This is a genomic window from Amycolatopsis sp. NPDC051045 (genome assembly GCF_040682955.1).
Classification (GTDB): domain Bacteria; phylum Actinomycetota; class Actinomycetes; order Mycobacteriales; family Pseudonocardiaceae; genus Amycolatopsis.
Genome location: NZ_JBFBCC010000001.1, coordinates 734,105 through 790,388, shown reverse-complemented (window position 1 = coordinate 790,388; position 56,284 = coordinate 734,105). Strand labels below are relative to the sequence as shown.

Genomic DNA, 56,284 nt, shown 5'->3' with positions numbered 1-56,284 from the left:
GAACGGCTCAGCGCGCGCGAGCGTGAAGTGCTGGCGCTGATGGCCGAAGGCCTGGGCAACAGCGCCATCGCCGAACGGCTCGTCGTCACCGACGGCGCCGTGCACAAGCACATCCGCAGCATCTTCGCCAAGCTCGGCCTCGCCCCGGCCGACCGGGCCGACCGGCGGGTCACCGCGGTGCTGCACTACCTCAGGGACACCGCCCGGCGCGGTCGCTGAGCCGCGGGGTCAGACTGCGGGTTCCGCTGCCGGCCGCCGGTAGCCGAGGCGACCGCGGGTCGCGACGAGCAGCACGAGCGCCACCGCGGTGGAGGCGAGCAGGAACGCGTGCGTCGTGTCCCGGCCCGTCAGCCCCGGGAACATCTCGGACCAGGCGATCGAGAAGTAGTTGTTGACGCTCGTGTGCAGCAGCATGGCCAGCGGCAGGCTCTGGCCGGTGCGGTTGAACACCCAGGTCATGATGATGCTGAAGGTGACGCAGGTGGCGACGAACTCGATCGGCGTCAGCCAGGTGACGTCCGGCCAGCCGCCCCACTCGCTGAAGAACAGCGGCAGGTGCCAGAGACCCCACAGCGGGCCGAGGATCAGCGTGCCGCCGAGCGGTCCGTAGCGGTGCTGGAGCCGGGGCAGGGCGAAGTCCCGCCAGCCGGGCTCCTCCGCGAGGCCGGTGGTGACCATCTGCAGGACCAGGCCCGGCAGATAGGCCACCAGCGTCGCCACGGCCGGCACCACGGGGTTCCGCTCCGACAGCGCCATCGTGGTGATGGTGAGCAGGGCGGGCACGCTGAGCACGACCCCGACGTACCAGAGCCAGCTGACCCGCCACTTGACCAGCCGCGCGACCCAGCGGCGCAGCCCGGTCCGCCCGTCGGCGACCGCGGTGACGAAGAACGCGGCGCCGATCGGACCGAGGTAGGCGCCCGGCAGGACGCCGGCGAACTGCGCGGTGCCGAGCACCTCGGGGAAGCGGAAGTGCAGCACCCCGAGCCCGTTCTCCGACAGGATGTAGGGCGTCCACGCGAGCCAGCTCAGCAGGTTGGCCAGGACGAAGAACCAGATCAGCGGACGACGGCGGATGCCGTCCCGCCATCCGGTGCCGCCGGTCCGTTCTTCTCCGATGTCCACACGGGTTGCCACCACGCTGTCCCTTCGCCGACGCCGCTGTTTCCGGTGGACGAAGCACACCAGTCAACGGCGGGCGAGGTCACTCCCGCACACACCCGGAAGGCCGGTACAGCAGGCTGTACCGAAGGCCGCGTCAGCGGCGGCGGTAAGCCATCCCGGCCGCCACCGCGCCCGCCAAGGCGCCGGCGCCCAGCACCGACGGCACGCCGATCTTCGCCGCCTTGCGCCCGGTGCGGAAGTCGCGGATCTCCCAGCCGCGCGCCCGGGCCACGTCGCGCAGCCCGCCGTCGGGGTTGACCGCCACCGCCGTGCCCACCACCGACAGCATCGGGATGTCGTTCGCCGAATCCGAATACGCGGTGCAGCGCTTGAGGTTCAGCCCCTCGCGGGACGCCAGCGCGCGCACCGCGTGGGCCTTCGCGCGGCCGTGCAGGAGGTCGCCGACCAGGCGGCCGGTGTACACACCGTCACGCGTCTCCGCCACCGTGCCCAGCGCGCCGGTCAGCCCGAGCCGGCGGGAGATGATCGCCGCCAGCTCGATCGGGGTCGCCGTCACCAGCCAGACCCGCTGGCCGGCGTCCAGGTGCATCTGGGCCAGCGCGCGGGTGCCGGACCAGATCTTGTCCGCCATCAGCTCGTCGTAGATCTCTTCGCTGATCGACGTCAGCTCCGCCACCGTGCGGCCGGCCACAAAGGACAGTGCGCGCTCGCGGTGGGTCTTGATGTCCTCTTTGTTCTCGCGGCCGCCGAGCCGGAACTTGATCTGGCCCCAGACGAACCCGGCCAGGTCCGACGACGTGAAGAACTTCCGCGCCGCGAGCCCGCGGGCGAAGTAGAAGATCGACGCGCCCATCATCATCGTGTTGTCGACGTCGAAGAACGCGGCCGCGGTCAGGTCCGGCGGCGCGGGCGGGGCCGGGGGCTCAGCGGCTTCGGAGACCACACGGGCGTGGGCAGCCTCGGCCGACGCCTCGCCGGCGAGCGCGGCGAGCCGTTCGAGCTCCTGACTCTTGTCCCTGCCACGCCAAGCTGCCACGCACACCGCCTCCACGTCTGCCCACGTCTGGCCGCGTTCCTGCGAACGTCCGGGTCCTTCGCACAGCGTAGCGAGCCGCCCACCGCCCCGTCTCAGGTGTGGGCCGTACCTCAGCCGATCACGATCGGCGGCAGACCCGGCAGCAACGGCGGGATCGACACCAGCGGCGGCGCGGGTGTGGTGGTGCTCGGCACCGGTGGCCGGGACGTCGCCGGCGGCTGGCCGTACACCGGGGGTGGCGTCACCCCGCCGGTCGGCGCGGGGATGCCCGGGGTCGCCGCCGCGTCCGACGGGGGCAGCTGCGTGCCGGTCGCGACCGGGTCCGTGCTCCCGGCCGACGACGGCGCGACCGAGGCCGTCGTGGGCTCTCCGCCGGCGGACGGGACCGGCCGCTGGGTGCACTCGCCGGTGGCCGGGAGCGGACCCAGCTCGTCGGACGTGCCGGTGGTGATCCGGTAGCAGTTGATCCGCGCCGCCAGCCCGCTCGTGCGCTCCTGGACCTTGCCCAGCAGGTCCCGCACGTCGCCGAACACCGGCGCCGCGTCGGCCGGGAGCGGCTGCGCGGCCAGCCTCGCCGCCTGGTTGCGCGCCCACAGCCGGACGTCGGACAGCGCCTGCGCCCCGCCGCCGTCGCTGGTCGCCACGGCGGACATCTGGGCGACGCCGGCCCGCAGGTCGGTGGCGAAGTCGTCGTAAGCGGTCCGGTAGTCGGCTTGGCCCGCGCCCTCGGCGGCCAGTTCGCCGAGCTCGGTGATCCGGTTGGTGGCGAACTCGAGGTGCTTGCGGGCCTTTTCCTGGTCACCGAACGTCAGGCCCAGCGCCGTCGACTCGCCGGCACGCTTCACGTTGTACAGCGGGTCACCGGGCAACGCGGTGCGCGAGAGCACCAGCGTCAGCCCGGAGAGGACGAGGAACAGGAAAAGCGCGGCGGCCACCAGGTCGGCGGTCCGCGGCCGCCACCTCCGACGTGGGGTGGTGGCCGCCGCCGTCTCCAGGCGGCCCGCGATCTCCGCGCGGATCCGCTGCCGGGTCTCCAGGTCCGGGGACCCGGCCGCGCCGAGGTCGCGCAGCGCGCCGACGAGCGCGAGTTCGTCGGCGAACTCACCGTCCCGGCGTACCGGCGACGGTTCCAGGGCACGCGCGAACCGCTCGCTCTCGGCTCGCTCACGCGCAAACCTCACGGCGCTGCTCTCCATCCCGGGCTTCGGCCGGTCCTGACACCGGTCTGCGTGGGGTAACGATCCAGAAGCCGTGAGGGTTACCCGTTTCGGCCGGCGATCGGGAAAGTTCGCGGGTTCAGCGCAATCCGGTGGGCAGGAGCTGTGCCAAACGGCGTACCGCGCGGTGCTGCAGCGCCTTGATCGCCCCTTCGTTGCGGTTCATGATCTCGGCCGTCTCGGCGACGGACAGCCCCTGCAGGAACCGCAGGATGATGCATTCCCGCTGGTCGGCGCCCAGTTCCGCGACGCAGCGCAGCAGTTCGGCCCGGGTGGCGCGGCTGATCGCCTCCTGTTCGGGGCCGACCTGGGCGGTCGCGCCGACGCTGAACGGCGCCGAGCCGGGCTCGGTGACCTCGTCGGTGACCACCTCGAGCTTGAACCGGCTCGACTTCACGTGGTCGAGCACGAGGTTGCGGGCGATGGTGACGAACCAGGCGCCGACGTCACGGCCCTGGTAGCTCACCGACGTGATCCGGCGCAGCGCGCGCAGGAACGTCTCGCTGGTGACGTCCTCGGCGAGGTCGCGGTCGCCGAGCCGGAACAGCACGTAGCGGTAGACGACGTCGACGTAACGGTCGTAGAGCCGGCCGAAGGCGGAGGAGTCACCGTCCTGCGCGGCGCGCACCAGTTCCCAGGCCTCGGCCTTCGCGGCCTCGGCGCGCTCGTCGTCGGACGCCTGCCTGCTCAGCGGCACGGCCGGCGAACGCCCGAAGACGCGCTCGGCGAACATGAAGACGGGGCCGCGGCTCACGGCGGTCGGCAAGGTCATCGGGCGGCACCTCCGGCGGCGGCTTCGACCCAGTGGGCCACGGTACCCCCGGAACCCGGACGAGCAGGGGCCTGCCGTCTCGCGTGCCCCACGACCTCGTGGGCAGGCAAGTTCGTCACGGCGACTCCCTCTCTCCGGTCGCGGCGGTGATCAACACCACCGGCGCGACGCAGTGCAGCATACGTGTTGTTACCGCGAAGTAGGTAGTGGTTCCGGGGGTTGCGCAGACGCGACGCTCGTGGTCAGCACCCATGACGCCGCTTCAGATGACAGACTTGCAACGGTTCGCACGGACGAGGAGAGGTGGGCCGCGGGTGAGTGCTCAACAGGGGTCGCAGCCGGGGATCGGCGGGCTGCTCACGCGGGCCGCGGCGACGTGGCCGGAGCACCCGGCGGTGTGCGAGACCGGCACCGGGCGCAGTCTGACCTACCGCGAGGTCGACGCGGCCGCCCAGGCCCAGGCCCGCCGGCTGGCCGACGCCGGCGTCGAGCCGGGCGACCGGGTCGGGCTGCGGCTGCCGACGTCGGTGGACTTCGTGGTCGCCTTCTTCGGCGCGCTCCGGGCGGGGGCGGTCGTCGTGCCGCTGTCGCCGCAGGTGCCCGGGCCCGAACTCGGGCAGCTGCTCGAGCACAGCAGCGCGAAGGTCGTCGTCCAGCGCGACGCGGACGAGGACCTCCCGGACGGGGTGAGCGGTCTCACTCCGGCCGGTGACCCGGACGGAGGAGGCGAGTTCGCCGATGCCGGCGGGTCCGGGGAGGACATCGCGGTCATTTCGTACACGTCCGGCACCACCGGGCCGCCGCGTGGGGTGATGCTGTCGCACCGCGCGCTGCTGGCCAACCTCGAGCAGATCAGCGCGGTCGAAGGCGTCCTCGAACACGACGACCGGGTGCTGATCACCATCCCGCTCTTCCACGTCTACGGCCTCGGGCCCGGCCTCCTGCAGGCCACCGCCGTCGGCGCGACCGCGGTCCTCTCGGAGCGCTTCGAGGCCCAGCGCACGCTGGACGACTGCGCCGAACACCGCATCACCTCGATCACCGGTGTCCCGACGATGTACGGCGAGTTCGCCGCGCTGGGCGCCGACGAGCTGCGCCGCGGCCTGGCCACCGTGCGGCGGATGACGTCGGGCGCCGCGCCGCTGCACCCGAAGGTGCTGACCGCGATCCGCGAGGCCACCGGCCTCGACGTCTACGAGGGCTACGGCCTCACCGAGTGCGCGCCGGTGGTGACTTCCACGCTGGTCACCGGCTACCCGAAGCCGGGTTCGGTCGGGCGGCCGCTGCCCGGGATCGAGCTGCGGCTGGTCGACAGCGACGGCACCGACCAGGCCGTGCCGCTCGACCCCGACGACGTCGACGACGTCTTCGAGGCCGACGGCGAGACCGGGCTGGTGTCGATCCGCGGCGCCAACCTGTTCTCCGGCTACTGGCCCGACGGTGGCCACGGCCCGGACGCCGAGGGCTGGTTCCGCACCGGCGACGTCGGCTACCTCGACACCGACGGCGACCTGCACCTGGTCGACCGGGCCAACGACCTGATCATCGTCAACGGCTTCAACGTCTTCCCGCGCGAGGTCGAGGAGGTCATCGGGCAGCTGCCCGAGGTGGCCGAGGCCGCGGTCGTCGGCGTGGTCGACGAGCGCAGCGGCGAAGCGGTCAAGGCGTTCGTCGTGCCGTCGGCCGGGGCGGCGCTGTCCGAGCAGCAGGTCGTCGACCACTGCGCGGCCCGCCTGGCCGGGTACAAGGTGCCGCACGCGGTGGAGTTCGCCGAGTCGCTGCCGCATTCGGCCACCGGGAAGCTGCGCCGCATGCGGCTGCGGTAGGAAGGACGGCATGGCGCACGAAGTGACGGTGATGGGCCGGGACGGCTGCCACCTGTGCGAGGTCGCGGAGGCCGACGTCGCCCGGATCTGCGGCGAGCTCGGCGTCGCCTGGACGACCCGGGACGTCGACACGGACCCGGAGTGGCGCGCCGAGTACGGCGACCGCGTCCCGGTGATCCTGGTCGACGGCGCCGAGCACGGGTACTGGCGCGTCGAAGAGGACCGGCTCCGGCGCGCGCTCGCGTAAGACGTAACACGTCCGTAAGCCACGTGGGGCCGCCTCGGCGGGCTCGCGCTCCGAAGATGGAGGCGTGAGCACTCTGCAGGACGCACCGCCCGAAACGCGTCGCCTTTCGCTGCCGGTCGCGACGCTGATCGGCCTCCTGGCGCTGGCGGCCGCCCTCGGCGTGGGGCACCTGGTCGCGGGCTTCGTCGGGTACACCGCGTCGCCGTTCATCGCGGTGGCGAACTACGTCGTCGACCACAGCCCGACCGGCATCGTGAAGTGGGCCGAGCGGACGCTGGGCACCTGGGACAAGCCGGTGCTCAAGCTCGGCCTCGCCGTGGTGCTGGTCCTGTGCGCGCTGCTGGCCGGGCAGCTCTCGCGCCGGACGCCGCGGGCCGGGCAGGTGCTCGTCTTCGTGCTGGGTGCGGCCGGGGTGGCGGCGGTGTACGCGCGCAGCGACCTCGGGCAGGTCTCGCTGCTCGCGCCGGTCGCCGCCCTGGTCGCGGGGCTCGCGGTGTTCACCTTCCTGCACCGGATCGCGCAGCCCGTGGCGGCCGGGCCCGAGCGGGGCTTCGACCGCCGCAAGTTCCTGCGCGCCGGGGTCGGCGTCGCCGCCGGGTCGGGGATCGCGGCCGTCGTCGGCCAGGTGGCCGGGACCGGCTCGGACGCCGAGGGCTCGCGGGCCGCCGTCGGGCCGCTCGTCCCCGCGCGCACCGCGCCGCCGCTGCCCGCGGACGCCGACTTCGCGAAGCTCGGCTCACCGCCGTTCGTCACGCCGAACGCGGACTTCTACCGCATCGACACCGCGCTGGTCGTGCCGCAGATCCGCACCGAAGACTGGAGCCTGCGGATCCACGGGATGGTCGACCGCGAGGTGACGTTCTCGTACGCCGACATCCGCAACCGGCCGCTGGTCGAACGCCAGGTGACGCTGACGTGCGTGTCCAACGAGGTCGGCGGCCCGCTGATCTCGAACGCGACCTGGATCGGCGTCGACCTGACCGACCTGCTCGCCGAGGCCGGCGTGCGGGCGGGCGCCGAGCAGATGTTCGCCACCAGCGTCGACGGCTGGACGTGCGGCACCCCGGCGAACGTCGCCCTCGACCCGGCCCGCGGCGCGATGCTGGCGATCGGGATGAACGGCGAGCCGCTGCCGGTCGAGCACGGTTTCCCGGCGCGGATCGTCATCCCCGGCCTCTACGGCTACGTGTCGGCGACGAAGTGGGTCAAATCCCTCGAATTCACCCGATGGGATGGCCGGCAGGCGTACTGGCTCAGCCGTGGGTGGGCCGAGCAGGCGCCGATCAAGACCGCATCGCGGATCGATACGCCGAACGGGTTCGCCGGCGTCACCGCGGGCAAGGTCCGGCTGGCCGGCACGGCGTGGGCGCAGCACACCGGTGTCGCGAAGGTCGAGGTCCGGCTGGATCAGGGGGAGTGGCGGGCCGCCACGCTCTCGGCCGAGGTGAGCAAGGACACCTGGCGGATGTGGTGGATCGAACTCGACGTGCCGAAGGGCACGCACCAGGCGTTCGTCCGGGCCACCGATCAGGACGGCCACGCGCAGACGGAGAACCGCGCGGACCCGGTGCCCGACGGCGCCACCGGCTGGCACTCGATCACCCTCGACGCCCACTGAGGCCCGGAAGTGCCTGGCGGACAAGGATTCTGACGCGGTGTCGTGATCGCCGGGGCCTCGTGGCGGGTCCGGAACCGCCTCCGACCAGTGACTTTGTGCGTGCGTTCACAAGTGGTCTACCGTAGGGCCATCGCCCGGACGGCCGGTATCGAACCGGACTCCGGGTCCTGGGGTCAAGGCACAGTTCCGACAGTCGCGGCGATGGCCGCCAGACGCGCACAGCGAGCAGGAGACAACGGCGTGGTGACAGAGCGGGGGAGGCGCGACGCGGCGGACTCCCCGGGCCGGGCGCCACGACGGCCCCGCCGTCAGGTCCCGGACGCCGACAACGCGCCGACCGCCGAAATGCCCGCGGTACCCGCCGGGGAGCCGGTCCGCAACGGGGACGCCCCCGAGGCCGTCCGGGCGAAGTCGATTCCCGAGGCCGCGGTCGCCCGGCTCGCGGTCTACCTCCGCGTCCTGTCCGGAATGTCCGAACAGGGTGCGACGACCGTTTCGAGCGAAGAGCTGTCGCAGGCGGCGGGCGTCAATTCCGCGAAACTGCGCAAAGACCTCTCCTACCTGGGCTCCTACGGCACCCGCGGCGTCGGCTACGAGGTCGCCGTCCTGGTCAGCCAGATCGAGCGCATCCTCGGCTTGACCCGCCAGCACAAGGTCGCCGTGGTCGGGATCGGCAACCTGGGGCACGCGCTGGCCAACTACGGCGGCTTCCCGGGGCGCGGCTTCCCGGTCGAAGCGCTGTTCGACCTGGACCCCGACCTGATCGGCGTGCCGGTCGGCGGCCTCCCGGTGTCGCACATGGACGACATCCCCCGGATCTGCGCCGAACGCGGCATCTCCATCGGCGTGATCGCCACCCCGCCCACCGCGGCGCAATCGGTGTGTGACCGGCTGGTCGCGGGCGGTGTCCAGTGCATCCTCAACTTCGCTCCCGTCGTGCTGCAGGTTCCGCCTCACATTGAGGTCCGGAAAGTGGATTTGGCCGTGGAGCTGCAGATACTCTCGTTCCATGTGGCCCGCCGGGCGGACAGTGAAGCCACAGCCGCCGGTAATCAGGGCAATTCCGGATTACCCGGTGCGGTGCTCCCGTCCGGCAACGGGACCGGCAGGCGGAACGGCACGGGTCCGGACGGCGGACGGGAAATGGTGGTGCGCTCATGAGCGTTTTGGCGGTCGGCCTTTCGCACCGGAGTGCGGAGCTGAGCACGCTCGAGCGCGTCGCGGTTCCGGCGCCCGAGATCGGCAAGGTGCTGGACGAGCTGCAGCAGGCCGAGCACGTCAGTGAGGTCATGCTCGTCTCGACCTGCAACCGGATCGAGGTCTACGCAGTCGTCGAGACCTTCCACGGCGGCCTCAACGACGTCTCCGAGGTGCTGGCCCGCCAGGCCGGGATGGCTCCGGCCGAGCTCTACGACAGCCTGTACGTGCACTACGCCGGGGCCGCCGTCGAGCACCTGTTCTCGGTCACCTCGGGCCTCGACTCGATGGTCGTCGGCGAGACGCAGATCCTCGGCCAGATCCGGTCCGCCTACGCCACCGCGCGCGAAGCCGGCACGGTCGGCCGCACGCTGCACGAGCTGATCCAGACCACGCTGCGCGTCGGCAAGCGCGTGCACACCGAGACCGGCCTCGACGCCCTCGGCGCGTCGGTCGTCTCCGAAGCGCTCGCCGCGGCCGGGGACGTCACCGGCAAGCACGCCGTCATCGTCGGAGCCGGTTCGATGGGCGCGCTGAGCGCGTCGCAGCTGCGGAAGGCCGGGATCGGCGAGATCACCGTGGCCAACCGCACCGACGCCCGCGCCCGCCGCCTCGCCGCGAACGTCACCGAGCAGGGCGTACCGGCCCGCGCGATCCCGCTGTCCGCGGTCACCGACGCGGTCCGCGAAGCCGACATCGTGATCTGCTGCACCGGCGCGCAGGACGCCGTCTTCGGGCCGGAGCAGGTGCTGCCGCGCGGCGGCCGGAACCTCGTCGTCTGCGACCTCGGCCTGCCCCGCGACGTCGACCCGGCGGTCGGCGAGCTGGCGGACGTGCGGGTGGTCGACCTGGCCACCATCCAGCGGCGGATGCGCGAAGCGGGAACGCCGACCACCGAGCGCCAGACGGCCAAGGCGACCGGGATCGTCCTCGACGAGGTGCGCGACTACCTCGCCGGGCAGCGCAGCGCCGAGGTGACGCCGACCGTGACCGCGCTGCGCCGCCGCGCGGCCGAGGTCGTCGACGCCGAGCTGCTCCGGCTGGACAACCGCCTGCCCGAGCTCGACGCCGGGGTCCGCGAGGAGGTCGGCCGGACGGTCCGCCGGGTGGTCGACAAGCTGCTGCACGCGCCGACGGTGCGGGTCAAGCAGCTGGCCGCCGAGACGGCCGAGACCGATTACGCGAACGCGTTGCGCGAACTGTTCTGCCTCGACCCGCAGGCGCCCGCCGCGGTGACGAGCCCGAAGCCCCCCTCAGAGAAGAAGTAGTAGTGACCAGAGTCATTCGCATGGGCACGCGCGGTTCGAAGCTCGCGCTCGCCCAGACCGGGACCGTCGCCGACGCCCTGCGCGCCACCGGCGCCGAGGTCGAGATCGTCAAGGTGACCACGCCCGGTGACCAGTCCTCCGCCCCGATTCCCACGATCGGGGTCGGCGTCTTCACGTCGGCGCTGCGGGAAGCCTTGCTGCGCAACGAGGTCGACGTCATCGTCCACTCCTACAAGGACCTGCCGACCGCACCCGAACCGGGCATCACGCTGGCCGCCGTGCCGCCGCGCGAGGACCCGCGGGACGCGCTGGTCGCGCGTGACGGGCTGACGCTCGGCGAGCTGCCGCCCGGCTCGAGCGTCGGCACGGGCTCCCCGCGGCGCACCGCGCAGCTGCGCGCGCTGGGTCTCGGTTTGGAAATCGTGCCGATTCGCGGCAATATCGACACCCGCATGCGCAAGGTGACCGACGGCGAGCTCGATGCCGTGGTGCTCGCGCGTGCCGGACTGGCCAGGGTCGGACTGGCCGAGGCGATCACCGAGACCCTCGACCCGATCCAGATGCTGCCCGCGCCCGCACAAGGCGCGCTGGCGGTGGAGTGCCGGACCGCCGACGTGGATCTCGAGCGGCTGCTCGCTTCCACATTGGACGACAAGGGCACGCGGGCCGCGGTGACGGCCGAGCGTGCGCTGCTGGCCGCGCTCGAGGCGGGGTGCAGCGCGCCGGTGGGCGCGCTCGCCGAGATCGTCGAAGATCTCGACGCCGACGGCAAGGTCGTGGAACGGATCTCGCTGCGCGGCACCGCCGCGGCCGAGGGCGAGAACGGTGCGGTGGACATGGTCCGGGCCTCCGCACTGGCCGAAAAGGACCAGGCCGCCCAGCTGGGCAAGGACCTGGCCGCCGAGCTGCTGGACCTAGGGGCCGGAGCACTCGCCGATCCCGCCGAGTGACCTGGGCGTCACACATCCGAACGTAGGAGACCTGTGGCCGGGCGATCCCGCACGGCCGCCGCAAGAGGAGAAACGCACAGATGACCCCCGCGCGAAAGACCACCGGGCGCGTAGCCTTCGTGGGCTCCGGGCCCGGCGACGCCGGCCTGCTCACCGTCCGCGCCCAGGAACTGCTCGCCAAGGCCGAGGTCGTGGTGACCGACCCCGACGTGCCGCAGGCCGTGCTGGCCATGGCCGCCGAGGGCGCCGAGGTCCGGCCCGCCGTCGGCGAGGCCGCCGAGGTCGCCAAGGACCTGACCACCGAGGCCAAGGCCGGCCGGCTGGTGCTGCGCCTGGTCGCGGGCGACCCGCTGACCACCCCGGCCGTGGTGGCCGAGGTCCAGGCGGTCGCCCGCACGAGCGCCGTGTTCGACGTCATCCCGGGGGTTTCCCCGGCCGCGGCCGTCCCGGCGTACGCGGGCGTCGCGCTGGGCGGCACGCACACCGAGGTCGACGTCCGCGGCGACGTCGACTGGGCGGCCCTGGCCGCCGCGCCCGGCCCGCTGGTGCTGCACGCGTCGTCGGCGCACCTGGCCGAGGCCGCCTCGGCGCTCACCGGCAACGGCGTGCCGGCGGCCACCCCGGTCGCGGTCACCGCGAACGGCACCATCAACACCCAGCGCACCCTCGACACCACGCTCGAGAAGCTGGCCAACGACGCCGGCGAGCTCGTCGGGCCGCTGATCGTCACGATCGGCCAGGCCGCCGGGCACCGCTCGAAGCTGTCGTGGTGGGAGTCGCGGGCGCTGTACGGCTGGAAGGTCCTGGTGCCGCGCACCAAGGAGCAGGCCGGCGAGATGGCCGAGCGCCTGCGCGGCCACGGCGCGACGTCGCACGAGGTGCCGACCATCTCGGTCGAGCCGCCCCGCAGCCCGGCTCAGATGGAGCGCTCGGTCAAGGGCCTGGTCGACGGCCGCTACCAGTGGATCGTCTTCACCTCCACCAACGCGGTGCGCGCGGTGTGGGAGAAGTTCGAGGAGTTCGGCCTGGACGCCCGCGCGTTCTCCGGCGTGAAGATCGCCTGCGTCGGCGAATCGACCGCGGCGAAGGTGCGCTCGTTCGGCATCATCCCGGAGCTGATCCCGTCCGGCGAGCAGTCGTCCGAGGGTCTGCTGGCCGAATTCCCGCCGTACGACGACGTCCTCGACCCGGTCGACCGCGTGCTGCTGCCGCGGGCCGACATCGCGACCGAGACGCTGTCGGCCGGCCTGCGCGAGCGCGGCTGGGAGATCGACGACGTGACGGCCTACCGGACCGTCCGGGCCGCGCCGCCGCCCGCCGAGACCCGCGAGATGATCAAGACCGGCGGGTTCGACGCGGTCTGCTTCACCTCGTCCTCGACCGTGCGGAACCTGGTCGGCATCGCCGGCAAGCCGCACACCCGCACGCTGGTCGCGTGCATCGGCCCGAAGACCGCCGAGACCGCGGTGGAGTTCGGGCTCCGGGTCGACGTCCAGCCGGAAAAGGCGGACGTCCCGCACCTGGTGGACGCCCTCGCCGAGCACGCCGCCCGGCTGCGCGCCGAGGGTGCGCTGCCGCCGCCGCGGAAGGCGAAGCGGGCCCGCCGCTCCTGAGGTTCCCAAAGCCGTGAATGCCACCTTGAGTCCCTCAAGGTGGCATTCACGGCTTTTCAGCGGGGGTGCTCGGCGCGCCAGGCGACGTAGTCGGCCACGGAGGCGGCGACGTCGAACTGGGGCTTGAAGCCGGTGTCCTCGGTGAGGCGGGAGATGTCCAGGTACGGGTCCTCGCCCGGGCCGTTCGCGCGTCCCGGCGCAAGGTCCAGCTTCAGGACCTCCGCGAACTCGCCGTACGTGAAGCGGCGACCGCTCGACACGTTGTAGGTGTCGTGCCGCAGCGTCTCCGCCGTCGTCAGGAGGGCGATCGCGCGGCCCGCGTCGGGCGCGTAGCAGACGTCGCCGCCGTCTTCGGCGTGCAGTGTCGGGGGTTCCGAGCCGCGCAGGGCCGCGTTGACCAACGGCGGAATGGGGCAGAACGGGGACTCGGGGTCGACCAGTGGGCCCCAGATCGTTCCGATCCGCAGCACCACCGGCTGGACGCCGCTGCCCGCGAGGCTGTGTGTGGTGAGCGGCTCGACCGCCTTCTTGAACGCGATGATCAGGTGCGGCAGGGCGGCCGTCGGAAGCGAGAGGCCTTCGGTCCAGGGGATCTCGGGCCGGCCGAAGTAGACGCCGAGACTGCTCGCGACGGCGAACCGGCGGACACCCCAGGCCCGGGCCGCGTCGAGGGCGTTGAGCAGGCCGGCCGTGTCCGTGCGGAAGAAGTCCACCGGGTTCTCGCCGGGGATGCTGCCGGCCAGGTGGACGATGTCGGTGATGGCGTGGCGCTCGCCGAGCGCGAGGAACGCGGCCCGGTCGGTGACGTCCAGCGCCTCCACGGTGACCCGGCCGGCCAGGAACGCGGGGACTTCGCCGCGGCGGTGCGCTGTGACGACCACGTCGTGGCCGAGGTCGAGCAGGGCGCGGGCGGTGTGGGCGCCGATCATGCCGAGGCCGCCGGTGACGAGGATCATCGCGCCAGGCTAGGGGCGCCGGGCGGCCGGTTCTTGAACGAATCGCGCAGGAACGGCCGGTAGGACGCGGAGTGGTCGTGGCCGCACGCGCACTCCTCGACGCTGCCGCCGAGGAGCGCGCGCGGGGTGAGCCCGGTCAGGCGGAGGCACTCCCGGCTCAGGTGGGCCTGATCGGCGTACCCGGTGTCGGCGGCGAGGCCGGCCGGGCCCGCGGCGCCCGCCTGGGCCAGCGCGAGGAAGCCCTGGAACCGCAGCTTCCGCTGGAGGGCCTTCGTGCGACGCCGACCGCTTGCAGGCAGCGGCGGCGCAGCTGCCTCGGGGACAGCGCGAGGTGCGCGGCGAGGTAGTCGATGTCGACCGGGCGCCACGGCATGAGCAGCCGCACGGCCGCCCTCACCAGCGGGTCCACCGCACTCCGCGGCAGCTGGGCCTGCAGGACGGCGAGCGCCCGCTCCGGCGATCCGGCCCGCGCCACGGCGTCGGCGAGCCCGGTGGCCCGGCCGCCCCACAGGTCCGCCAGGTCCAGGTGCTGGTCGACCAGGGCGTCGAGGGCCACCGGCAGCGGCGGTGCAGCGCCCGGCCGGAAGCGCAGCCCGACGAGGGTGGTGTGCGCCGGGACGACTTCGAGCCGGGCCGTGGTCAGCGGGCCGAGCAGCCGGGGACGGCCGCCGACCGGGAAGTGGAGCTCGACCCCGCCCGTGGGCAGGTGCCGCTGCCCGTGGGCACGTCACCGGTGCGCTGGACCCAGACCGTCCGCACGACCTCGGCCAGCGCGGGCACGGGAAGGCGTTCGACGTACTCGGTCACCCTCGTACCGAAGCGCTCGCGCGAGAGCGCCGTCAAGGCCCTGAGCACCCTTGCGGAACTCCGGCAAAAGCGGCGGGAGTAGCTTGGAGGGGTGTTCCCCGAGCATCGTCCCCGCAGGCTTCGCACCACCCCGGCCATGCGCAGGCTGGTGGGCGAAACGACGCTGCGGCCACGCCAGCTGATCCTCCCGATGTTCGTCGGCGAAGGGCTCGACCAGCCCCGGCCGATTTCGAGCATGCCGGGCGTCGTCCAGCACACCCGGGACACCCTGCGGAAGGCCGCCGTCGACGCGGTCAACGCCGGGGTCGGCGGGCTGATGCTGTTCGGCATCCCCACCACGCGCGACGCCGAGGGCTCCGGAGCCGTCGACGAAAACGGCATCCTCAACGTCGCCCTGCGTGATCTGCGGCAGGAGCTGGGGGACGCCACCGTGCTGATGGCCGACACCTGCCTCGACGAGTTCACCGACCACGGCCACTGCGGCGTCCTGGACGCCGACGGCGCGGTCGACAACGACGCCACCCTGCGGGTCTACGCCCAGATGGCCATCGCGCAGGTCGAAGCCGGGGCGCACGTGCTCGGGCCGTCCGGGATGATGGACGGCCAGATCGGCGTCATCCGCCGGGCGCTCGACGAGGTCGGGCACAAGGACGCGGCGATCCTCGCGTACGCCGCGAAGTACGCCAGCGCGTTCTACGGCCCCTTCCGCGAGGCCGTCGATTCGCAGCTCAAGGGCGACCGCAAGACCTACCAGCAGGACCCGGGCAACGCCCGCGAGGCGCTGCGCGAGATCGAGCTGGACCTCGCCGAGGGCGCGGACATGATCATGGTCAAGCCCGCGCTGTCGTACCTGGACGTCGTCAAGGCGGCCGCGGACATCTCCCCGGTCCCGGTGGCGGCGTACAACATCTCGGGCGAGTACGCGATGGTCGAGGCCGCCGCCGCGAACGGCTGGCTCGACCGCGAGCGGACGGTCCTCGAGGTGCTCACGTCGATCCGCCGCGCGGGTGCCGACCTGATCCTCACCTACTGGGCCACCGAAGCCGCTACCTGGCTGGACTGACCGGCTAGAGTCCACGCGTGGCCGACAAAGACACCGAGGACCTGAGCGGTCTCACCGACGACGAACGGCGCAAACGCGGCCTCTCGCCCGACCCGCTGCTGCCGGGCGAGAGCGCGCCGAAGGTCGCGCCGCCGAGGTTGGTGCAGGTGTCCTTCTGGCTGTGGCTCGTGGGCGGGGTGGTGCTGATCGGCGGCCAGGTGCTCGCCCTCGACCTCAAGCAGCAGCTGATCGACCAGCTGATCACGCAGAACCGGGAGGCCGGCCGCCAGGTCGACCCGGCCGCGGTGGCCGGCGGTACGACCACCCTCCTCTGGCTGCTCCTCGTCGGCGCGGTGGTGTTCGCCCTGCTGATCGCGCTCTTCGCCTACAAGGCCCGCGAAGGCACCCGCTCGGCCCGCACCGTGCTCACCGGGCTCGCCATCGCGTGTGTGCTGTTCCAGTTCGCTCTCTTCAGCAGCCTGCCGTCGCTGATCGCGGTGCTGCTGTTCGTCGTCGCGCTGGTGCCGATGTACCTGCCGTCGGTGAGCGGCTACTTCCCCAAGGCCGGCCCGAAGCCGTGAGCGAACGGCTCTACGCCGAATCCGGCGTGAGCTGGGCCGCCATCGGGTGGGGGCCGGTGTTCGCGCTGGTGGGCGCGCTCGCCGAGCTCGTCACCGGCGGCCCGGTGCACGTCGTGGGCTGGCTGATGGTCGGGTTCGGGTTGTGCGTCCTCACCGTGCCGTGGGTGTACGCGCGCCGGCGGTTCCTCTCGCTGGAAGTCACCACCGAGCAGCTGCGGCAGGGCCGGGAGAAGGTGCCGGCCGGGCAGATCGCCGAGGTCGCCGACGTCGGCACGCCGGTCGGCACGCGGGTGCTCGGCGGTGGCTGGTCGGTGCCGCGCAAGTACGACTCGCTGCCGGTGAAGCTCGCCGACGGCACGGTCGTGCTCGCCTGGGCGAAGGACGTCGAGGCGCTCCAGGAGGCGTTGGACCGGCTCGTCCGGGCGACGCCGCGTGAAGCATGAGAAAATCGCCGCTGTGATCGACCTTCCGCAGCCCACCGGGGCCGAGCTCTGGCCGCCGGAAGAACCCGGCCCGCGCGCGCGGCTGCACAAACCGTGGCGGACGCTGGTCGCCGTCGTGGAGGTCGTGCTCGCGGTCCTCGCCGGCTGGGCGGCCTACGCGTGCTGGCACAGCAGCGTCGCCACCGTCGTCACGCGGACCGAAGACGGTGCGGTGCTCGAGTCGCACCGCTCCTTCGGCGGGTTGATCGCGGCCGCCATCGGGCTCGGCACGGTGGCCGCGCTCCTCCTGGTCGACGCGGTCCGTCAGCTGTCGCTCGCGATCCGGGCGCGGAGGCCTCGAGCCAAGGGCTGATACACAGCTCACGCACAGGCAACCAACAGTCAATTGCTAAGCACCGGCACCAGGGTTGCCGGCATGACGCGCGTGCGTGCCTCGAAGGCATGGGTGATCAACGGAGCTCTGGTCGTACTGCTGGCCGGGGCGGGATTCGGGATATACCAGGCGTTCAGCCCCGAACCGAGCTCGGCGCAGGCGCAGACGCGCAGTACCCCGGTCCGCTTGGCGACAGTCACCGAGACCGTTTCCGCCGCCGGGACCCTCGCCAGCAGCTACACCGGCGCGGCGAACTTCGCGACGGCCGGCAAGGTCACCTCGATCGACGTGAAGGTCGGTGACGTCGTCAGCGCGGGACAGAAGCTCGCCACCATCGACAGCACCCAGGCGGCGAAGCAGCTTCAAGTCGCAAAGGCGAATCTCGCGGTCGCGCAGGACAGCCTCGACACCGCCGAGACGGCCGAGGACACCCCCGCCACCGGACAGAACGGCCAGAGCGGCCAGAGCGGCGCGGCCACCAGCGTCACCTCGGCGCAGGCGAAGCTCGACCAAGCCCAGCTCGATGTCCAGACCGCCCAGCAGGCGCTCGACAACACGACGCTGTACGCCCCCGGCGCCGGCACGGTCACCGCGATCAGCGGCGCGGTCGGGCAGCAGTCCTCCAGCGGCTCGTCGGCCGCCTCCTCGTCTTCGACGGGCAGCGGCCAAGGCGGCCAGGGTTCGTCGTCGAACTCCGCCGCCGCGTCGAGCAGCACCAGCAGCTCCGGGTTCATCACCATCACGAACATGACCGGCCTGGTCGTGAACACGTCGGTCGCGGAGATCGACGTCAGCAAGGTCAAAGCGGGCCAGAAGGCCACGGTGACGCTCAACGCGCTGCCGGACAAGCCCGTCCAGGCGACCGTGTCGAGCGTCAACCTGACCCCGACCACGAGCGGCAGCGTCGTGTCCTACGGCGCGCAGCTGGCCCTGACCAGCCCGCCGGACGGGCTGCGGCCCGGCCAGTCGGCGAGCGTGGTGATCACCGTCGCCGAGGCGCAGAACGCGCTGAGCGTGCCGGCCGCGGCGGTGCAGACCGTCGGCAGCACCAACGTCGTCACCGTGCAGGAGAACGGCCGGAACGTCACCCGGCAGGTGCAGGTCGGCCTGCGCGGCGAATCGACGGTCCAGATCATCTCCGGGCTGGCCGAGGGCGAGAACGTCGTGCTCACCGGGACGACCGCGACCGGCGCCACCGGCGGGACCGGCCGCACGGGCGGCACCGGCGGGCTGGGCGGCACCGGCGGCTTCCCGGGCGGCGGCCAGCGCGGCACCGGCACCGGCACCGGTGCGGGTGGCGGCTTCGGCGGACGCGGATGAACCCGGTGATCGCGGTCTCCGGGCTGCGCAAGACCTACGGGGCCGGCGAGACGGCGGTGCACGCCCTGCGCGGCGTTGACCTCACTGTGTGGCCGGGCGAGTACGTCGCGATCATGGGCGCGTCCGGCTCGGGGAAGTCGACGCTGCTGAACATGCTGGGCTGCCTCGACGTGCCGACGTCCGGCCAGTACCTGCTGGACGGGTTCGGCGTCGGCAAGCTCAACGAACGCCAGCTGGCCCTGCTGCGCAACCGGAAGATCGGCTTCATCTTCCAGTCGTTCAACCTGGTGCCCCGGACGTCGGCCCTGTCCAATGTGGAGCTGCCCCTCGTCTACAGCGGACTGCGGCGGGCCGAGCGACGCAGCCGCGCGCTCGCGGCGCTGGAGATGGTGGGGCTGTCCGACCGGGCCAAGCACCTCCCGAGCGAGCTCTCCGGCGGCCAGGTCCAGCGCGTCGCGGTGGCGCGGGCCCTGGTCACCGGCCCGGCGATGCTGCTGGCCGACGAGCCGACCGGCAACCTCGACCGGCACAGCACCGAGGACGTCCTCGGCGTGTTCGACCGGCTCAACCGGCTCGGCCGCACCATCGTCGTCATCACGCACGAAGACGAGGTCGCGGCGCACGCGCACCGCGTGGTCCGGGTCGACGACGGGCTGATCGTGGCCGACGAAACGACGCGCGCGGTGGGAGCGGTCCGGTGAACGTCCTCGAAATCCTGCGCTTCGCCGTGCGCGGGCTCACGGCGAACAAGTTGCGCTCGGCGCTCACCACGCTCGGCATCACCATCGGGGTGGCGGCGGTGATCCTGCTGGTCGCGGTGGGCAACGGCGCGTCGGCGGCCATCGCGGCCAGCATCCAGGGCCTCGGCACCAACGTCGTCAACGTCTCCCCGGCGCGCGGCGGCGGACAGGGCGCGACAGCGCGGCCGCTGACCGTCCAGGACGCGCACGCGCTCGCCGACCCCGGCGGCGCGCCGGACGTCAAGGCCGCGTCGCCGGTGGTGAACACGACGGCGACCGCGACCTACGGGCAGACGTCGTACGACATCTCCAGCGTCGCCGGCACCGAACCGGCGTACTTCACGACGACCAACCGCGAACTCGCCCAAGGGCAGCTGTTCACCGGCGAGGACGTCACGGCCGCGCGGAAGGTCGTCGTGCTCGGCCCGACGACGGCGGAGTCGATCTTCGGCACCGCCACAGACCCGGTCGGCAAAAACGTCCTGCTGAACAGCATCCAGTTCACCGTGATCGGCGTGCTGCAGGCCAAGGGCAGCACCGGGCTGCAGAACGCCGACGACGTCGCCATCGCGCCGATTTCGGCGGTCCAGAACTCCCTCGCCGGCTACGGCAGCCTCAGCCAGATCGCCGTCCAGGCGACCAGCGCGGATTCCGTCTCGCTGGCCCAGTCGGAGATCACCGCCATCCTGAACGCCCGGCACGGCATCCGGCTCGGCGGCACCCCGGACTACCAGATCCAGAACTCCGAACAGCTGCTCGCGACCCGGACGTCGGCGACCGAGACGTTCACCGTGCTGCTGGCGGCGGTCGCGGCGATCTCCCTGCTGGTCGGCGGCATCGGCGTCACCAACATCATGCTCGTCACGGTGACCGAGCGGATCCGCGAGATCGGCATCCGCAAGGCCATCGGCGCCCCGCGCTCGGCCATCCTCGGCCAGTTCCTCGCCGAAGCGACCATGCTCAGCCTGTTCGGCGGGCTGCTCGGCGTCGCGATCGGGCTGATCGGCAGCCGGTTCACCATCTCCGGGATCGAACCCGTCGTGGTGCCGTCGTCGATCCTGCTCGCCTTCGCGGTGTCCGCCCTGATCGGGCTGTTCTTCGGCAGCTTCCCGGCGAACCGGGCCGCCAAGCTGCGGCCGATCGACGCCCTGCGTCACGAATAAGGAGTCCCGAATTGTCCTCCTCCACGACGACCCCGCCGGGCGACGAGCCGACAGCCGTCCTCCCGGCCGTCGAGCCGACCGCGGAGCAGATCGTCGCCAGCCCGGCGGTCGACGGTGACCTGAACGCCGAGATGCGCCAGGCCGCGAAGCCGTTCTCCCGCACCACGCTGGTGCTCGCCGGGCTCGTCGTCCTCGCGATCGCGTTCGGCGGCGGTGCCTGGACGCACGCGGCGTTCGGGTCCTCGTCCCCGTCGACGACCACCCGGCCGGCTGCGGGCGCCCAGGGCAGTACCCAAGGCGGTACCCAGGGCACGACCGGGCAGGGTGGGTTCCGCGGTGGCCGCGGCACCACGGGCACGGTCGACCGCGTCGACGGCACCACGGTGTACGTCAAGACCGCGCAGGGTGCCGACGTCAAGGTGTCCACATCGGATTCGACGACGGTCGGGGTGACCCAGCAGGGCAAGCTTTCCGACCTCAAGCCGGGCTCGACCGTCGTGGTCCAGGGCCAGGCGGGCGCGGACGGGACGGTGACCGCGCAGGCCATCACCCAGGAGGCGGCGCGCTAGTTGAGCGCGATGATCGCGGTGTTGAGCGCCGTCGCGTAGAGGATCCAGCCGAGGTAGGGCACCAGGAGCGCGGCGGCGAGCTTCGACCGGCGGGTGAACAGGACGATCGTCACGATCACGACGACGTCCAGCACGACGATGTCGACCAGCGCCGCCTTCGCCGCGCCGCCCTCGAAGAACAGCGGCGTCCAGAGCAGGTTGGCCAGCAGGCCGATGCCGTACGCGGCGAAGCCCCGGGTCTCACCGTCCGTGCGCCAGTAGCACCACCCGGCGAGCGCGATCATGACGTACAACACCGTCCACACCGGACCGAACAAGGACGAGGGCGGCGCCCACGGCGGCAGTTCGAGCCGCGCGTAGACGTCCTTCGCCGACGACGCGGCCAAGCCGCCGACCACGGCCACCACGGCGACGACGCCGAGGAAGCCGGCCAGCACCAGCCACGGGTTGCGGTGTGGGACGCGTTCGGTCACCGGCTGTTCCCCTCCCCGGGCGGCTGCCCGCCATCCTAGGCCGGTTTGGGAGACTGAACCTCATCCTGGTCAGGCCGGCGCTACGGATTGCGACCGGCCGCCTGCGGTGACCTCTCGCGCCGGCCGACGGCTGGATGAGGTTCACTGAAGAGGTGAGCACTGGAACCGAGCAGTCCAAGGCATGGTTCGAACGCGCGAAGGCGGCCATCCCGGGCGGGGTGAACTCGCCGGTCCGGGCGTTCAACTCGGTGGGCGGCACCCCGCGGTTCATGGTCCGCGGCGAGGGCCCGCACCTGTGGGACGCCGACGGCCACCGCTACGTCGACCTGGTGTCGTCCTGGGGCCCGATGATCCTGGGCCACGCGCACCCGGCGGTCGTCGAGGCGGCGCGCACGGCGGCGACGTCCGGGCTCTCGTTCGGCACGCCGACCATCGGCGAGGTCGAGCTGGCCGAGGAGATCATCGGCCGGGTCGAGCCGGTCGAGCGGGTCCGCCTGGTCAACTCCGGCACCGAAGCCACGATGAGCGCGATCCGGCTGGCCAGGGGGTTCACCGGCCGGTCGAAGATCGTGAAGTTCGCCGGGTGTTACCACGGTCACGTCGACGCGCTGCTCGCGCAGGCCGGCTCCGGTGTCGCGACGCTCGGGCTCCCGACGTCGCCGGGCGTCACCGGCGCCCAGGCGGCGGACACGCTGGTGCTGCCCTACAACGACCTCGACGCCGTCCGGCAGTCCTTTGCGGACAATCCGGGGCAGATCGCCGCGGTGATCACCGAGGCCGCGGCCGGCAACATGGGCGCGGTCGCGCCGGACGAGGGCTTCAACGCGGGCCTGCGGGACATCGCCCACGAGCACGGCGCGCTGCTGATCATGGACGAGGTGATGACCGGCTTCCGCGTCTCGCACGCGGGCTGGTTCGGCCTCGAAGGCGTGGCCGGCGACCTCTACACGTTCGGCAAGGTGATGTCCGGCGGGCTGCCGGCCGCGGCCTTCGGCGGCCGCGCCGACGTGATGGCCAAGCTCGCCCCGGGTGGGCCGGTCTACCAGGCCGGGACGTTGTCCGGGAACCCCGTCGCGGTGGCCGCGGGTCTGGCGACGCTGCGTGCGGCCGACCACGCCGTGTACGCGGCTCTCGACGCCAACGCGAAGCGCCTCGGCCACCTTTTCGACGCCGCTTTGAGTGAAGCGGGGGTCGCGCACAACGTCCAGTACGCGGGCAACCTCGTGAGCGTGTTCTTCGGGGAGACGCCAGTCCGGGACTACGCCGGCGCGCAGGCGTCCGAGATCTGGCGGTTCCCGCCGTTCTTCCACGCGTTGCTCGACGGAGGCGTGTACGCACCCCCGAGCGCGTACGAGGCCTGGTTCGTCAACGCGGCCATGGACGACGAAGCGTTCGCGGTGATCGAAGCGGCTCTGCCCGCGGCGGCGCGCGCGGCGGGTGGAGCCGTCCAGTGACCACCGTCGTCCACATGCTGCGTCACGGCGAAGTCCACAATCCCGAGAAGATCCTCTACGGCCGCCTCTCCGGTTACCGGCTCTCCGAGCGCGGGCAGCGCCAGGCGCTCACGGTCGCCGAAGCGGTGGCGGGGCACGACCTCGTGCACGTCGTCGCGTCGCCGCTGCAGCGGGCGCAGGAGACGGCGGCCCCCATCGCCGCCGCGCACCGGCTGGACATCGCGACCGACGAGGGCCTGATCGAGGCGGGCAACCAGTTCGAGGGCCTGCACGTCGCGGTCGGCGACGGCGCGCTGCGGGAGCCGAAGCACTGGCCGAAGCTGGTCAACCCGTTCAAGCCGTCGTGGGGCGAGCCGTACCTCGAGATCGCGCACCGGATGCTCGGCGCGGTCCACCGGGCGCGCGAGGCGGCCCACGGGCACGAAGCCCTGTGCGTGTCGCACCAGCTGCCGATCTGGACGCTCCGGCGGTTCCTCGAGGGCAAGCGCCTCTGGCACGACCCCCGGCGCCGCCAGTGCTCGCTGGCCTCGCTGACCAGCCTGGTCTTCGACGGCGACGAGCTGCGCGAGATCGTCTACAGCGAGCCCGCGGGCACCACCGACCCGAAGGTGACCGGGGCATGAGGCTCTTCTGGGCGGTGGCCGCGGTGCTGGCCCTCGCGGGGTGCAGCGCGGGCAAGGACGCGGTGGTGCAGGGGAGCAGCTTCAGCTTCGTCTCGCCGGGCGGCAAGGTCGACATCACCTACGACGTCGCCCAGCGCCAGACGGCCCCGGTCCTGGCCGGCGACGACCTGATGAACGAGGGCAAGCAGCTCTCGCTGGCGGACTTCCCCGGCGAGGTCGTGGTCCTGAACCTGTGGGGCCAGTGGTGCGGCCCGTGCCGCACGGAGGCGCCGGAGATGGAGTCGCTGGCCAAGCAGGGCGTCCAGGTGGTGGGCATCGACGTCCGCGACCCGGCGCGGGAGGTGGCGCAGGACTTCGTGCGCGACCGGAAGCTGACGTACCCGTCGATCTACGACCCGGACGGCCGGGTGCTGCTCAAGCTGAGCGGCTACCCGCGCAACATCATCCCGTCGACGATCGTGCTGGACAAGCAGCACCGCGTGGCGGCGGTCTTCCTGCGGCCGGTGCTGGCCCAGGACCTGCTCCCGGTGGCCCAGCGGCTGACGGCGGAGACCTGATCGATGGCTTTTGCCAGCCTGCCGGCGTCGACCGGGGCCACGACGGCGTCCGCGCTGCTCAAGGAGCGCACCGTCCCGCTCGGGCCGGGCCTGGCCCGAGCGGGACCAAGGTCCTGAACTGCTGTGACCGAGGTCCTGTGAACCGGCCCCGGCGTTCTCACCGGGACCTCACTGCCTACCCTCAATCCCGTGAACTCCGTGACCGAGCTGGCGATCTCCGGACCGCTGCTGCTCGCCGCGGGTGTCGCGCTGCTGGCCGGAACGCTCTCCTTCGCCTCGCCGTGCGTGGTGCCGCTCGTGCCGGGGTACCTCGCGTACCTCGCCGCGCTGGTCGGGGCGGATGCTCCCGCCGTCAGCGCCGATGAGGAGCGCAAGCGGGGACGGTGGGCCGTCGTGGGCGCCGCGCTGCTGTTCGTGCTCGGGTTCACCGTCGTGTTCGTCGCGACCATGGGCACCCTCGTCTGGCTGGCCGCCACGCTCACGCTCAACCAGGACCTCCTGCAGCGCATCGGCGGCGTGCTCACCATCGCCATGGCGCTGGTGTTCCTCGGCTGGATCCCCGGCCTGCAGCGCGAGGTCCGCTCGCACCACGTCCCGCGCGGCGGCGTCTGGGGCGCCCCGCTGCTCGGTGCGATCTTCGGCCTCGGCTGGACGCCCTGCATCGGCCCGACGCTGTCGGCCGTCACCACCCTGGCCAGCGCGACCGGCGGCGCCGAGGTCCGCGGGTACGTGCTGATCGCCGTCTACTGCCTCGGCCTCGGGCTGCCGTTCCTGCTCATCGCGCTCGGCGCCCGCTGGGCCGTGCGCGCCACCGACTGGGTGCGCCGGCACGGCCGCCAGGTGCAGATCTTCGGCGGCGTGCTGCTGATGATCGTCGGCATCCTGCTGGCGACCGGCGTCTGGGGAGATCTGATGGGCTGGCTCCGCAACGAACTCGCCGTCGACCTGAGGCTGCCGCTGTGACGCTCGCCGACGTACTTCTTCCCGCGGAGGCGGCATGAGCACAGTCGAAGCGCCCCCGGTGGCTCCGCAGGGGCCCACGCCCGCCAGGCGCACGTTCGCTTTCCTGCGCAACACCTGGCGCGGCCTGACGTCGATGCGCACCGCGCTCGTCCTGCTGTTCCTGCTGGCACTGGCCGCCCTGCCCGGCGCGCTCCTGCCGCAGCGGAAGCTCAACGCGCCCAAGGTCGACGAGTACATCGCCGCCCACGGCTGGTGGGGGACCCTGCTCGACAAGCTCGAGTTCTACGACGTCTACTCCAGCATCTGGTTCTCGGCGATCTACCTGCTGCTGATGATCTCGCTCGTGGGCTGCCTGACCCCGCGCAGCTTCGAGTACGTCAAGGCCATGCGCGCCAAGCCGGTGCTGACGCCGCGCAACCTGGCCCGGATGCCGCACTACCGGCTCGGCCGCGGCCAGGCCGACGCCGCCGCCGAGATCGCGGCCGTCCACAAGCAGCTCTCCGGCTGGCGCCGCGTCGAGCGCGAGGAAGCGGGCGGCGTCCGCACGATCTCGGCCGAACGCGGGTTCCTCCGCGAGACCGGCAACCTGATCTTCCACTTCAGCATGCTCGGCCTGATCGTGTTCTTCGCCCTCGGCAAGCTCTACGGCTACGAAGGCCAGGTCATCGTCCAAGCCGACGGCGACAGCTTCTGCAACGCCGGCATCTACAACTACGACTCCTTCAACGCGGGCCTGCGCGTCGACGGCACCGAGCTCGAACCCTTCTGCGTGAAGGTGAACGACTTCACCGCGCGCTACACCGAGTCCGGCCAGCCCGACTACTACCACTCGAACATCGAGTACCAGTCCGGCCGGGACCTCGAGACGGGCACCTGGCGCCCGTACGGCCTCGAGGTCAACTCGCCGCTGCGCACCGCCGGCGACCGCGTCTACCTGCTGGGCCACGGCTACTCGCCGAAGTTCACGATCACCTTCCCGGACGGCTCGCAGCGCACCCAGAACACCCAGTGGCGCACGGTCGACCCCACCACGATGCTCGCCGAAGGCGCGACGAAGTTCGACCAGCCCGGCGTCACCGACGAGGTGCAGCGGCGGACCCGCCAGCTGGCCATCACCGGCTTGTTCGCACCGACGGCGTTCCTGCACGGCAACGTCCTGACCTCGTCGGCACCCGAGGCGAACGACCCCGCCGTCGCCGTCGACGTCCTGCGCGGCGACCTCGGCCTCGACGCCGGGCGCGGCCAGTCGGTGTTCGAGGTCGACCAGTCGCTCGTCGACGACGGCAGGCTGAAGAAGGTCGCCCGCGAGAACCTGAAGGCGGGCCAGGAGATCAAGCTCGACGACGGCACGAAGATCCGCTTCGACGGCGTCGGGCAGTGGGTCTCCCTCCAGGTTTCCCACGACCCGACGCAGGGCTTCGTGCTCGGCTTCGCCATCGCGATGTTCCTCGGCCTCGGCGCGTCCCTGCTGGTCAAGCGCCGCCGGCTGTGGGTGCGGGTGAAGCCGGGGACCGGGGACGACCCGGGTACCGTGATCGAGGTCGCCGGGCTGGCCCGCACGGACCAGGCCGGGTACGGCGAAGAGTTCCACCGGGTCAGCGAACGCCTGATCAGTGGGCAGAAGGGCTGAGGCATGCCGATCAACGAGACGCTGTCGACCTACAGCGACTGGCTGTACACCACCGCCGCCGCGATCTACGTCGTCGCGCTGATGTTCACCCTGATCGAGCAGGGCTTCGGCGCCAAGGGGCGGCTCGCCACCGAGCGCGCCAAGCTGCGGGCGCGCGAGCTCGTCGGCGCCGGCGGCCCGCCCGTCGAGGAGGTCCCGGCCGCGCAGCGCGAGGTCGGCCGCCCCGAGCGGATCGGCCGGATGGGCGCGGCGCTGCTCGTGCTCGGTGCGCTGCTGCAGCTGTCGGCGATCGTGCTGCGCGGGCTCGCCGTGCACCGCGCGCCGTGGGGCAACATGTACGAGTACGGCATGGCGGTCACCTTCATCACGGTGGTCACCTGGCTGGTCGTCATGTCGAAGTTCCCGGTCCGGCACCTCACCGGCTTCCTGCTGCTGCCCGTCGTGATCCTGATGTTCGTCAACGGCACGCTGCTGTACACGACCGCCGCGCCGGTGCAGCCCGCGCTGCAGTCGTACTGGCTGGTCATCCACGTCTCGGCGGCCATCATCGGCTCCGGCGTCTTCCTCGTGCCGGGCGTGGCGAGCGTGCTTTACCTGTTCCGCGCGGCGCACGACAAGGACAGCGCCAAGTTCGCCCGGTTCGCCCCGAAGCTGCCCGCGGCCGACGTCCTCGACCGGATCGCCTACCGGACCACCATCTTCGCCTTCCCGGTGTTCACCTTCGGCGTGCTCTGCGGCGCGGTCTGGGCCGAGTCGGCGTGGGGCCGGTTCTGGGGCTGGGACCCCAAGGAGACCGTCGCGTTCATCGCCTGGGTCGTCTACGCGGCCTACCTGCACTCGCGGGCGACCGCGGGCTGGCGCGGGGCCCGGGCCGCGGCCATCAACATCGTCGGGTTCGCCGCGATCGTGTTCAACCTGTTCTTCGTGAACCTCGTCACCGCGGGCTTGCACTCCTACGCCGGGGTGGGCTGAGCATCCCGCGCGTCCGCCGACTACCTTCGACACCGGGGGACTGATGTGTCAGGCGGAGCGCGCGGAGGTTTTCACCGGTGACCGGACCCAGCGAAGAATCGGCTCCTGGCCACCCCGAACAGGCTGAGCCGGCCGCTGCCCAGCAGCAGCCGGGGCTGTTCGCCGACGATCGGACGGACTCGCACCCGCACCCCGAGGCGTCGGGGGCGTACGACGTGCAGCCCACGCAGGCGGTGGCCCCGCCGCCCAACCCGGCGGTGTCGGGTCCGCACCAGGTGCCCAATCCCGCCGGGTCGGGCCCGCACCAGGTGCCGCCGCAGTACGGGTACGACCAGAACCTCCCGCCGCTGCAGCCGCAGTACGGCGACCCGCTGCAGCAGTACCAGCAGGCCCACGCCCAGTACCCGCAGCAGCAGCAGCCGTCCGGCCTGCCGCAGCCCCAGGGCGGCCGGCACGCGGCGCCGCCGCAGCCGGGCCACGGCCACGACCTGGCGACCGCGCACCTGGTCAAGCAGGTCAAGCGACCGCCGCAGTCCGGCTGGCGCAAGGCGCTCTACGTCGGCACCGGGAAGCTGGTCAACCCGGGGGAGAGCCCGGCGGACACCCGCCGCCGCGAGCTCATCGCCCGCGTCAACCAGCCGCTGCGGGGCTGCTACAAGATCGCGATGCTGTCGCTCAAGGGCGGCGTCGGCAAGACCACGGTGACGACGACGCTGGGCTCGACGTTCGCGTCCCTGCGCGGTGACCGCGTCGTCGCCGTCGACGCCAACCCGGACCGCGGCACGCTGTCGCAGAAGATCCCGCTGGAAACCACCGCAACGGTCCGCCACCTGCTGCGCGACGCGGCCCGCATCACGCGCTACAGCGACGTCCGGTCCTACACGTCCCAGGGCTCGAGCCGGCTGGAAATCCTCGCCAGCGAGCAGGACCCGGCCGTGTCCGAGGCCTTCTCCGAGGACGACTACCGGCGCACGGTCAACCTGCTGGAGCACTTCTACAACATCGTGCTCACCGACTGCGGGACCGGCCTGATGCACTCGGCGATGAAGGGCGTCCTGGACGTCGCGGACGCGCTGGTCGTGGTGTCGTCCGGCTCGGTCGACGGTGCCCGCAGCGCCTCGGCGACGCTGGACTGGCTCGAAGCGCACGGCTACGGCGAGCTGGTCAAGCGCTCGGTCGCGGTGATCAACTCGGTCCGGCCCAAGGGCGGCTCGGTCGACCTCGACAAGCTGTCGGCCCACTTCGGCGCGAAGGTCCGGGCGGTCTGCAAGGTGCCGTTCGACCCGCACCTGGAGGAAGGCGCGGAGATCGAGCTGGACCGCCTGTCCGGCGACACCCGCCTGGCCCTGCTGGAGCTGGCGGCCACCGTCGCCGACGGCTTCGCCACCCCGCTCTCGCAGGGCTACCGCTAAGCCGAACTCGCGTGATCAGAGCCGGAACTCGCGTGATCAGAGCCGGAACTCGCGTGATCAGAGCCGGAACTCGCGTGATCAGAGCCGGAACTCGCGTGATTGCAGCCGGAACTCGCGAGTTCCGGCTCCCATCACGTGGATGACGGCCCGGATCACGCGAGTTCCGGGTTCGGTGAAGGTAAAGGCGGGCCTAAAGGTCTTCGTCCCGGCGTTTGCGCTGCTGTTCGGCCAGCTGGCGCAGGAAATCGGGGTCGTCGTCCGGGGCGAGCGGGGCGCGGCGTGGAGCCGATGGCACCCCGATCCGCTGACCGGCGAACGACCGCCACAAGAGCAGGGCGACGACCAGCGCGCCGACCGCTGCGAGCAGAGCGAGCATGCCGGATCCTTCCGTATGGCTGCCTGTCCCCCGAGGTTAACCGCTCCGGCCGTGTGGTGGGCCTGAAGCCGCGCCACGAATACACCGGTGCACCAAAACACGAGGGCCGTGCGGGACGGGATGGTTCCCGTACCCGACACGGCCCCGGTGTCCGGATGGTTCAGGCGTTGCGCGCCGGTTCGCTGGCGTCGGTGGTGAGCTCGGCGAGGAGCTCGTTCACCTCGGACTCCCGGAACCGCCGGTGCCCGCCCGGGGTCCGGATCGAACCGATCCGGCCCGCGGTCGCCCATCGTGTCACCGTCTTCGGGTCCACCCGGAACAGCGCTGCCACCTCGCCTGGGGTGAGCAGGCGTCCGCCCATCGTCGCGGTCATTTTCCGCCTCCTTAACGAACTCACTGCTATACCGGAGGCGTCCGGGCCCTTCTGCCCGTCGCGCCGGGGTAGCCAACGAGGCAATCGTTGCACTTCACCCGTCGGGTACTCGAACGGTTGTCCGCGAGTAAAGAGCCCTTAAAGGTCAAAACGGACAGTTTGTTTACAGTCCGCAACTACCCTCGGTGACCTGACGTGCGGCGACGGCGCTGCGGTCGGTCACCGGCGGCGAGACGTGGTGCCAATGGGGGATTGTCCAACCGCATAGAGTGATCCCCGTGGATCAGTTGGACCGGAAGATCATCGCAGCGTTGCGCATCAACGGACGGGCCACCTACGCCGACCTCGGACGGGCCGTCGGGCTCTCCGCGTCATCGGTGCACGAGCGCGTGGGCAAGCTGGAAGCGGCCGGCGTCATCACCGGCTACCACGCGGTCGTCGATCCGAGCTCGGTCGGGCTCGGGGTCACCGCCCTCGTCAGCATCCACCCGACCGACACCGCCACGGAGGACGACGTCGCCGACGCGCTCGCCGAACTCGACGAGGTCGAGAGCTGCTACGCGGTGGCCGGCGACGAGGCGTTCGTCGTCAAGGTGCGCGTGCCGACCGTCGACGAGCTGGAGCGCACGCTCGGCCGGCTGCGCCGCATCCCCGGCGTCGGGCGGACGAACACCACGGTGGTGCTCTCGACGCGCTTCGAGGGCCGCCCGAACAACGCGGGCCTGCAGAAGGACCGGTCGGGCGGGGCGTAGCCTGCGTTGATGTGAGCGACGTGAAGGCCGACCACCTGCCCCGTGACCTGACGCTGTACCTGCTGGCGCGGTTCGTGCTGGTCGGGGTGATCGCGTGGGTGCTGTCCCTGACGGGGGTGCCGCTGCTGGTCGCACTGGTGATCGGCCTGGTCGTCGGGCTGCCGCTCGGCCTGCTGCTGTTCCGCCCGCTCAACGCCCGCGTGACGGCCGGGCTGGCCAAGCGCAACGAGAAGCGGGCCCGCGCCCGTGCCGAGCTGCGCGCGCAGCTGCGCGGCGACACTGCCGGGCAACCCGAGTGAGCCGCCCGCACAGCCGCAGCTGGGTCCGCGAGGCCGTCCGGATCATCGAGGCCGACGCCAACCGCAGCGCCGACACGCACCTGCACGTCTTCCCACTGCCCCCGGAGTGGGGCATCGACCTGTACCTCAAGGACGAGTCGGTCCACCCGACCGGCTCGCTCAAGCACCGGCTGGCCCGGTCGCTGTTCCTCTACGGGCTCGTCAACGGCCAGATCGGGCCGGACACCGTGCTCGTCGAGGCCTCCAGCGGGTCGACGGCGGTCTCCGAGGCCTACTTCGCCCGGATGCTCGGGCTGCGCTTCATCACCGTCGTGCCGCGGCGCACGTCGAAGGAGAAGATCGCGCTCATCGAGTTCTACGGCGGCGAGTGCCACTACGTCGACGAGGCGCCGGCGATGTACCCCGAGGCCGAGCGGCTCGCGGCCGAGTGCGGCGGGCACTACCTCGACCAGTTCACCTACGCCGAGCGCGCGACGGACTGGCGCGGCAACAACAACATCGCCGAGTCGGTGTTCGCGCAGATGCGCTCGGAGCGGCACCCGGTGCCGGCGTGGATCGTCGTCGGCGCGGGCACGGGCGGCACGAGCGCGACCTTCGGCCGGTACGTGCGTTACAAGCGGCACACGACGAAGGTCTGCGTCGTCGACCCGGAGAACTCGTCGTTCTACGGCGCTTGGGAGACCGGCGCCCTGGACTACGCCACCGGCATGCCGTCGCGGATCGAGGGCATCGGACGACCGCGCTGCGAGCCGTCGTTCGTCCCCGGCGTCATCGACGAGATGTTCCAGGTCCCCGACGCCGGCTCCCTGGCGGCGATCCGGCTGCTGCGCACGCGGACCGGGCACTGGGCGGGCGGCTCGACGGGCACGAACCTCTACGGCGCGTTCCGGCTCATCTCCCGGATGGTCGAGGACGGCCAGGCGGGCAGCGTCGTGACCCTGCTCTGCGACGGCGGCGAGCGGTACGCGCACACCTACTACAACGACGAGTGGGTCGCCAAGCAAGGCCTGGACCTGGCGCCGCACACGGCGTTGTTCGAGGAGTTCCTGACGACCGGGAAGTTCGTCCCGCAGAGTTAGACGTTCAGGCAGATCGCGGTGGCCAGTGCCCACACCAGCATGGCCAGGCCGGTGTCGCGCAGAGCGGGAATCAGCTCGCGTCCGGTCTTCCCGCCGTGGACGGCGCGGACCGCCGGGAGCAGCAGGCCGATGGTCAACACGGCCAGCGCGGTCAGCCCGTACCCGGTGACCGCCAGGACCACGCTGAGCACATACGGCACCGCCACCAGCACCAGGTACAACCGCCGGGTGCCCTGGTCGCCCAGCCGCGTCGCCAGGGTGCGCTTGCCGGCCTCGACGTCCGTGGGGATGTCACGCAGGTTGTTGGCCGTCAGGACCGCCGTCGAGAAGCAGCCGACCGCCACCGCGCAGGCCAGCGCCGCCCAGCTCACGCGGCCCGCCTGGACGTACACCGTGCCGAGCACGCCGGCCAGGCCGAAGAACACGAACACGGCGATCTCGCCGAAGCCGTAGTAGCCGTAGGGCTTCTTGCCGCCGGTGTAGAACCACGCGCCGAGGATGCACAGCGCACCCATCGCCAGCAGCCACCAGTGCCCGCTGACCGCCACCAGGACCAGGCCCAGCACCCCGGCCAGACCCAGCGCGACCAGCGCCGCGGTCAGCACGGCCTTCGGCTTGGCGACGCCGGAGCCGACCAGGCGGAGCGGGCCGACGCGGTTTTCGTCCGTGCCGCGGATGCCGTCGGAGTAGTCGTTGGCGTAGTTGACGCCGACGATCAGCGAGAGGGAAACGAGCAGCGCCAGCGCCGAACGCCACCACGAGAACGCGTCCAGCGCGATCGCCGCGCCGGCGCCCGCCACCACCGGCGCCACCGCGTTGGGCAGCGTCCGCGGCCGGGCTCCTTCGATCCACTCGCTCAAGCTCGCCATGGCGCCATTCAACGCCATGGTGATCACGGGCGAGCGCCGAACCCGGGAAGTCAGTCGCCGGTCGGCAACTGCCAGACGAGCGACCCGCTGTTCGGGTCCGTGCCGTCGGCCAGGGCCGTGGCCGACGGCACGAGAAGGCCCAGCGTGACGGCGGTGCCGATGAGAGCGGTTCTGATCCAGCGCGTCATGGTGAGTAGCCAAGCGGGCGCACCCCGTGCATGTCAACGAAGTGCGACCATTCAGCCGCTCAAACCCGACTCGAGCCGGGTCTTCACCGCCGCCCGGTCGATCTTGCCCGGCCCGCGAAGAGGCAGCTCGGTGCCGTATTCGATGCGCTTCGGGGTCGCCGCGGCACCCAGCTCCGCGCGGACCGCCGCGCGCAGGTCACCGTGCTCACCGGCTGGGACGACGAGCGCCACCACGGCCTCGCCCCACTCCGGGTCCGGCACGCCGACGACGCACGCGTCACGCACCCCCGGCTGCGCGCAGAGGCACCGCTCGATCGCGTTCGCGGACACCTTCACCCCGCCGGTGTTGATCATGTCGTCGGCCCGGCCGAGCACCTCGACGCGGCCGTCGTCGTGCCGGACCCCCCGGTCCGACGTCGTGAACCAGCCCTCGCGGAACGCCTCCGCGGTCAGGTCCGGCCGGCGCCGGTAGCCGTGGGCGAGGACGGGACCGGCGATGCGGATCCGGTCGCCGGAAACGTCGACGCGGACGCCGTCGAGTGGGTGGCCGTCGTAGACGCAGCCGCTCGCCGTCTCGCTCATCCCGTACGCGGGCACGATCCGGACCCCGGCGTCGGCGGCGCGCTCCCGCAGGGCCGTCGACGTCGCCGCCGCGCCGACCACGATCGCGTCGAACGTCTTCGCCGCGGCCAGTCCCGCGCCGCCGTCGTCGAGCAGCCGGACCAGCTGGGTCGGCACCAGCGCCGTGTACCGCGGGCCGCCCTTCAGCGTCGCCGCCGCGGCGGCGAAGTCGTCCGGCCGGAAGCCGGTGCCGGTCAACAGCGCCGGCGTCGTCCCGGCCAGCAGCGACCGGACCAGCACCTGCAGTCCGCCGATGTAGTGCGCCGGGGTGGCCAGCAGCCAGTGCCCCGGCCCGCCGAGCCGGGCGTGCGTCGCCTCGGCGGACGCGGTCAGCGCCCGCGCCGACAGCAGGACGCCCTTGGGTGCGCCGGTCGAGCCCGACGTGGCGATGACCACGGCGGTGCCCGGCTCGGCGGGCTCGTCCGGCGCCATGGCGTCCCGCAACGCGGGGTCGGTGAACGGCAGCACCGCCGGGCCGCCGCCCAGCGCGTCCGCGACGGCCCCCTTCAGCGTGTCGAGGGCCGCGGGGGAGCCGTCGAGGTGGACCGGGAGCAGCTCAGTAGTAATAGGGGACGTCCTTGAAGTCGGGGTCGCGCTTCTGGAGGAACGCGTCGCGGCCTTCGACGGCTTCGTCCTGCATGTACGCCAACCGGGTGGTCTCGCCGGCGAACAGCTGCTGGCCGACGAGGCCGTCGTCGGCGAGGTTGAACGCGTACTTGAGCATCCGCTGCGCCGTCGGCGACTTGCGGGTGATCTCCCACGCCCAGGTCAGCGCCTCTTTTTCCAGGTCGGCGTGCGGGACGACCGCGTTGACGGCACCCATCCGGTGCATCTGCTCGGCGGAGTACTCGCGGCCGAGGAAGAAGATCTCGCGGGCGAACTTCTGCCCGACCATCTTCGCCAGGTAGGCCGAGCCGTAGCCGCCGTCGAACGAGCCGACGTCGGCGTCGGTCTGCTTGAACTTGGCGTGCTCGGCCGAGGCGAGGGTGAGATCGCACACGACGTGCAGGGAGTGCCCGCCGCCCGCGGCCCACCCCGGCACGACCGCGATCACGGGTTTCGGCAGGAACCGGATCAGCCGCTGGACCTCGAGGATGTGCAGCCGGCCGGCCCGCGCCGGGTCCACCGTGTCGGAGGTCTCCCCGCTCGCGTACTGATACCCGGACCGTCCGCGAATACGCTGGTCACCACCGGAGCAGAACGCCCACCCGCCGTCCTTGGGCGAGGGGCCGTTCCCGGTGAGCAGGACACAACCGACGTCGGCGCTCATCCGGGCGTGGTCCAGCGCCCGGTAGAGCTCGTCGACGGTGTGCGGCCGGAAGGCGTTGCGAACCTCGGGACGGTCGAACGCGATGCGCACGACGCGTTTGCCGCCGCGGCTCTCAGCGGAGCGGTGGTAGGTGATGTCGGTGAAGGCGAAACCTTCGACCTCGGTCCACGCGGCCGGATCGAACAGCTCGGAAACTCGGGCGTCATCCACGTTTGGGAGAATAGGACCTGTGGACATTTCTGATCTCGACGGAGCCTGCCGGTGAACCCTTCCACCGCGCAGGCCAGGGTGATCGTCGACGAACTCGTCCGCAACACCGTTTCGCACGTCGTCCTCTGCCCCGGCTCCCGCAACGCGCCGCTGTCGATCGCGCTGTATGACGCGGCGGCCGCGGGCAAGCTGCAGCTGCACGTCCGCATCGACGAGCGCGGCGCCGCCTTCCTCGCCCTCGGCATCGCCGCACGCACCGGCCGCCCGGTGGCCGTGCTCTGCACGTCGGGCACCGCGGCCGCGAACTTCCACCCCGCCGTCCTGGAGGCCGACCGGGCCGGTGTTCCGCTGATCGTCATGACCGCCGACCGGCCGCCCGAGCTGCGGGCCGCAGGGGCGTCGCAGGTCATCAACCAGCACCAGCTCTACGGCGACGCCGCCCGCTACTTCGACGAGCTGGCCGTCGCCGAGCGGCGGGCCGGGCAGAACTCGTACTGGCGGAGCCAGATCTGCCGGGCCTGGAACGCCGCCTACGGCGAGTGGCGTTGCGGGCCGGTGCACCTGAACATCCCGTTCCGCGAGCCGCTCGTGCCGGACCTCGACGACGACGGCGAGTGGTACGAGTCCCTGGACGGCCGCGCGGACGGGTCCCGGTGGACCGAGCTGCCGGACTTCGGCGCGTTGCCGTCGTTCGTGGTGCCCTCGGCGCGGCACGGCCTGGTCATCGCGTGCGACACCGGCGTCCAGGCGGCCAGCGAGTGGGCCGAGCTGCACGGCTGGCCGGTGGTGTCGGAGACCGGCGGCCTCGGGCTGTCCGGCGGTACGGCGATCTCGTCCGGGGCGTGGCTGCTCGGCGTCGAGGAGTTCATCGGGCGGCACAAGCCGGAGCAGGTGCTCTGCCTGGGCCGGCCGACGGTGTTCCGGCAGATCCAGAACGTGCTCTCGGACGCCTCGGTCGAGGTGCTGCTGGTGCGCCCGGACTCGGACTGGCCGGCGCCCGCGCACAACGTCCGGCAGGTCGGGCAGTGGTTCGACGAGCCGACCAAGCCCGCCGATCCGGAGTGGCTGGCCAGCTGGCGCCGGGCCGACGAGGCGGCCGCCGCCGCGGTCGCCGCGACGCTGGCCGAGGAGCCGTGGCCCAGCGGGCTGCGGGTGGCGACCGAGCTGGTGGACGCGTTGCCGCCGGACTCGCTGCTGGTGGTCGGCTCGTCCAACCCGACCCGGGACGTCGCGCTGGCCGGCCGGCTGCGCCCGGACGTCCTGGTGCACCGCAACCGCGGCGTCGCGGGCATCGACGGCACGGTCTCGACGGCCATCGGCGCCGCGTACGTGCACCGCGGCCCGTCGTACGCGCTGCTGGGCGACCTGACGTTCCTACACGACGCGTCGGGGTTGCTGACCGGGCCCGCCGAGCAGCGTCCCGACCTGACGATCGTCGTGCTCAACGACGACGGCGGCGGCATCTTTTCGCTGCTGGAGCAGGGGGCACCGGAGCACGCGGCCAGCTTCGAGCGCGTCTTCGGTACCCCGCACGGCGCCGACCTGGGCGCGCTGTGCGCCGGCTACCGCGTCCCGCACGTCGTCGCGGAGACGCTGACGGAGTTCCGGGCGGCGCTCGCGCCCACACCGGGGCTGCGGGTGGTCGAGGTGCGGGTGGACCGGTCGCGGCACCGCGACCTGCACGCCCGCCTGCGGGCGGCGGTGTCCTCGGCCGTGTCCGCGGTCTGACGTCAACCGCTTTCCGGGTGCTATCCCAGCAGGCAAGAAACCTCCCTTCGGCTGTTCCTGGGTGGTCACCGGCTGGCTACGTTCGAGCGCGCTGCTTCTCACTCCTATGGAGGATTCGAATGCGTGCAAGAACGCACACCGGTCTCGGCGCGCTCGCGGCCGGCGTCGTCTCGGTGCTGCTCGCCGGCACCGCGAGCGCGGCGCCCGCGCCCGGCGCCCCCGGCGTCGGCGACCCGTACTACCCGAACGCCGGCAACGGCGGCACGGACGTGCTGCACTACGACATCCGGCTCACCTACCAGCCCGCGACCGACGTGCTCTCGGGCAGCACGACGCTGCTGCTCACCGCGACGCAGGACCTCTCGCGGTTCGACCTGGACTTCGCGCTGAAGGCGTCGAGCGTGCGGGTGAACAACCGGCCGGCGCAGTTCACGAACCAGACCGGCAACGGCGAGCTCGTCGTCACGCCGGCGCAGCCGCTGCTCAAGGGCCAGACCGCGACCGTCGTCGTCGCCTACTCGGACACGCCGTCGACCGAGACGGTGGACGGCATCAACGCGTGGAAGAAGGGCTCCTTCGGCGCGCTCGGCATCGACGAGCCGCAGAGCTCCGCGTGGTGGTTCCCGGCCAACGACCACCCGACGGACAAGGCGACCTACGACGTCTCGATCGAGGCGCCGGACGACAACGCCGCCATCTCCAACGGCACCCTCGTCCGCAAGACGAAGAGCCGCGCCGGGTGGACCCGCTGGAACTGGCGGAGCACCAAGCCGCAGGCGACCTACCTGACGTCGTTCATCGTCGGCAAGTACGAGGTCGTCGAATCGACCACGCCGGACGGCAAGCCGTTCATCACCGCCTACGGCGCCGACCTCGGCGACTCGCTGTACGCGGCGAAGGCCAGCGTCGAGCGGACGCCGGAGATCAACGAGTTCCTCGGCACGCAGTTCGGGCCGTACCCGTTCGAGGCCGAGGGCGGCGTCGTGACCACCGGCATCACGTTCTCCCTGGAGAACCAGACCCGGCCGACGTACGGCGCCCGCAACTTCCGCGCGGGTTCCAACACGACGCTGATCGCGCACGAGAACGCCCACCAGTGGTTCGGCGACAACGTCGCGCTCGGCCGCTGGAGCGACATCTGGCTGAACGAGGGCTTCGCGTCCTACGCGGAGTGGCTGTGGTCGGCGCACGAAGGCGAGGGCACGGTCGCCGAGCTGGCGCAGTACACGTACGACTCGAACGCGGCCGACGCCGACCTGTGGAAGCTGGTCCCGGCCGACCCGGGCGCGGACAACCAGTTCGACAACGCCGTCTACGACCGGGGCGCGCTGACGCTCCAGGCGCTCCGGACCGCCGTCGGCGATCAGGCGTTCTTCAAGATCCTGCAGACCTGGCAGGCCACGAAGGGCGGCTCGCACGGCCGGATCCTCGAGTTCATCGCGCTGGCGGAGAAGATCTCGGGCAAGCCGCTGCACGACCTGTTCCAGACCTGGCTGTACACGGCGGGCAAGCCTTCGGTCGGCCCGAACGGCGCTGCTGCCCCGGCTTTGCGCGCCGCGGTCGCTCCCGCGAAGCCGAAGTCGTACGACCAGATCCAGGCGAATCACCGGTTGCTCGCCGCGGAACACGCGGGGTAGGCAAGACCGCTACGCTCGCGGCGTGAGCACGAAAGGCGAGCGGGCGAGGCGCGTCGGGTGGTGGGCCACCCTCGGCGTCGCCTCGCTCCTCACCGTGATGTGCGGGTGCCTGCTGATCGCGGCGATCCGCAACGACGGCGCGATCTCGGCCCAGCTCGGCACGGCGACGGCCACGGTCGACTCGGTGGCGTTCGACCGCACGATCATCCACTTCGAGACCCCGGACGGCATCGTCCACAGCCCGGCGAACGGGGTGCTGTACCCGGACGGCCTGGCGGCGGGACAGCTGGTCCGCATCGAGTACGACGCGTCCGACCCGGAGCTGGCCCGGGTGGCGGGGCGCTCGGCGACGTTGACCCTGCTGCCGCTGGGGAGTTTCGTGTTCTTCACCTGGCTGGTGGCGGGCCCGGCGCTGTGGTGGATCCGGCGGCAGAACAAGCGCGCCAGGGCCGAGGCACCGGCGGCGGCCTGACCGGACAGATCCCCGCCACACCCTGGGGGCCGTGCCCTGCTCCAGTCTATCGGCGCCGGGCGCCCCGAAGAGGTGACGCGGCGAATCTGTGGACAGCCGGACCCGATGTGGACAACTCACCCGGCGTGGGCCGTCTCCTGCCACCAGCCCAGCACCTCGTCCGCCACGCCAGGTGCCGCCACCAGCAGCCCGTCGGTCGGCAGCGCCGTGTCCTCGCCGTGCTTGTCCAGCACCACCGCGCCCGCCTCGATGGCCATCGCCACCGAGCCCGCCACGTCCCACTCGTGGTAGCTGTGCAGCACCGCCGCCGCCGCGTGACCCAGGGCCACCTGGGCGATCGACAACGCCGCCGAGCCCAATACCCGGACTCCGGCGTGCGCCGCCGCCGCGCGTTCGATGAAACCGCCCATGCCCGGCCAGGGACCGCGGCGGGCGAATTCCGTGCACACCAGTGCGCCCGCCGTCACGCAGCGGTCGGTCAGCTTGACCGGTTTGCCGTTCGCGCGGGCGCCCCGGCCGCGGGCCGCGGCGTAGATCTGGGCGCGGTACGGGTCCGCCACCACGCCCACCACCGGTCCCGACGCGTCCACCAGCGCCAGGCTGTACGCGCACCACGGCACCCCGGCGACGTAGTTCGCGGTGCCGTCCACCGAGTCGACCACCCAGCGGTACTCGGCCACGTCCGCGCCGTGGTCGGCGCCGAACTCGTGCCCCACCACCGGGATGCCCGGGAATTCGGCGGTCAGCACGCGCCGCGTGTGCCGCTCGAGGATCCGGTCGGTGTCGGTGACCCAGTCGAACGGCGAGTCCAGTGTCGAAGGGTGGGCGCCCCGGCCGGCGGTCGCGGTGATCACGTCGGTGGCGTCGTTGGCCAGCCGTCCGGCCACTTCGAGCGCCCTCGACAGCAGGCCGGGCTCGACGGGCCGCGGCGGCCGTGAGGACAAGAGGGTCATGCCTGCTTAGCCTGGCTTACCCGGGTTTCCGGGACACGACCTTGAGATGACATGTCGTAGCCGATCTGTTCCGGCACCGTTGGCCGCAGTGTCACGCCACCGCCAGGATCGGCTGCGATGGTCGGACGGTGCGAGTCGCCATAGTCACCGAAAGTTTCCTGCCCCAGGTGAACGGCGTGACCAACTCCGTCCTGCGGGTCGTCGAGCACCTGCGTGAACGCGCGCACGACGTGCTGATCATCGCGCCCGGCCCCGGCCCGGACTCCTACCGCGGCGCCCCGGTGGTCCGGATCCCCGCGCTCGACGTCCCCGGGGTCAGCTCCCTGCCGATCGGCCTGCCGACGCGCACGGTGCTGAACGCGCTGGCCGCGTTCGGCCCCGACGTCGTCCACCTGGCGTCGCCGTTCGTCGTCGGCGCGCGCGGCCTCGCCGCGGCGCGCCGGCTGCGGGTGCCGTCGATCGCCGTCTACCAGACCGACATCGCCGGGTTCGCCGCCGCGTACGGCTTCGGCATCGCCGCCCGCGCCGCGTGGCGCTGGGTGCGGCGACTGCACTCGCGCGCCGATCGGACGCTGGCGCCGTCCAGCGACTCCGTCGAACAGCTGCGGCTCCACGGCGTCCCGCGGGTGCACCGGTGGGCCCGCGGGGTCGACATCGACCGGTTCTCCCCGGCGCACGCCGACCCGGCGCTGCGGGCCGAGCTGGCCCCGGACGGCGAGCTGCTCGTCGGGTTCGTCGGCCGGCTGGCCCCCGAAAAGGAGGTCGGCCGGCTGGCCGCGCTGGCCGGCGTGCCGGGGATCCGCGTGGTCGTCGTCGGCGACGGGCCGGAGCTGCCCGCGCTCCGGGAGCAGCTGCCGGACGCCGCCTTCCTCGGTGCGAAGTACGGCGAAGAGCTCTCCGCGGCGTACGCGAGCTTGGACGTCTTCGTCCACACAGGACCACACGAGACGTTCTGCCAGGCGGTGCAGGAGGCGATGGCTTCCGGGCTGCCGGTCCTCGCCCCGGACGCCGGCGGCCCGAAGGACCTCGTCCTGCCCGGCCGCACCGGCTACCTGCTGCCCGCGGACCGCGAGCAGTTCGGCCCGGCGCTGGTCGCGAAGGTCGGCGACCTGCGGGACGCGGCGCTGCGGGCCCGGCTCGGCGAGAAGGCGCGCAAGGTGGTGCTGGGCCGCACCTGGCCCGCCGTCTGCCACGAGCTGGTCGGGCACTACGAAGCCGTGCAGGGCCGCGCCGCCCGCGCGGCCTGAGGCGTGCACATCGTCCGGCTCGCGCCCTTCTACGGGCGGACGAGCCGACCTGACCGGGAGGCCTGGGGTACCCCGGCCGCCACCCTCGGCGGACGGGCCTTGCCCGACTGTCTAGATTCGAACCATGTCACGCGCAAGCCTGGACAAGGACCCGCACGAAGTCGCCGCGATGTTCGACGGCGTCGCGTCCGGGTACGACCGGGCGAACTCGTTCATGACCTTCGGCTTCGACCGGCGCTGGCGCACCACCACCGCCCGCGTGCTCGACGCCCGCCGCGGCGAGAAGGTCCTGGACCTCGCCGCCGGCACCGGGGTGTCCACCGTCGAGTACGCCCGCGGGGGCGCCTGGTGCCTGGCCGCCGACTTCTCCTTCGGCATGCTCCGCGCGGGCCTGCACCGCAAGGTCCCGATGGTCGCCGCGGACGCGCTGAACCTCCCGTTCGCCGACGAGAGCTTCGACGCCGTGACGATCTCGCTCGCGCTGCGCAACTTCGTCGACCCGAAGGCCGCGCTGACCGAGATCGCCCGCGTGGTCAAGCCGGGTGGCCGCCTGGTCATCTGCGAGGTCTCGACGCCGCCGTTCGCCCCGATCCGGTTCATCCACCGGCGGTTCATGCTGCGGCTGCTGACCTGGGTCGGCAAGCGGACGTCGTCGAACCCCGACGCCTACTCCTACCTGGCCGAATCCATGCTCACCTGGCCCGACCAGCGCACCCTCGGCGAGATCATCGCGGGCGCGGGCTGGACCGACGTCGAGTGGTTGAACCTCACATTCGGCGTCGTGGCGATCCACCGGGCGCGGAAGCCCGCCTAACTCCGCCTTCCTCCCCACCACCGCCCTCAACGGAGGAGCTTCGCTCCGCTGTTAGATTCGAAGCATGAGTCGACGCAGCCCTGACCAGGACGCCGAAGTCATCGTCGTCGGCGCCGGACCGGCCGGGTCCACCGTGGCCACCTACCTGGCCCGGGCGGGCGTCGACGTGCTGCTGCTGGAGAAGACCGAGTTTCCCCGGGAGAAGGTCTGCGGCGACGGCCTGACCCCGCGCGGCGTCAAGCAGCTCATCGACCTTGGAATAGATACCGCCACCGACGCCGGCTGGGTGCACAGCCGTGGCCTGCGGATCCTCACCGGCGACCTCACCCTCGAGCTCGACTGGCCGGACCTGACCAGCTACCCGCCGTACGGTGTTTCCCGGACCCGCCACGACTTCGACGACCTGCTGGCGAAGCTCGCCGTGAAGGCCGGCGCGCGGCTGTACGAGCGCACCACCGTCACCGGCGCGATCACCGGCCCGTCCGGGCGCGTGGTCGGTGTCGAGGCGAAGGTCGGCCCGGAGAAGACGCCGGTGCACTACCGCGCGCCGCTGGTCCTGGCCTGCGACGGCGTGTCCGCGCGGCTCGCGCTGAGCGTCGGCATCCAGAAGAACGAGAAGCGCCCGATGGGCGTCGCGGTGCGCCAGTACTACAAGAGCCCGCGCCACGACGACCCGTTCATCGAGGGCCACCTCGAGCTGTGGGACCGCTCGGACCCGCGGAACCCGAAGCTGCTGCCGGGCTACGGCTGGGCGTTCCCGCTCGGCGACGGCACGGTGAACGTCGGCCTCGGCATGCTCTCGACGTCGGCTTCGTTCCGCAGCACCGACTACCGCGCGCTGCTGCGCCAGTGGCTCGACGGGACGCCGGAGGAGTGGGGTTACCGCGAGGAGAACGCGATCGGCAAGGTCGGCGGCGCCGGTCTCCCGATGGGCTTCAACCGCACCCCGCACTACCGCGACGGCCTGCTGCTGCTCGGCGACGCGGGCGGCATGGTCAGCCCGTTCAACGGCGAAGGCATCTCGGCGGCGATGGAGTCGGCGCAGATCGCCGCGGAGGTCGTCGTGCAGGCGCTCGCCCGGCGCGAAGGGCCTTCGCGGGAGCGGGCCCTGGAGGCGTACCCGCGCGCGGTCGGCGAGCTGATGGGCGGCTACTACGCGCTGGGCAACGTCTTCGCGAAGATCATCGGCAAGCCGAAGATCATGCACGCCTGCACCAAGTACGGGCTGCGCATCAACAAGCTGTTGCCACTGGTCTACAAGGGCCTGTCGGGCTGCTACGACGCCAAGGGCGGCGACGGCGTCGACCGCCTGATCTCGGCCCTCGCCCGCGCCACCCCCACCCCTCGCTGAAGGTCGGGGCTCGCGCGCGGACACTCGGGTGGCGTAACAAGTTGGCCGTGCGGTCAGTGGGATAGATCACAGGTCAGCGCCCGTTTGTCCGCCCGGAACGCGATCTTGAAGCCTCTTCGCGCAGGTCCCGCGGGCGGTGTTGCCGACCTGTGACAACGATGGCGGCAGAACTTAGGGCACCCTCATAACACGGGGTACTAGGGACAAGAGTGTGAGTCGCGTCCTAGACTCCCCCCATGCTTTGTGAATCCCTTCACATCCACGACGGGTGGCTTGTGAACTATTTCACAAGCGCAGAGTGTTGTCCCTTCCGGTCCAGCCACGGGCCGTAAGGAGACCCTGACCCTCGGCGGTGTGACCCAGGTCCCTTAGGGTGCCGACGAGGCCCAGCGGTTCCCCACCACAAGCACAACCGCAGCGGCGCGGAAAGGATGGCGAAGACCCCGTGCTGATGTTGCTGACCCGAACCGACACGGTGCAGCTGGCGCAAGAGGCCCCGAGCCTGAAGCCCTACCTGCCCCTGGTCCTGTTGTTCGTGCTGGCGCTCGGTTTCGCCGTGCTGTCGGTCCTGCTGGGCCCGCTCGTCGGCCCCAGCCGGTACAACAAGGCCAAGCTCTCCGCCTACGAGTGCGGCATCGAGCCGTCCCCGCAGCCGCTCGTCGGCGGCGGCCGGATGCCGGTGGCCTACTACATCACCGCGATGCTGTTCATCCTGTTCGACATCGAGATGGTCTTCCTCTACCCGTTCGCCGTACAGGCGGACGCGCTGGGCACGTTCGGCCTGGTGGAGATCCTGCTGTTCATCGCGACGGTCGGCTTCGCGTACGCCTACGTGTGGCGGCGCGGCGGCCTGGATTGGAACTAGACCCATGGGCCTGGAAGAGAAACTCCCCAACGGCATCCTGCTGGCCAGCCTCGAAGGCCTCGTCAACTGGGCGCGCAAGAACTCGCTGTGGCCCGCCACCTTCGGCCTCGCGTGCTGCGCGATCGAGATGATGACGGTCGGCGGTTCCCGCTACGACATCGCCCGCTTCGGCATGGAGCGCTTCAGCGCGACGCCGCGGCAGGCCGACCTGATGATCGTCGCCGGCCGGGTCACGCAGAAGATGGCCCCGGTCCTGCGCCAGATCTACGACCAGATGGCCGAGCCGCGCTGGGTGCTCGCCATGGGCGTCTGCGCTTCCTCCGGCGGCATGTTCAACAACTACGCCGTGGTCCAGGGCGTCGACCACATCGTGCCGGTCGACATGTACCTGCCCGGCTGCCCGCCGCGGCCGGAGATGCTGCTGGACGCGATCCTCAAGCTGCACGCCAAGATCCAGGACGAGCCGATCAACGCCCGCCGCGCCGCCCTGCGCGCCGCGAGCGGGGCCCGCACCGAGCTCGTCGCGTCGTCGATCAAGTACGCGAAGAAGTAGAGCGATGACTGAAACTCCTGAGACCGGCGGCGAGCAGTCCAGCGCCGACCGCCCCGAAACGGGCCTCACGGCGAAGGGGCCGGGTTCGGCCGAGGCCAGTGGGGAAGCGATTGTCACCGGCTCCGCACGTCAAGGCATGTTCGGCGTGCACGGCAGCGGTGACACCTCCGGCTACGGCGGCGTCCGGCTCCCGGCGTACAGCCCGGCGCCGGCCGAGCGCCCGTACGGCGGCTGGTTCGACCAGTTCGCCGACGAGTTCTACGCCGCACTCGCCGACCGCAAGATCCCGGCCGAGGCGATCCTGCAGACGACGGTCGACCGCGGCGAGATCACCTTTTACGTCGCCCGCGAGCACCTGCCCGCCATCGCGAAGACGCTGCGCGACGACGGCGGCCTCCGGTTCGAGCTGCTCAGCTCGGTGTCCGGAGTGGACTACGGCGTCGACGTCCCGCAGCGGCTGCACGCGGTCTACCACTTCACGTCGCTGACCTACCGGCGCCGGATCCGGCTCGAGGTCACCCTCGACGTCGAGGACGCGCACGTGCCGTCGCTGGTGGAGACCTACCCGACCGCGGACTGGCAGGAGCGCGAGGCCTGGGACATGTTCGGGATCGTCTTCGACGGCCACCCGGCGCTGACCCGCATCCTCATGCCGGACGACTGGGACGGCCACCCCCAGCGCAAGGACTACCCGCTCGGCGGGATCCCGGTCGAATACAAGGGCGCGGAGATCCCGCCGCCGGACCAGCGGAGGTCGTACTCGTGAGCAGCAACGACCTGGTTAGTCGGGCGCGGAAATCCCGGCAGCGTCAGCACCAGCGGAGGACGCACTCATGAGCACCGAGAACCTGTCCGACGTCACCACGGGAACCTCGACCACCGAGACCGGCAGCGACAGCACGGACAACGCGAACTACGCCGACTCCCGCGACACCACCGAAGGCCGCGTCTACACGGTCTCCGGCGGCGACTGGGACGACGTCATCGCCGACGCGGCGCACGACGAGCGCATGGTCATCAACATGGGCCCGCAGCACCCGTCGACGCACGGCGTGCTCCGGCTCGTGCTGGAGATGGAGGGCGAGACCGTCACGCAGCTGCGGTCGGTCATCGGCTACCTGCACACCGGCATCGAGAAGAACTGCGAGTACCGGACCTGGACCCAGGGCGTCACCTTCGTGACGCGCATGGACTACCTGGCCCCGCTGTCGACGGAGATGGCGTACTGCCTCGGCGTCGAGAAGCTGCTGCAGATCGAAGCCCCGCGGCGCGCGCAGCTGTTGCGCGTGATGTTGCTCGAGATCAACCGCATCGGCTCGCACCTGGTCTACATCGCCACCGGCGGCATGGAGCTCGGCGCCACCACCGCGATGACGCTCGGCTTCCGCGAGCGCGAAGAGGTGCTGCACCTGCTGGAGCACCTGACCGGCCTGCGGATGAACCACGCGTTCATCCGTCCCGGCGGTCTCGCGCAGGACATGCCGGCCGACTACCGCGAGAAGGTCAGCGAATTCGTCAAGACGATGAAGCAGCGCCTTCCGTTGTACGACAAGCTGTTCACCGGGCAGCCGATCTGGCGGAACCGGCTCAAGGGCGTCGGGTACCTGCCGGTCGACGCGTGCCTCGCGCTCGGCGTCACGGGCCCGGTGCTGCGCAGCGCCGGCCTGCCGTGGGACCTGCGCAAGACCGAGCCGTACTCCTGCTACGACGAGTTCGACTTCGACGTGCCCGTCGACAACGGCGCCGACTGCTGGTCGCGGTACCTGATCCGCGTCCACGAGATGCACGAGAGCCTCAAGATCATCGAGCAGTGCCTGGAGAAGCTCGAGCCGGGCCCGGTCATGGTCGCGGACAAGAAGGTCGCCTGGCCCGCGCAGCTGTCCATCGGCAGCGACGGCATGGGCAACTCGCTCGAGCACGTCAAGAAGATCATGGGCCAGTCGATGGAGTCCCTGATCCACCACTTCAAGCTGGTCACCGAGGGCTTCAAGGTGCCGGCCGGGCAGGTGTACACCTCCGTCGAGTCGCCGCGCGGCGAGCTGGGCGTGCACCTGGTGTCCGACGGCGGCACCCGCCCGACGCGCGTCCACGTGCGGGACCCGAGCTTCGTGAACCTGCAGTCGATGCCCGCAATGGCCGAAGGTGGCCTGGTCGCCGACGTGATCGCCGCCATCGCTTCGATCGACCCCGTCATGGGGGGAGTGGACCGATGAGTTCAAGCACCGCACTGCCCGAACCCGGGCCGGACTACGCGGACACCACGCACGCGGCGGCCTCGCCGGACACCGACGTCGTCGCCATCGCGCCGGACCCCAATGTGGCCGCCGGGATCATCACCGAGACGCCGCTCGAGGACATCTTCGACGCGGACGTCCACGCGAAGGCGCAGGACCTGATCGCGCGCTACCCGATGTCCCGCTCGGCGCTGCTGCCGATGCTGCACCTCGTGCAGTCGGTGCAGGGCTACGTCAGCCAGGAGGGCATCGCGTTCTGCGCGAAGCAGCTCGACCTGTCCGACGCCGAGGTCAGCGCGGTCGCGACGTTCTACACGATGTACAAGCGGCGCCCGTGCGGCGAGCACCTCGTGAGCGTCTGCACCAACACGCTGTGCGCGGCCATGGGCGGCGACGCGATCTACAAGAAGCTCCAGACGCACCTCGGCTCCGAGGAGAACCCGCTGGGGCACAACGAGACCGCGGGCACGCCGAACGAGCCGGGCTCGATCACCCTCGAGCACGCCGAGTGCCTCGCGGCCTGCGACCTCGCGCCGGTCATCCAGGTCAACTACGAGTACTTCGACAACCAGACCGAGGAGAAGGCCGTCGCGCTGGTCGATGCGCTGCAGGCGGGCAAGAAGCCGGCCCCGACGCGCGGTGCCCCGCTGACGAACTTCAAGGGCGCCGAGCTGCAGCTCGCCGGGTTCTTCCCGGAGGACGAGGCGACCTACCGCGCGGACGTCGACGGCCCGTCCCAGGCCGTCGAGACCCTGCGGGGCGCGCAGCTCGCGCAGGAGCGCGGCTGGGTCGCCCCGGTCGCGCAGGACGTTCCGCTGCCGGAGGTGGAGAAGAAATGACCGCTGATCCCATCACTCCGGTCCTCACGAAGCGCTGGCTGTCGCCGAACTCCTGGCAGATCGGCCAGTACGAGGCGCTGGAGGGCTACACCGCCATCCGCAAGGCCCTCGCGGGGACGCCGGAGCAGCTCGTCCAGCTGATCAAGGACTCGGGCCTGCGCGGCCGCGGCGGTGCGGGCTTCCCGGCCGGTATCAAGTGGTCGTTCATGCCGCCGAACTTCGACAAGCCGCACTACCTGGTGATCAACGCCGACGAGGGCGAACCCGGGACGTGCAAGGACATCCCGCTGATGATGGCGGACCCGCACTCGCTCATCGAAGGCTGCATCATCGCCTCGTACGCGATGCGGTCGAACCACTGCTTCATCTACGTCCGCGGCGAGGCGCTGCACTGCATCCGCCGGCTCAACGCGGCCGTGCGCGAAGCCGAGGCGGCCGGTTACCTTGGCGAGAACATCCTCGGCTCCGGCTTCGACCTCAAGATCACCGTCCACGCGGGAGCGGGCGCGTACATCTGCGGCGAGGAGACGGCACTGCTCGACTCGCTCGAAGGCCGTCGCGGCCAGCCTCGGCTCAAGCCGCCGTTCCCCGCGGCCGCGGGTCTGTACGCCGCGCCGACCACGGTCAACAACGTCGAGACCATCGCGAGCGCGCCCTACATCGTCAACGCGGGTTCGAGCTGGTTCCGCGAGATGGGCCGCGAGAAGTCGCCCGGCCCGAAGATCTACTCGATCTCCGGCCACGTCGAAAAGCCCGGCCAGTACGAGTGCCCGCTCGGCACGACGCTGCGCGAGCTGCTCGACATGGCGGGTGGCATGAAGGACGGCATCCCGCTCAAGTTCTGGACCCCCGGCGGCTCCTCGACCCCGATGTTCACCGCCGAGCACCTCGACGTTCCGCTGGACTTCGAAGGCGCGGCGGAAGCGGGCTCCATGCTCGGCACCACCGCCGTCCAGGTCTTCAACGAGACGGTGTCGGTGCCCTGGGCCGTGATGAAGTGGACGCAGTTCTACGAGCACGAGTCCTGCGGCAAGTGCACGCCGTGCCGCGAAGGCACCTACTGGCTCGCGCAGATCCTCGAGCGGATGGTCGAGGGCCACGGGACCGAAGAGGACATCGACACCCTCCTCGACGTCTGCGACAACATCCTCGGCCGGTCGTTCTGCGCGCTCGGCGACGGTGCGGTGTCGCCGATCACCAGCGGCATCAAGTACTTCCGAGAAGAATTCCTGGCGCTGTGCGAGAAGAACCGGCACGAAGCGACCAAGCCCGAACTGGTGGGAGCGCAGGCATCATGACGATCGCCCCCGATAAGCCCGACACGGCTGTGACGCCGGTCCCCGAAGGCCACGTCAAGCTGGTCATCGACGGCGAAGAGGTCATCGCCCCCAAGGGCGAGCTGCTCATCCGCACCGCCGAGCGCCTCGGCACGGTCATCCCGCGGTTCTGCGACCACCCGCTCCTCTCCCCGGCCGGCGCCTGTCGCCAGTGCCTGGTGGAGGTCGAGATGGGCGGCCGGCCGATGCCGAAGCCGCAGGCGTCCTGCACGATGACCGTCGCCGACGGCATGGTCGTCAAGACGCAGCTGACGTCGCCGGTCGCGGACAAGGCGCAGCAGGGTGTGATGGAGCTGCTGCTCATCAACCACCCGCTGGACTGCCCGGTCTGCGACAAGGGCGGCGAGTGCCCGCTGCAGAACCAGGCGCTGGCCCACGGCCGCACGGAGTCCCGGTTCGTCGACACCAAGCGGACGTTCCCGAAGCCGCTGCCGATCTCCACGCAGGTGCTGCTCGACCGCGAACGCTGCGTGCTGTGCCAGCGCTGCACCCGGTTCTCCAGCGAGATCGCCGGCGACCCGTTCATCGAGCTCCTCGAACGCGGCGCCCACCAGCAGATCGGTACGGCGGAGACGGCGGACGTCCTCGACCTCGCGTCGCGGACGACGTCCGGCCAGCCGTTCCAGAGCTACTTCTCCGGCAACGTCATCCAGATCTGCCCGGTCGGTGCGTTGACGAGCGCCGCCTACCGGTTCCGCTCCCGCCCGTTCGACCTGGTGTCCGCGCCGAGCGTGTGCGAGCACTGCTCGTCCGGCTGCGCCGAGCGGACCGACTTCCGGCGCGGCAAGGTCCAGCGCAAGCTGGCCGGCGACGACCCCGAAGTCAACGAAGAGTGGATCTGCGACAAGGGCCGCTTCGCCTTCCGCTACACGGGTGCCGAGGACCGCATCCGCCGCCCGCTGGTCCGCAACCGCGAGACCGGTGAGCTGGCGGAAGCGTCGTGGACCGACGCGCTGCGCGCCGCGGCGGCGGGGCTCGTCGAAGCCCGGTCGAACGGCGGTGTCGGCGTCCTGACCGGCGGCCGGCTGACCGTCGAGGACGCCTACGCGTACGCGAAGTTCGCCCGCGTCGCCCTGCAGACCAACGACGTCGACTTCCGCGCCCGCCCGCACTCGGCCGAGGAACTCGCGTTCCTGACCTCGCACGTCGTGGGCGTGACGCCGGAGTCCGGGGTCACCTTCGGCGAGATCGAGCGCGCCCGCACGGTCCTGTGCGTGGCGTTCGAGCCCGAGGACGAGGCGCCGATCGTGTTCCTGCGGCTGCGCAAGGCGGCCCGCCGGAACCGCACCCGGGTCGTCCACTTGGGACAGTGGACGACGTCGTCGGTGCGCAAGACGTTCGGCGAGCTGCTCGCCTGCGTCCCCGGCCAGGAGGCCGCGGCCGTCGAGGGCATCGCCAAGCACGCGCCGGACCTCGACGAGGCCCTGCGCGGCGAAGGCGCCGTCGTCCTGGTCGGCGAGCGCGCCGCCGCGATCCCCGGCCTGTTCGCCGCCCTGCACGACCTGGTCGAGCGCACCGGCGTCCGGCTCGCGTGGATCCCGCGCCGCGCCGGCGACCGGGGTGCCCTGGAAGCCGGCTGCGTGCCGTCGCTGCTGCCCGGCGGCCGCCGGGTCGGCGACGACGCCGCCCGCGTCGCCGTCGAAAACGCCTGGGGCGTCCCGATCCCGGCCACCCCGGGCCGCGACACCACCGACATCCTCCTGGCCACTTCGGCCGGCGAGCTCGGCGGCCTGCTCGTCGGCGGTGTCGACCCGTTCGACCTGCCGGACCCGGCCCTCGCGCTGCGCGCGCTGGACAGCGCCGGGTTCGTGGTCAGCCTCGAACTGCGGCACAGCGCGGTGACCGAGCGCGCGGACGTCGTGCTCCCGGTGGCCGCGTCGGACGAGAAGGCGGGCAGCTACCTCAACTGGGAGGGCCGCACCCGCCCGTTCGACGTCACGCTCGAAGGCACCGGCGCCCTGCCGGACTGCCGGGTGCTCGACACCCTCGCCGTCGAGATGGACGCGGACCTGTTCACGCAGACGCCGGCCGCCGCACGCGGGGACTTCGAGAAGCTCGGCCAGGCCTCGGCGTTGCGCTGGGGCCACGTCGCCGCCGAGGTCGCGCCGCCCGCGACCCCGGGTGACGGCCAGGCGATCCTGTCGACCTGGCGCCAGCTGATCGACAACGGTTCGCTGCAGGACGACGAGCCGCACCTGAAGGGCACCCAGCGCACCCCGGTCGCGCGGCTGTCCGCGAAGACCGCCGAAGGACTGGGCACCACCGTGCGGGTGAGCACCGAACGCGGCGCGATCACGCTGCCGGTGGAGATCGCCGATCTGCCCGACGGCGTCGTGTGGCTGCCGGGCAACTCCGACGGCTCCGCCGTGGCCAAGACGCTCGGTGCCGGTCATGGCGCCGTGGTGAACCTCGCTGGAGGTGGGCAATGATCCCGCTGCTGACCGAAGCTGCTGTGGGAAGTGTGCCGGACGCGGCGACGCGCGCGGCGCTGCTGGCGGACGACCCGTTCTGGCTGATCCTGCTGAAGTCCGTGGTCATCCTGCTGATCGGGCCGATCATGACGATCTTCCTGATCGTCTGGGAGCGCAAGGCGGTCGGCCGGATGCAGAACCGGCCCGGCCCCAACCGGGTCGGCCCCGGCGGCTACCTGCAGTCCCTGGCGGACGCGATCAAGCTGCCGTTCAAGGAACAGATCATCCCGGACACCGCCGACCGCAAGGTGTACTTCCTCGCGCCGGTGCTGTCGGCGGTGCCCGCCCTGATCGCGCTGTCGGCCATCCCGTTCGGGCCGGTCGTGTCGATCTTCGGCGAGCGGACCATGCTGCAGCTGCTCGACCTGCCGGTCAGCGCGCTGGTGATCCTGGCCTGCTCCTCGATCGGCGTCTACGGCATCGTGCTCGCCGGCTGGTCGTCCGGGTCGCCGTACCCGCTGCTCGGCGGCCTCCGCAGCGCGGCGCAGGTGATCTCCTACGAGATCGCGATGGGCCTGTCGATCGTCGCGGTGATCCTGCAGGCCGGCTCGCTCGACCTGGCCGAGATCGTTGCCCGGCAGCAGCCCGTGTGGTTCCTCTACCTGGTCCCGAGCTTCGTGATCTACCTGATCTCGATGGTCGGCGAGACCAACCGCGCCCCGTTCGACCTCCCGGAGGCCGAATCGGAGCTGGTCGGCGGCTTCCACACCGAGTACAGCTCGATGAAGTTCGCGATGTTCTTCCTCGCCGAGTACGTCAACATGGTGATCGTCTCGGCGTTCGCGACCACGCTGTTCCTCGGCGGCTGGATGGCCCCGTGGCCGCTGTCGCTGATCGGGAACAACGTGCTCAACACCGGCTGGTGGCCGGTGCTGTGGTTCTTCGCGAAGATGTTCGTCCTGCTGTTCGGGTTCATCTGGCTGCGCGGCACGCTGCCCCGCCTGCGCTACGACCAGTTCATGCGCCTGGGCTGGAAGGTCCTGGTCCCGCTGAACCTGGTGTGGATCGTCATGGTGACCTTCGCGAAGGTCATCACCTGGAACACCGCTTCCATCATCATCGCCGCGGTCGCGATCTTCATCGTCGTCGCGCTGTTCTTCTACGTCCGCGCGTCGGGCCGCGAAGAGGAAAGCGAGTCCGTCCCGGTGACCGGCGGCGGCTTCCCGGTCCCGCCGCTGGACCTCAAGGTCCCGCAGACCACCCCGCGTCAGAAGGCTTTGGCCAAGGCCGAGGCGAAGGCGGCCCGCCGCAAGCCGGCGGCCGTCGGTACCGCAAAGGAAGGGGCACAAGATGGGGTTTCTTGATCCCGTCAAGGGCTTCGGCGTCACCTTCGGGATGATGTTCAAGAAGGTCGCCACCGAGGAGTACCCGGAGGCCGGCGCGCCGGCCGCGCCGCGGTACCACGGCCGGCACCAGCTGAACCGCCACCCGGACGGCCTCGAGAAGTGCGTCGGCTGCGAGCTGTGCGCGTGGGCGTGCCCGGCGGACGCGATCTTCGTCGAGGGCGGTGACAACACCGAGGAGGCCCGGTTCTCCCCGGGCGAGCGGTACGGCGCGGATTACCAGATCAACTACCTGCGCTGCATCGGCTGCGGCCTCTGCATCGAAGCGTGCCCCACCCGGTCGCTGACGATGATCAACTTCTATGAGCTGGCCGACGACGACCGCCAGCGGCTGATCTACACGAAGGAAGACCTGCTCGCCCCGCTGCTGCCCGGCATGGAGCAGCCGCCGCACCCGATGCGGCTCGGCGAAACCGAGCAGGACTACTACGTGAACGGGCCGCAGCTCGAAGCGGCACGCGAGGAGGGCGTCAAGTGATCGCCGCACTCCTGGCCCAGGCCCCCACCGGCGCCGCGGCGGGTGTCTCCACCGGCGAGGCCATCGCGTTCTGGGTCCTCGGCCCGCTCTCGCTGCTCGGCGCGCTCGGCATGATCTTCTCCCGCAACGCCGTGCACTCGGCGTTGTGGCTGGTGCTGACCATGCTCAGCCTGGGCGCGCTGTACATGATCCAGTCGGCGCCGTTCCTCGGCTTCACGCAGATCATCGTCTACACCGGCGCGATCATGATGCTGTTCCTGTTCGTGCTGATGCTGGTCGGCCGCGAAAGCTCCGACTCGGTCGTCGAAGTCCTCCGTGGACAGCGGCTGGCCGCGACCGTGCTCGGTATCGGCCTCGCCGCGCTGCTGGCCACGGGCATCTACCGCGCGCTGGAGAACGTCACCCCGGCCGTCCCGCTCGACTCCGCCACGTCGGCGGGCGGCGGGCCGAAGGGCCTGGGCCGGCTGATCTTCACCGACTACCTCTTCCCGTTCGAGCTGACGTCGGCGCTGCTCATCACCGCCGCGGTCGGCGCGATGGTGCTGGCCTTCACCGACCGGCACGGCAAGGGCGGCAAGCTCTCGCAGCGGGAACTGGTCCTGCTCCGCTTCCGCGGCGAGCACGACCGGCCGTCGCCGCTGCCCGGCCCGGGTGTCTTCGCCACCGCCAACTCGGTGGCCACCCCGGCGCTGCTGCCGGACGGCTCGATCGCCCCGGAGTCGCTGTCGGTGCTCATCGAGTCCACCTCGGCGATCGAGCTGGCGAAGGAACGCAAGCTCGTCGCGGACGAGGGCACGAAGCCCGACGCACACGCGCTGGTCGGCACCGACTCCACCGAATCCGAGGGGGAGAAGGCATGACCCCGACTTACTACCTGCTGCTGTCGGCGCTGCTGTTCTCGCTGGGCGCGGTCGGCGTCCTGGTGCGGCGCAACGCGATCGTCGTGTTCATGTGCATCGAGCTGATGCTGAACGCGGTGAACCTCACGCTCGTGACGTTCGCCCGGATCAACGGCAGCCTCGACGGCCAGATCATGGCCTTCTTCGTCATGGTCGTCGCGGCCGCCGAGGTCGTGGTCGGCCTGGCGATCATCATGGCCATCTTCCGCACCCGGCGCTCGGCCTCGGTCGACGACACCAACCTGCTGAAGTACTAGGAGACACCGAGTGACCGCATCATCGTGGCTGCTGGTGGCCCTTCCGGCTCTCGGCGCCCTGATCCTGCTCTTGGCAGGCAAGCGGGCCAAGGCCTGGGGGCATCTGCTCGGCTGTGCCACCGTCACGCTCGCCTTCGTGTACGGCCTGATCCTGTTCTTCACCGCCGACACGGGCACCACGACGGACACCAAGCTGTACTCGTGGATCCCGGCCGGCGCGCTGCAGATCGACTTCGGGCTGCGGATCGACGCGCTGTCCCTGACGTTCGTCCTGCTCATCACCGGCGTCGGCATGCTGATCCACTACTACTCGATCGGTTACATGGCCGACGACGAGGGCCGGTACCGCTTCTTCGCGTACCTGAACCTCTTCGTCGCGTCGATGCTGATCCTGGTGCTCGGCGACAGCTTCGTGACGCTGTACCTGGGCTGGGAAGGTGTGGGTCTCGCCTCCTACCTGCTGATCGGCTGGTACCAGGGCCGCCCGTCCGCCGCGACCGCGGCGAAGAAGGCGTTCCTGATGAACCGCGTCGGGGACGTCGGGCTCGCGCTGGCGATCTTCATCATGTTCAAGTACGCGGGCTCCACCGGCTACGCGCAGGTGTTCCAGGCGGTCGCCGACGGCAAGTTCTCCCCGGGCGCGATCACCGCGATGGCGATCCTGCTCCTGCTGGGTGCCTGCGGTAAGTCCGGCCAGTTCCCGCTGCAGGCGTGGCTCCCGGACGCGATGGAGGGCCCGACCCCGGTCTCGGCCCTGATCCACGCGGCGACGATGGTCACCGCCGGTGTCTACCTGGTGGCCCGCTCGCACGACATCTTCAACGCCACCGACGACGCCCGCTTGATCGTCACCCTGGTCGGCACGGTGACGCTGCTCCTCGGGTGCATCGTCGGCTGCGCCTACGACGACATCAAGAAGGTCCTGGCGTATTCGACGGTCAGCCAGATCGGCTACATGATGCTGGCCGTCGGCATCGGGCCCGCCGCGTACGCGCTCGGCATCATGCACCTGGTGGCGCACGGCTTCTTCAAGGCCGGCCTGTTCCTCGGGGCGGGGTCGGTCATGCACGCCATGAACGACGAGGTCGACATGCGGAAGTTCGGCGGCCTCGCCAAGCACATGAAGATCACCTACGCCACCTTCGGCCTCGGCTACCTCGCGCTGATCGGCTTCCCGCTGCTGTCCGGCTTCTGGACGAAGGACGCGATCATCGAAGCAGCCTTCGCGCAGGAAGGCTGGCGCGGCTGGGTCATGGGCGGCGCGGCACTGCTGGGTGCCGGGCTGACGGCGTTCTACATGACCCGCCTGATGGTCATGACCTTCCACGGCAAGGAACGGTGGAAGGAACTCAAGTCGGCCGACGGCCACGAGTTCCACCCGCACGAGTCCAAACCGATCATGTGGGTGCCGATGGTCATCCTGTCGCTCGGCTCGGTGTTCGCCGGTGGGCTCTTCGCGCTCAACAGCTCGTTCGTGCACTGGCTGGCCCCGGTGGTCGGCGAGGCGCCGGAGGAGCACTTCGCGATCAACAAGTGGCTCATGTCCGGGATCGTGGTCGCGGTTTCGCTGCTCGGCGTGCTGATCGCGATCCTGATCTTCCGCCGTGACGTCCCGGTCGAGCAGCCCCAGCGGGTCTCGTTCGTCACCCGGGCCGCACGCAAGGACCTGTACGGCAACGCCCTCAACGAGACGCTGGTCGCCCGCCCGGGCACCTGGCTTTCGCGGGCGCTGGTGTTCGTCGACAACCGCGGCGTCGACGGCGCGGTCAACGGCCTGGCCGCCGGGCTCGGCGGCGGCTCCGGCCGGCTGAGGCGGCTCCAG

General features: G+C 71.4%; 59 protein-coding genes (2 of these 59 cut by a window edge). 45 read left to right on the top strand and 14 right to left on the bottom strand.

Annotation, left to right across the window (positions count from 1 at the left end):
* Positions 1–219 carry the end of a response regulator transcription factor gene (locus AB0M80_RS03725; RefSeq protein ID WP_364558295.1) on the top strand. The gene continues 444 nt to the left of window position 1, outside the view, so 219 of the gene's 663 nt are visible here — the last part of the coding sequence; the start codon falls outside the window, past its left edge; it ends in the stop codon at positions 217–219.
* Positions 220–228: 9 nt separating this feature from the next.
* On the opposite strand, the gene AB0M80_RS03720 is transcribed toward AB0M80_RS03725, so the two are convergent.
* The 4 genes from AB0M80_RS03720 to AB0M80_RS03705 all read right to left on the bottom strand — a co-directional run bounded on the left by AB0M80_RS03720 (position 229) and on the right by AB0M80_RS03705 (position 4,150).
* Positions 229–1,137, bottom strand: a complete 909-nt coding sequence (locus AB0M80_RS03720; RefSeq protein ID WP_364558293.1) for a type II CAAX endopeptidase family protein — start codon at positions 1,135–1,137, stop codon at positions 229–231.
* A gap of 121 nt (positions 1,138–1,258) precedes the next feature.
* Complete coding sequence (locus tag AB0M80_RS03715; RefSeq protein ID WP_364558290.1) at positions 1,259–2,176, bottom strand: HAD-IB family hydrolase; 918 nt, start codon at positions 2,174–2,176, stop codon at positions 1,259–1,261.
* A 95-nt stretch (positions 2,177–2,271) separates the two neighbouring features.
* The gene (locus tag AB0M80_RS03710) at positions 2,272–3,342 is read right to left on the bottom strand and encodes a DUF5667 domain-containing protein (RefSeq protein WP_364558287.1); all 1,071 of its coding nucleotides are present in this window, start codon (positions 3,340–3,342) and stop codon (positions 2,272–2,274) included.
* Between the two features lie 115 nt (positions 3,343–3,457).
* Complete coding sequence (locus tag AB0M80_RS03705) at positions 3,458–4,150, bottom strand: sigma-70 family RNA polymerase sigma factor (RefSeq protein WP_364558284.1); 693 nt, start codon at positions 4,148–4,150, stop codon at positions 3,458–3,460.
* 314 nt (positions 4,151–4,464) lie between these two features.
* Between AB0M80_RS03705 and AB0M80_RS03700 the strand changes: the two genes are divergently transcribed.
* From AB0M80_RS03700 to AB0M80_RS03670, 7 genes are all read left to right on the top strand, one after another.
* Positions 4,465–5,976, top strand: a complete 1,512-nt coding sequence (locus AB0M80_RS03700) for an AMP-binding protein (protein ID WP_364558281.1) — start codon at positions 4,465–4,467, stop codon at positions 5,974–5,976.
* A 10-nt stretch (positions 5,977–5,986) separates the two neighbouring features.
* Positions 5,987–6,223 (top strand): glutaredoxin family protein, encoded by a 237-nt coding sequence (locus AB0M80_RS03695; protein ID WP_364558279.1) that lies wholly within the window; start codon positions 5,987–5,989, stop codon positions 6,221–6,223.
* Between the two features lie 64 nt (positions 6,224–6,287).
* Positions 6,288–7,841, top strand: a complete 1,554-nt coding sequence (locus tag AB0M80_RS03690) for a molybdopterin-dependent oxidoreductase (protein WP_364558276.1) — start codon at positions 6,288–6,290, stop codon at positions 7,839–7,841.
* Between the two features lie 240 nt (positions 7,842–8,081).
* A complete protein-coding gene (locus AB0M80_RS03685; protein WP_364558273.1) occupies positions 8,082–9,002 on the top strand; it encodes a redox-sensing transcriptional repressor Rex in 921 nt (306 codons plus the stop codon).
* Positions 8,999–10,306, top strand: coding sequence for a glutamyl-tRNA reductase (locus AB0M80_RS03680; RefSeq protein WP_364558271.1), 1,308 nt, complete (start codon positions 8,999–9,001; stop codon positions 10,304–10,306). Before AB0M80_RS03685 ends, AB0M80_RS03680 begins: the two co-directional genes overlap by 4 nt.
* A 2-nt stretch (positions 10,307–10,308) precedes the next feature.
* Positions 10,309–11,256 (top strand): hydroxymethylbilane synthase, encoded by a 948-nt coding sequence (hemC, locus tag AB0M80_RS03675; RefSeq protein ID WP_364558268.1) that lies wholly within the window; start codon positions 10,309–10,311, stop codon positions 11,254–11,256.
* 80 nt (positions 11,257–11,336) lie between these two features.
* Complete coding sequence (locus tag AB0M80_RS03670; protein ID WP_364558265.1) at positions 11,337–12,869, top strand: bifunctional uroporphyrinogen-III C-methyltransferase/uroporphyrinogen-III synthase; 1,533 nt, start codon at positions 11,337–11,339, stop codon at positions 12,867–12,869.
* 56 nt (positions 12,870–12,925) lie between these two features.
* Here AB0M80_RS03670 and AB0M80_RS03665 read toward each other — a convergent pair whose 3' ends face one another.
* Positions 12,926–13,825, bottom strand: coding sequence for an NAD(P)-dependent oxidoreductase (locus AB0M80_RS03665; protein WP_364558263.1), 900 nt, complete (start codon positions 13,823–13,825; stop codon positions 12,926–12,928).
* Between the two features lie 157 nt (positions 13,826–13,982).
* On the bottom strand, positions 13,983–14,381 hold the full coding sequence (locus tag AB0M80_RS03660) for a hypothetical protein (protein WP_364558260.1): 399 nt from the start codon (positions 14,379–14,381) through the stop codon (positions 13,983–13,985).
* 51 nt (positions 14,382–14,432) lie between these two features.
* Between AB0M80_RS03660 and AB0M80_RS03655 the strand changes: the two genes are divergently transcribed.
* From AB0M80_RS03655 to AB0M80_RS03615, 9 genes are all read left to right on the top strand, one after another.
* Positions 14,433–14,714: a hypothetical protein gene (locus tag AB0M80_RS03655; protein ID WP_364558259.1), complete on the top strand. Its 282-nt coding sequence runs from the start codon at positions 14,433–14,435 to the stop codon at positions 14,712–14,714.
* Between the two features lie 9 nt (positions 14,715–14,723).
* Positions 14,724–15,695: a porphobilinogen synthase gene (gene hemB, locus AB0M80_RS03650; protein WP_364558256.1), complete on the top strand. Its 972-nt coding sequence runs from the start codon at positions 14,724–14,726 to the stop codon at positions 15,693–15,695.
* Between the two features lie 17 nt (positions 15,696–15,712).
* Positions 15,713–16,255, top strand: coding sequence for a hypothetical protein (locus AB0M80_RS03645; RefSeq protein ID WP_364558254.1), 543 nt, complete (start codon positions 15,713–15,715; stop codon positions 16,253–16,255).
* Positions 16,252–16,698, top strand: coding sequence for a hypothetical protein (locus tag AB0M80_RS03640; protein WP_364558251.1), 447 nt, complete (start codon positions 16,252–16,254; stop codon positions 16,696–16,698). The genes AB0M80_RS03645 and AB0M80_RS03640 overlap by 4 nt, the downstream gene beginning before the upstream one ends.
* A gap of 13 nt (positions 16,699–16,711) precedes the next feature.
* Complete coding sequence (locus AB0M80_RS03635) at positions 16,712–17,050, top strand: hypothetical protein (protein WP_364558248.1); 339 nt, start codon at positions 16,712–16,714, stop codon at positions 17,048–17,050.
* A gap of 63 nt (positions 17,051–17,113) precedes the next feature.
* Positions 17,114–18,391, top strand: coding sequence for an HlyD family efflux transporter periplasmic adaptor subunit (locus tag AB0M80_RS03630; RefSeq protein WP_364558245.1), 1,278 nt, complete (start codon positions 17,114–17,116; stop codon positions 18,389–18,391).
* Entirely contained in the window at positions 18,388–19,092 is a 705-nt protein-coding gene (locus tag AB0M80_RS03625) for an ABC transporter ATP-binding protein (protein WP_364558243.1), read from the top strand. The genes AB0M80_RS03630 and AB0M80_RS03625 overlap by 4 nt, the downstream gene beginning before the upstream one ends.
* Positions 19,089–20,294 carry an ABC transporter permease gene (locus AB0M80_RS03620; protein ID WP_364558241.1) on the top strand — a complete coding sequence of 402 codons (1,206 nt, stop codon included), beginning with the start codon at positions 19,089–19,091 and terminating at the stop codon, positions 20,292–20,294. Before AB0M80_RS03625 ends, AB0M80_RS03620 begins: the two co-directional genes overlap by 4 nt.
* A gap of 11 nt (positions 20,295–20,305) precedes the next feature.
* Positions 20,306–20,863 (top strand): hypothetical protein, encoded by a 558-nt coding sequence (locus AB0M80_RS03615; protein WP_364558238.1) that lies wholly within the window; start codon positions 20,306–20,308, stop codon positions 20,861–20,863.
* On the opposite strand, the gene AB0M80_RS03610 is transcribed toward AB0M80_RS03615, so the two are convergent.
* A complete protein-coding gene (locus AB0M80_RS03610) occupies positions 20,860–21,336 on the bottom strand; it encodes a TspO/MBR family protein (protein ID WP_364558235.1) in 477 nt (158 codons plus the stop codon). The two genes, AB0M80_RS03615 and AB0M80_RS03610, sit on opposite strands and share 4 nt — an antisense overlap.
* Before the next feature lie 152 nt (positions 21,337–21,488).
* On the opposite strand from AB0M80_RS03610, the gene hemL reads away from it, so the two are divergent.
* The 7 genes from hemL to AB0M80_RS03575 all read left to right on the top strand — a co-directional run bounded on the left by hemL (position 21,489) and on the right by AB0M80_RS03575 (position 28,947).
* The gene (gene hemL / locus AB0M80_RS03605; protein ID WP_364558233.1) at positions 21,489–22,790 is read left to right on the top strand and encodes a glutamate-1-semialdehyde 2,1-aminomutase; all 1,302 of its coding nucleotides are present in this window, start codon (positions 21,489–21,491) and stop codon (positions 22,788–22,790) included.
* On the top strand, positions 22,787–23,413 hold the full coding sequence (locus AB0M80_RS03600; protein WP_364558230.1) for a histidine phosphatase family protein: 627 nt from the start codon (positions 22,787–22,789) through the stop codon (positions 23,411–23,413). The genes hemL and AB0M80_RS03600 overlap by 4 nt, the downstream gene beginning before the upstream one ends.
* Positions 23,410–23,970: a TlpA disulfide reductase family protein gene (locus AB0M80_RS03595; protein ID WP_364558227.1), complete on the top strand. Its 561-nt coding sequence runs from the start codon at positions 23,410–23,412 to the stop codon at positions 23,968–23,970. The genes AB0M80_RS03600 and AB0M80_RS03595 overlap by 4 nt, the downstream gene beginning before the upstream one ends.
* Before the next feature lie 189 nt (positions 23,971–24,159).
* Positions 24,160–24,933, top strand: coding sequence for a cytochrome c biogenesis CcdA family protein (locus tag AB0M80_RS03590; RefSeq protein ID WP_364558224.1), 774 nt, complete (start codon positions 24,160–24,162; stop codon positions 24,931–24,933).
* Between the two features lie 34 nt (positions 24,934–24,967).
* Positions 24,968–26,563, top strand: coding sequence for a cytochrome c biogenesis protein ResB (locus tag AB0M80_RS03585; protein WP_364558222.1), 1,596 nt, complete (start codon positions 24,968–24,970; stop codon positions 26,561–26,563).
* Between the two features lie 3 nt (positions 26,564–26,566).
* A complete protein-coding gene (ccsB, locus tag AB0M80_RS03580) occupies positions 26,567–27,535 on the top strand; it encodes a c-type cytochrome biogenesis protein CcsB (protein WP_364558219.1) in 969 nt (322 codons plus the stop codon).
* A gap of 77 nt (positions 27,536–27,612) precedes the next feature.
* Positions 27,613–28,947, top strand: coding sequence for an AAA family ATPase (locus AB0M80_RS03575; protein ID WP_364558216.1), 1,335 nt, complete (start codon positions 27,613–27,615; stop codon positions 28,945–28,947).
* A gap of 190 nt (positions 28,948–29,137) precedes the next feature.
* Here AB0M80_RS03575 and AB0M80_RS03570 read toward each other — a convergent pair whose 3' ends face one another.
* Positions 29,138–29,323, bottom strand: a complete 186-nt coding sequence (locus tag AB0M80_RS03570; protein ID WP_043783873.1) for a hypothetical protein — start codon at positions 29,321–29,323, stop codon at positions 29,138–29,140.
* Positions 29,324–29,483: 160 nt separating this feature from the next.
* Positions 29,484–29,696, bottom strand: coding sequence for a BldC family transcriptional regulator (locus AB0M80_RS03565; RefSeq protein ID WP_003081896.1), 213 nt, complete (start codon positions 29,694–29,696; stop codon positions 29,484–29,486).
* 278 nt (positions 29,697–29,974) lie between these two features.
* Here AB0M80_RS03565 and AB0M80_RS03560 point away from each other — a divergent pair, with 278 nt between their 5' ends.
* From AB0M80_RS03560 to AB0M80_RS03550, 3 genes are read left to right on the top strand one after another with little or no spacing between them, the layout of a single operon-like run.
* Complete coding sequence (locus AB0M80_RS03560) at positions 29,975–30,448, top strand: Lrp/AsnC family transcriptional regulator (protein WP_364558213.1); 474 nt, start codon at positions 29,975–29,977, stop codon at positions 30,446–30,448.
* A gap of 11 nt (positions 30,449–30,459) precedes the next feature.
* Entirely contained in the window at positions 30,460–30,747 is a 288-nt protein-coding gene (locus AB0M80_RS03555; RefSeq protein ID WP_364558210.1) for a DUF4229 domain-containing protein, read from the top strand.
* On the top strand, positions 30,744–31,826 hold the full coding sequence (locus AB0M80_RS03550) for a PLP-dependent cysteine synthase family protein (RefSeq protein ID WP_364558208.1): 1,083 nt from the start codon (positions 30,744–30,746) through the stop codon (positions 31,824–31,826). Before AB0M80_RS03555 ends, AB0M80_RS03550 begins: the two co-directional genes overlap by 4 nt.
* Here AB0M80_RS03550 and AB0M80_RS03545 read toward each other — a convergent pair.
* The 4 genes from AB0M80_RS03545 to AB0M80_RS03530 are packed head-to-tail and all read right to left on the bottom strand — an operon-like array spanning position 31,823 to position 34,984.
* Positions 31,823–32,695: a 1,4-dihydroxy-2-naphthoate polyprenyltransferase gene (locus AB0M80_RS03545; RefSeq protein ID WP_364558206.1), complete on the bottom strand. Its 873-nt coding sequence runs from the start codon at positions 32,693–32,695 to the stop codon at positions 31,823–31,825. The genes AB0M80_RS03550 and AB0M80_RS03545 overlap by 4 nt on opposite strands.
* A gap of 50 nt (positions 32,696–32,745) precedes the next feature.
* A complete protein-coding gene (locus tag AB0M80_RS03540) occupies positions 32,746–32,883 on the bottom strand; it encodes a hypothetical protein (protein WP_364558203.1) in 138 nt (45 codons plus the stop codon).
* A gap of 51 nt (positions 32,884–32,934) precedes the next feature.
* A complete protein-coding gene (gene menE / locus AB0M80_RS03535; RefSeq protein ID WP_364558579.1) occupies positions 32,935–34,059 on the bottom strand; it encodes an o-succinylbenzoate--CoA ligase in 1,125 nt (374 codons plus the stop codon).
* Between the two features lies 1 nt (position 34,060).
* Complete coding sequence (locus tag AB0M80_RS03530) at positions 34,061–34,984, bottom strand: 1,4-dihydroxy-2-naphthoyl-CoA synthase (protein ID WP_364558200.1); 924 nt, start codon at positions 34,982–34,984, stop codon at positions 34,061–34,063.
* A gap of 51 nt (positions 34,985–35,035) precedes the next feature.
* Between AB0M80_RS03530 and menD the strand changes: the two genes are divergently transcribed.
* The 3 genes from menD to AB0M80_RS03515 all read left to right on the top strand — a co-directional run bounded on the left by menD (position 35,036) and on the right by AB0M80_RS03515 (position 38,821).
* Entirely contained in the window at positions 35,036–36,712 is a 1,677-nt protein-coding gene (menD, locus tag AB0M80_RS03525) for a 2-succinyl-5-enolpyruvyl-6-hydroxy-3-cyclohexene-1-carboxylic-acid synthase (RefSeq protein WP_364558198.1), read from the top strand.
* Between the two features lie 119 nt (positions 36,713–36,831).
* Complete coding sequence (locus AB0M80_RS03520) at positions 36,832–38,349, top strand: M1 family metallopeptidase (RefSeq protein WP_364558197.1); 1,518 nt, start codon at positions 36,832–36,834, stop codon at positions 38,347–38,349.
* Between the two features lie 22 nt (positions 38,350–38,371).
* Entirely contained in the window at positions 38,372–38,821 is a 450-nt protein-coding gene (locus AB0M80_RS03515; RefSeq protein ID WP_364558194.1) for a DUF3592 domain-containing protein, read from the top strand.
* Between the two features lie 116 nt (positions 38,822–38,937).
* Here AB0M80_RS03515 and AB0M80_RS03510 read toward each other — a convergent pair whose 3' ends face one another.
* Complete coding sequence (locus tag AB0M80_RS03510; protein ID WP_364558191.1) at positions 38,938–39,774, bottom strand: inositol monophosphatase; 837 nt, start codon at positions 39,772–39,774, stop codon at positions 38,938–38,940.
* 176 nt (positions 39,775–39,950) lie between these two features.
* Here AB0M80_RS03510 and AB0M80_RS03505 point away from each other — a divergent pair, with 176 nt between their 5' ends.
* The 15 genes from AB0M80_RS03505 to nuoL form a co-directional block, all read left to right on the top strand.
* Positions 39,951–41,021 (top strand): glycosyltransferase family 1 protein, encoded by a 1,071-nt coding sequence (locus AB0M80_RS03505; RefSeq protein ID WP_364558188.1) that lies wholly within the window; start codon positions 39,951–39,953, stop codon positions 41,019–41,021.
* Between the two features lie 124 nt (positions 41,022–41,145).
* Entirely contained in the window at positions 41,146–41,835 is a 690-nt protein-coding gene (locus AB0M80_RS03500; RefSeq protein WP_364558185.1) for a class I SAM-dependent methyltransferase, read from the top strand.
* A gap of 64 nt (positions 41,836–41,899) precedes the next feature.
* Complete coding sequence (locus AB0M80_RS03495; protein WP_364558182.1) at positions 41,900–43,186, top strand: geranylgeranyl reductase family protein; 1,287 nt, start codon at positions 41,900–41,902, stop codon at positions 43,184–43,186.
* 451 nt (positions 43,187–43,637) lie between these two features.
* Positions 43,638–44,051 (top strand): NADH-quinone oxidoreductase subunit A, encoded by a 414-nt coding sequence (locus tag AB0M80_RS03490; RefSeq protein WP_364558180.1) that lies wholly within the window; start codon positions 43,638–43,640, stop codon positions 44,049–44,051.
* A 4-nt stretch (positions 44,052–44,055) separates the two neighbouring features.
* Positions 44,056–44,604, top strand: coding sequence for an NADH-quinone oxidoreductase subunit B family protein (locus tag AB0M80_RS03485; RefSeq protein ID WP_361081862.1), 549 nt, complete (start codon positions 44,056–44,058; stop codon positions 44,602–44,604).
* A 4-nt stretch (positions 44,605–44,608) separates the two neighbouring features.
* On the top strand, positions 44,609–45,370 hold the full coding sequence (locus AB0M80_RS03480) for an NADH-quinone oxidoreductase subunit C (protein ID WP_364558177.1): 762 nt from the start codon (positions 44,609–44,611) through the stop codon (positions 45,368–45,370).
* Between the two features lie 67 nt (positions 45,371–45,437).
* Positions 45,438–46,817 (top strand): NADH-quinone oxidoreductase subunit D, encoded by a 1,380-nt coding sequence (locus AB0M80_RS03475; protein WP_364558175.1) that lies wholly within the window; start codon positions 45,438–45,440, stop codon positions 46,815–46,817.
* Entirely contained in the window at positions 46,814–47,677 is an 864-nt protein-coding gene (gene nuoE / locus AB0M80_RS03470) for an NADH-quinone oxidoreductase subunit NuoE (RefSeq protein WP_364558172.1), read from the top strand. Before AB0M80_RS03475 ends, nuoE begins: the two co-directional genes overlap by 4 nt.
* Positions 47,674–48,975: an NADH-quinone oxidoreductase subunit NuoF gene (gene nuoF / locus AB0M80_RS03465; RefSeq protein WP_364558170.1), complete on the top strand. Its 1,302-nt coding sequence runs from the start codon at positions 47,674–47,676 to the stop codon at positions 48,973–48,975. Before nuoE ends, nuoF begins: the two co-directional genes overlap by 4 nt.
* Positions 48,972–51,443 carry an NADH-quinone oxidoreductase subunit G gene (locus tag AB0M80_RS03460; RefSeq protein ID WP_364558167.1) on the top strand — a complete coding sequence of 824 codons (2,472 nt, stop codon included), beginning with the start codon at positions 48,972–48,974 and terminating at the stop codon, positions 51,441–51,443. The genes nuoF and AB0M80_RS03460 overlap by 4 nt, the downstream gene beginning before the upstream one ends.
* Positions 51,440–52,789 (top strand): NADH-quinone oxidoreductase subunit NuoH, encoded by a 1,350-nt coding sequence (gene nuoH, locus AB0M80_RS03455; protein ID WP_364558164.1) that lies wholly within the window; start codon positions 51,440–51,442, stop codon positions 52,787–52,789. Before AB0M80_RS03460 ends, nuoH begins: the two co-directional genes overlap by 4 nt.
* Positions 52,776–53,306 carry an NADH-quinone oxidoreductase subunit NuoI gene (gene nuoI / locus AB0M80_RS03450; protein WP_364558161.1) on the top strand — a complete coding sequence of 177 codons (531 nt, stop codon included), beginning with the start codon at positions 52,776–52,778 and terminating at the stop codon, positions 53,304–53,306. The genes nuoH and nuoI overlap by 14 nt, the downstream gene beginning before the upstream one ends.
* On the top strand, positions 53,303–54,166 hold the full coding sequence (locus AB0M80_RS03445; protein ID WP_364558158.1) for an NADH-quinone oxidoreductase subunit J: 864 nt from the start codon (positions 53,303–53,305) through the stop codon (positions 54,164–54,166). The genes nuoI and AB0M80_RS03445 overlap by 4 nt, the downstream gene beginning before the upstream one ends.
* Entirely contained in the window at positions 54,163–54,462 is a 300-nt protein-coding gene (gene nuoK, locus AB0M80_RS03440) for an NADH-quinone oxidoreductase subunit NuoK (RefSeq protein WP_364558155.1), read from the top strand. The genes AB0M80_RS03445 and nuoK overlap by 4 nt, the downstream gene beginning before the upstream one ends.
* 10 nt (positions 54,463–54,472) lie before the next feature.
* On the top strand, positions 54,473–56,284 hold the 5' portion of the coding sequence (gene nuoL / locus AB0M80_RS03435; RefSeq protein ID WP_364558152.1) for an NADH-quinone oxidoreductase subunit L. It continues 87 nt past the right edge of the window; 1,812 of the gene's 1,899 nt are visible here — the first part of the coding sequence; it begins with the start codon at positions 54,473–54,475; the stop codon falls past the right edge of the window.

What these genes read in the sequence shown, in the direction of transcription:
- AB0M80_RS03670 (WP_364558265.1), top strand. Translation starts at nt 11,337, where the DNA reads ATGACCCCCGCGCGAAAGACCACCGGGCGCGTAGCCTTCGTGGGCTCC.
- AB0M80_RS03460 (WP_364558167.1), top strand. Translation starts at nt 48,972, where the DNA reads ATGACGATCGCCCCCGATAAGCCCGACACGGCTGTGACGCCGGTCCCC.
- nuoI (WP_364558161.1), top strand. Translation starts at nt 52,776, where the DNA reads ATGGGGTTTCTTGATCCCGTCAAGGGCTTCGGCGTCACCTTCGGGATG.
- AB0M80_RS03695 (WP_364558279.1), top strand. Translation starts at nt 5,987, where the DNA reads ATGGCGCACGAAGTGACGGTGATGGGCCGGGACGGCTGCCACCTGTGC.
- AB0M80_RS03665 (WP_364558263.1), bottom strand. Translation starts at nt 13,825, where the DNA reads ATGATCCTCGTCACCGGCGGCCTCGGCATGATCGGCGCCCACACCGCC.
- AB0M80_RS03540 (WP_364558203.1), bottom strand. Translation starts at nt 32,883, where the DNA reads ATGACGCGCTGGATCAGAACCGCTCTCATCGGCACCGCCGTCACGCTG.
- AB0M80_RS03630 (WP_364558245.1), top strand. Translation starts at nt 17,114, where the DNA reads ATGACGCGCGTGCGTGCCTCGAAGGCATGGGTGATCAACGGAGCTCTG.
- ccsB (WP_364558219.1), top strand. Translation starts at nt 26,567, where the DNA reads ATGCCGATCAACGAGACGCTGTCGACCTACAGCGACTGGCTGTACACC.
- AB0M80_RS03705 (WP_364558284.1), bottom strand. Translation starts at nt 4,150, where the DNA reads ATGACCTTGCCGACCGCCGTGAGCCGCGGCCCCGTCTTCATGTTCGCC.
- nuoK (WP_364558155.1), top strand. Translation starts at nt 54,163, where the DNA reads ATGACCCCGACTTACTACCTGCTGCTGTCGGCGCTGCTGTTCTCGCTG.
- AB0M80_RS03475 (WP_364558175.1), top strand. Translation starts at nt 45,438, where the DNA reads ATGAGCACCGAGAACCTGTCCGACGTCACCACGGGAACCTCGACCACC.
- nuoF (WP_364558170.1), top strand. Translation starts at nt 47,674, where the DNA reads ATGACCGCTGATCCCATCACTCCGGTCCTCACGAAGCGCTGGCTGTCG.
- AB0M80_RS03490 (WP_364558180.1), top strand. Translation starts at nt 43,638, where the DNA reads ATGTTGCTGACCCGAACCGACACGGTGCAGCTGGCGCAAGAGGCCCCG.
- AB0M80_RS03500 (WP_364558185.1), top strand. Translation starts at nt 41,146, where the DNA reads ATGTCACGCGCAAGCCTGGACAAGGACCCGCACGAAGTCGCCGCGATG.
- AB0M80_RS03520 (WP_364558197.1), top strand. Translation starts at nt 36,832, where the DNA reads ATGCGTGCAAGAACGCACACCGGTCTCGGCGCGCTCGCGGCCGGCGTC.
- AB0M80_RS03680 (WP_364558271.1), top strand. Translation starts at nt 8,999, where the DNA reads ATGAGCGTTTTGGCGGTCGGCCTTTCGCACCGGAGTGCGGAGCTGAGC.
- AB0M80_RS03625 (WP_364558243.1), top strand. Translation starts at nt 18,388, where the DNA reads ATGAACCCGGTGATCGCGGTCTCCGGGCTGCGCAAGACCTACGGGGCC.
- AB0M80_RS03495 (WP_364558182.1), top strand. Translation starts at nt 41,900, where the DNA reads ATGAGTCGACGCAGCCCTGACCAGGACGCCGAAGTCATCGTCGTCGGC.
- AB0M80_RS03595 (WP_364558227.1), top strand. Translation starts at nt 23,410, where the DNA reads ATGAGGCTCTTCTGGGCGGTGGCCGCGGTGCTGGCCCTCGCGGGGTGC.
- AB0M80_RS03585 (WP_364558222.1), top strand. Translation starts at nt 24,968, where the DNA reads ATGAGCACAGTCGAAGCGCCCCCGGTGGCTCCGCAGGGGCCCACGCCC.
- AB0M80_RS03510 (WP_364558191.1), bottom strand. Translation starts at nt 39,774, where the DNA reads ATGACCCTCTTGTCCTCACGGCCGCCGCGGCCCGTCGAGCCCGGCCTG.
- nuoE (WP_364558172.1), top strand. Translation starts at nt 46,814, where the DNA reads ATGAGTTCAAGCACCGCACTGCCCGAACCCGGGCCGGACTACGCGGAC.
- AB0M80_RS03545 (WP_364558206.1), bottom strand. Translation starts at nt 32,695, where the DNA reads ATGGCGAGCTTGAGCGAGTGGATCGAAGGAGCCCGGCCGCGGACGCTG.
- AB0M80_RS03485 (WP_361081862.1), top strand. Translation starts at nt 44,056, where the DNA reads ATGGGCCTGGAAGAGAAACTCCCCAACGGCATCCTGCTGGCCAGCCTC.
- AB0M80_RS03480 (WP_364558177.1), top strand. Translation starts at nt 44,609, where the DNA reads ATGACTGAAACTCCTGAGACCGGCGGCGAGCAGTCCAGCGCCGACCGC.
- AB0M80_RS03570 (WP_043783873.1), bottom strand. Translation starts at nt 29,323, where the DNA reads ATGCTCGCTCTGCTCGCAGCGGTCGGCGCGCTGGTCGTCGCCCTGCTC.
- nuoH (WP_364558164.1), top strand. Translation starts at nt 51,440, where the DNA reads ATGATCCCGCTGCTGACCGAAGCTGCTGTGGGAAGTGTGCCGGACGCG.
- AB0M80_RS03565 (WP_003081896.1), bottom strand. Translation starts at nt 29,696, where the DNA reads ATGACCGCGACGATGGGCGGACGCCTGCTCACCCCAGGCGAGGTGGCA.